The sequence below is a fragment of the Marinilabilia rubra genome (assembly GCF_003121985.1).
Lineage (GTDB): Bacteria > Bacteroidota > Bacteroidia > Bacteroidales > Marinilabiliaceae > Marinilabilia > Marinilabilia rubra.
The window spans coordinates 173,014-230,684 of record NZ_QEWP01000007.1 but is presented as its reverse complement, the minus strand read 5'-3'; the positions used below and the strand labels follow the sequence as shown (position 1 = coordinate 230,684).

The following is a 57,671-nucleotide window of genomic DNA, read 5'->3' as shown; positions in this document are numbered from 1 at the left end:
TGCCAATGCCATTGAGCAAAGTGACAGGCCCATTGTTTTAAGCCTTAGTCCGGGTGGAGATGTGAACCCCGAGCATCTGGACGCTTTCAAACGTGCACATATGCTGCGCGTAACTCATGATATTTGGGATGAACAGGTTGGCATAGACCAGTGTTTTGCAGCCTGGCGTAAATGGCAGGGGAAGGAAGAGCCCGGCTTCTGGATTGATATGGATATGATTCCATTTGGACGTCTGCAATTAATGTCTCCAAAACCCGAAGGGGTGAACGGTGATGAAACCAAAGCTGAAATAATAAAGAAAATAGAATCAGGTGAATTGAGCAATATTGAACTTTTGTCTGGAAAGGGATGGACCCGGCAAAGTCAATTTACCAAAGATCAAATGTATACTTTCATTACACTCAGAGCTTTATCTGCTTCGCCATTAATGATGGGAGGGGACTTGCCTACACTGGATGACTTTTCATTAGCGCTGATCACCAATGAAGAAATGATAGAGTGTAATCAAAACGGGGTGATGGGCTCATTGGTTTATGAAAAAGACAGCGTTGAAATATGGCAAACACCAAAGAAAGAAAGCAATGGTGGATGGATCGGAATTTTTAACCGGTCAGAAACTGATAAATCCCTTTCGTTCTCTAAAGCTGACTTGAATCTGGATGACTCAACAAATTATGTGATTCATGATATTTGGGAAAATAAAGACATTGATGAGTTTGATTTTAAAATTAATTCCAATGGGGTTGTTTTCTTGAAATATATGGCTAATTGATTATTTCGTTTAATGCCTGTAAAATGAGATATAGTGTTAAGGTAAAATGCCTTTTGATTCTAGCTCTTTCCATAATGGGATCATATTCCGAAGCCCAGGTAGATGAAGTGATTGAAAGGAAATTCCAGAAGGTTTATGGCAAAGTAAGTGAGGATTCCGTTTATTCCGGTGATTTAAACTTTTTGCTCATAACAAGTGATCAACATCATTGGTTGGCAATGGGGTATAATAATCCTGATATTCAAACGCCTAATCTGGATCGATTAGGCAAAAGCGGAATTATATTTGACAGGGCCTATTGTCCTAATCCCACTTGCACGCCAACACGTGCCTCACTTATTACAGGCATGATGCCCAGCCAACATGGGGCCTATGTTTTGGGGACAAAATTACCGGAAGATGTTAATACAGTTGGAGATGAGTTTTCAGAGGTTGGTTATCAAACGGCCTTAATAGGGAAAGCGCATTTTCAACCTTTTGAGGGAACAGCTGAATTTCCTTCTCTCGAAGCTTATCCCATTCTGCAGGATCTTGATTTTTGGAAAGATTTTACAGGTCCGTTCTATGGGTTTGAGCACATTGAACTGGCAAGAAATCATGGGGATGAACCGCATGTTGGTCAGCACTATGTCTTATGGATGGAAGAAAAACTAAAATCTGAAGGAAAAGATCTAAAGAGCTGGGAAAAGTGGTTTCGGAAACCCACAGGTATCTCTGAAGCCCAATACGGGAAGTGGAATCTGCCGGAAGAATATCATTTGAATACCTGGATTGCAGAAAGAACAAACCATCAATTGGAGGAATATGCCCGTAAAAAGAAATCCTTTTTTATGTGGGCGAGTTTTTTTGACCCGCATCCGCCATATCTGGTTTCCGGGGAATGGGCTGAGATGTATGATCCGAAAAAAATGAATGTCCCTGAAATTAAAGAGGGTGAATTGGAAGATATGCCTCCATTGTTTCAAAAAACACAGGAACAGAATCCTGATTTTGGGCAATTTAAGGACTCAGAACTTTGGAGTGCAGGTTTAGGTTCACATGTAAAGAGGAGCCGGGAAGAGAAAGCCAAAGACATGGCTCTTTATTATGGAATGGTTTCCTTTATGGACTATGAAATTGGAAAGATTCTTGACAAATTGGATGAGCTTGGATTGACTGAAAAAACAGTTGTTGTGTTTACCTCCGATCATGGAAACGTTTATGGTCATCATGGTCTTATCAAGAAAGGGCCCTTTATGTATGAGGATTTGGTAAAAGTACCCATGATCGTTTCATGTCCCGGCACCGTGCCCCAGGGAAACAGGTCTCAGTCGTTGCAATCGTTAATTGATATTGCACCAACGTTCTTATCTCTTGCCGGAATAGATGTTCCACGAAGCATGACAGGCGTTGACCAAAAATCCGTTTGGAAAGGGGACATTGAAACATTACGTGATAATGTGATCGTTGAAAATCGTCAGCAGCCTTATTCGTTGTATCAAAAGCAATTGATTACAAAACGGTATAAAATAACCACTTATATGAATCATGGTTATGGCGAGTTGTTTGATTTGAAGAGTGATCCCGGTGAATTAATTAATCTTTGGAACAACCCTGATTATTTTAAAATAAAGATGGATTTGCTGTTAAATCTGATACAATCAGAAATGGAACAGGAACCGTTAAAAGTGGATCGAACAGCACCTGCCTGATTCGGAGAATGATTGAATGTAAATCACGATAATCAAGGCTTTAGTGAAGATATTATTCATGGAATTTGTTGGTTTGTTCTTGATTTTAGATCATGAATTTGTAGTTTCCGGGAATTAAGTCTGCCGACAAAATTAAGTTGGCAGACTTTTTCGTAATCATCGTACTGAAAATGAAAAGCTAATTACAGCCTGTTGAGGAACAATTAAAAAACGAATATTAAATCAATTATAGCGGATAATCTCATTCGAAGTGCAAGGTTTTTCAAGTAAATCTTTCAAAAAGGCTGCACCTGTGGTGATACATTTTTAAAATATCACTATTCAAAAGATTGTTTTTAGGCTGAACGACTTTTTCTATTTGAAAGGCGCGGTAGCCTGTCTGTTTATCGGGCCAGCGGCTAACCGGAAACCAAAATGGGCGACTTTCAAGGCCTTGCGCAAGGGCCGGAAATTTTGGCTTTCGCGCGAAGATAGGTTTAAACGGACTAGACTTTTTTTCGTTCCGTTTTTGGGGCAATGCCAAAAAGGACAATAAAAGAAATAATTTAAATTAGGGCTGCTGAAAAAGTCAGCAGCCCTTAACTATCGGACATCACTTTTCAACTGAATTTTATGAAGAATTTATTATTGTCTTTTTTTGTTTTGTTGTTTGCAACAGCATGTAATTCAAAAGAAAATTCTGAGATCAAGAAACCAAATATCCTATTCTGCATTATGGATGATGCTTCTCCGCATATGAGCGCTTATGGTTATGATTGGGTCAACACGCCTGCTTTTGACCGGGTGGCGGACCAGGGAATCTTGTTTACCAATGCTTATACGGCCAATGCCAAATGCGCACCTTCCAGAGCCAACGTCATTACCGGACGAAACTCCTGGCAACTGGAGGAGGCCGCCAATCATGTGATTAACTTTCCTGAAAAGTTTAAAACATTTCCTGAAGTTTTGAGAGAAAATGGGTATGTTACTGCCAAAACAGGCAAAGGCTGGGGCCCGGGTGATCCTGGTACCATCAATGGCGAAACCCGGCTTTTGATTGGCGAATCGTTTAATGAACAGAAAACCAAACCATGGGCCAAAGGGATGAGTGGTGAAGATTATGCTGCAAATTTTGAGCAGTTCTTAACTCAAACTGGCAAGGACAAACCATGGTTCTTCTGGTATGGAGCGCGTGAACCACATCGCAGATATGAATATGGTTCAGGGCAGAGAATGGGAGGTAAAAACCTTGAGGATATTGATTCGGTTCCTGCTTTTTGGCCAGATAATGAGATTATTCGTAACGATATGCTGGATTACGCCCTGGAGATAGAATATGCGGATTCGCATTTAGAGCTAATGATGGAGTCTCTGGAAAAAAGAGGGTTGTTGGAGAATACGATTGTTGTTTTTACTTCTGATCATGGGATGCCTTTTCCCAGATGTAAAGCTCAGGAATATGAATATTCCAATCATGTACCTTTGGCTATTATGTGGCCTAAAGGAATTAACAATCCAGGACGCGTTGTAAAAGATATGGTCAGTTTTATTGATTTTGCGCCTACGTTTCTGGAAGTCGCAGGGATTAAATATAATGAATCCGGCATGCACAGTTCTCCGGGTATCAGTTTAACAGATATATTCTATTCGGAAAAAGAAGGACAAGTTAACCCGGAAAGAGATGTTGTCGTCATAGGAAAAGAGCGGCATGACTACAGTCGCCCTGATAATCAGGGATATCCAATAAGGGGAATAGTATCGAACGATTATTTATATCTATACAATTATGATATTTCGTTATGGCCTGCAGGAAATCCCGAAATTGGGTACCTTGATATAGATGGTTCGCCTACCAAAACTGAAATATTAAGGCTCTTTCGCACCGGCGAAGAGGATAAATACTGGCAATGGTCCATGGGTAAACGAAAAGTAAACGAAGAATTCTTTAATGTCACTAAAGATCCTGAATGCATGAATAATCTGGCATTTGATCCACAATTATCGGAATTGAAAAAACAGATGAAGTCACGAATGGAAAAAATTCTTAAAGAACAAAAGGATCCGCGTATGTTTGGGAATGGTGATATTTTTAACACGTATGGTTATTCTAACGACCAGGGGTGGAATTATTATGAGCGCTTTATGGCAGGGGAGTTCACCATCGAAGATACCGAATGGGTGAACCCCGGGGATTTTGAAAAAGAGCCGTTGGATTAATTAATGAAAAAATATAAAAAGAGTCATGAGTAAATTTATTTTACTCATTATGATGGTTAATGCAGTAAGCTCTCAGTCTGTAAAGGAGGAAAGGCATGTGACAATTAAATATATTATAGAAACATGATTAAATAAAATAATGTAATTGCATTTTTTGCAAGCCTTTTTTTGCATTCACCCAAAGTCCGCTAGTCTGCGATGCCAGCATATCAGGGAAGGAGATTTTGACGTCTATAGCAGGCGAAGAACCACAAATTAATTGAGCTCTGATGAGTACCAAACGTTTTCAATTACAGCAGAGAAACCAGGCAAACAAGGTATAGCGCGTGATTTGTTGATAATCAATGATATAGGGGGCTTGATACATAATTCTCTGTTAAGGTAAGTGCTCATGGTATCGGATTCTCCTAGTAAAATAAACTCAAGTAGCTTTTTTAAGTAAGCCTGTTTGCAGCCCTTTGGTAGAAAAATATGAAAATGGTTGTATAATGGAATATTCAACTAAATCAGCTATTAAAATAGAGCACTCATCACAGACATGGATGATTGCAATTTGAATTAAGTGGGGAGTATACTTTTTTGGGGTTAATTTTTTTTGAATAAAAATTGTAAAATGAAAGTAACTAAGATAGAATATATAAGAAAAATGCTATTTCTGGCTGTAATTATTGTAGGCATTAATACTTTAAGCGTTACAGCACAAGATAAACCCAATGTACTTTTTATCTCTATTGATGACCTGAACGATTGGATTGGCTGTTTTGGTGGAAACCCTCAGGTGAAAACACCAAACCTGGATAAGTTTCATGCTGAAGGAGGTATGGTTATGTATGATACTCAGGCTCCGGCAACGGTTTGTGGTCCTTCACGGTCGGCATTACTAACCGGAGTCCGTGCCTGTAAATCAGGGGTGTATGGCAACCGTAATAATCTTAAGAATGCCCCCAAAGCCAAAGATTTAATAACACTTCCTGAATATTTTAGCAAACATGGTTACCATTCCATCTCCATGGGAAAGATATTTCACAAACATTCAATTCCCGGGCAAAAGAAAAAAGATAATGGAGAGTGGGCTTTTGATGAATGGCATAAGACATTAGCTGGTGTCGGTACAATTAGCAAAGAACGTCCTGTTAACGGATTGCCTAATTTGCCCAATGAAAAAAAATCGTACCATTACAAGGCATTTGACTGGGGCCCTACAAAGGGTAATGATGAAACCAAAATGAAGGACTACCAAACCGCTAAATGGGCATCAGAACAACTTAATACACGCGATTTTGACGGTAAACCTTTTTTTATGGCTATTGGGTTTAGCAAACCACACCTTAGTTGGTATGTACCTCAAAAGTATTTTGATATGTACCCTTTGGATAAAATTGTTTTACCCAAAACCTGTGATAATGATTTAGGAGATATTATAAATAAATATGGAAAACAAGCCTACAAAGCTCATTGGTCATGGTTGCGTGCTGAAAAATATGATCGGCATAAAGAATCAGTACAGGCTTATTTAGCAACCATAACATTTGCAGACGACTGTGTAGGTGTATTGTTAGATGGTTTGGCAAATAGTAAATATGCCGATAATACGATTGTAATGCTTTGGGGAGACCACGGTTGGCATTTGGGCGAAAAACAAAAATACGGTAAAACATATCTTTGGCAAGAATCGGCCAGGGTACCTTTAATGGTTAAAGTACCGGCTGTTACTCCCAACAAAAAGCAATGCAACGGAATAGTGAACCTGATAGATATGTATCCGACCTTAGTTGAGCTTTGTGGTTTGCCCCGGAATCCTCTAAATGACGGCAGAAGCTTTGTTGAGTTGCTTAAAAATCCTGATATGGAATGGAATGAACCAACGTTAACTACTGATAAATATAAAAGCCACCGCATTTATGATGGTAGATACAGTTATATTAATGTTCAGCATAATGGGGTTGAAGAACTTTACGATCATGAAAAGGATCCCATGGAATGGACAAATTTGGCCAATAATCCTGAATATGCAGAGATAAAGGAACGTTTAAGGGCCTATTTGCCTAAAGAGAATGAACCTGAAGGGCCAAGAAATATTGATTGAACTAGCCAGGTATTATATATTAAAATCTTGAAAACGACAAAATTTTAAGTTTATGAATAATACATGTAAGACACTTATATTAATAGCATTGGTATTGGTTTCTGCCATTTTCTCATTAAATGCACAAGAGAAAAAACAGATCAACATATTATTTATAGGCAATAGCTTTACTGCCAGGCACGACCTTCGCAGGCTTGTAAAACAAGTTTTTGAAGAGGGGAAGCCCAATTTATCTGTAAATGTTGAAAAAGTTATTTACGGTGGTCAGAGCCTGTTTCAACACAATGAATTCTATTGCTCTCAAACTTTTATTGAACAGAGCTCCATTCACGATAGTACTATTCAAAATCGAATAGCTGAAATGCAGAAGTTTTTAGAATTGAATGAGTTACCGGGTGGGTATGTTAATTTTTGGCAGAATATTAGGAAAAGGAAGGTGAAGGATTTCCCTAAGAATCTTATTGAAATAGCCATTAAACGCCATAATGTATTGCTAAATAAAAAAATACGAAGAAAGTGGGATTATGTGGTGTTGCAAAGTTGGATGGATGAAATCCCGGATATGAATGATGGTTATGCAAAATATGCCAGAAAAATGGCCAGAATTGCAAAAGAACAGGGAGCTGAGGTAATTTTGTATATCACTGCGCCTGACATTCAGAATTCAAAACCGGTTTCAGGCCCATTAAAACAGCAAAACGTAGATCAGGAAATAAACTTTGTCATTGACCTTGCCAAAGAATTAAAGCCTTATGCCGTCGTTCATGTTCCTATAGCTATTAATATGATTCAGCAGGGTGGGACAGACCTGACTTTTTGTTATGAAAACGACTTTCATCCAAATCAGCGTACTGCATTTTTAACTGCTAATATGTTTTATGCAGCCTTTTTTAAGGAAAGTACAGAAGGATTCATGTTTAATAAAGTAACAGAAAACAAGACACATGCCAATGAACAAGATCCCAATGTAAACCTTGATCCTGATGGCAACCCTGCTACTGTGGTATTTGAAAAAGATGAGAAAAACTATTTACAACGTATGAGTTACAATGCTGTTATGAGATTTATGGAGCTATGGAATAAATAAGCGATATGAAAATCACTTAAAGTTATTTAGGAACTCTAAGACAGGGCTAAATATTTATATGTTTGGCCACTCAATAGTCTATTAAAATTCACATGGGCTCCTGTTTTCATGGAGCCTTTTTTGTTATTAACCTTTATTTCATATTAGAATGTCGTTATGAGTATTGGATATGAAGCAACTACGTTTTTTATTTTGAAGTAATTTCAATTGTAATAAGTATTTTAATTTGTATTGCGGGTTAATAATAAGTAACTGTCAATTAACTAACATCGAACACAAATCACCATAAAAAACCGGGATAAAGCATTTTGTCTTTATTCCGGTTTTCTGTTTTAGGTAAGAAGCCTTTTTGATGGTTAATTCTGTTGTTATTACCGAACCATTATCTTGTGGTTTGAAACAGAACCTTCAGACTGAACCGTAATTACTAAAGGACCCCGACCCTTAAAAGTACTTGCATCAATCTGTGTTTTTTGATCATTGGTTTGGGTGAGAAAAAGAAGCTGCCCCGCCATATTGAAAACATTTATTTTCCTGGCAGCTGGATGCTTAAAATGAATATTCAATAAGTTATGTGCCGGATCAGGATATATTTTAAGAACATCCGATCTTTTTTTCCGGTCTTCAATTGAAGTCTGCCCGGTATCAAATATTACGGTGTTTTTATCTACGAATGTGGTATCAAAATTTCCATCCCCAAAGCTGGTCAGCGTTTTTCCATTAAAATAGCAGTTTTTAAAAGTTATGTTTTCCCATTTTCTGCTGCTGTCAAGACCCACCATGGTGTTTTGAGGCTTTCCCCGATCCTGATCCAAACTGGTACTCACTCCATCATGTTCCTGATGTACATTTTCTATAATGATGTTATTTAATGTTACATCTCCTGTCCCCGGAACCATGGTGGCATAAAATGGGGGGAAGGCAGGTAAAGGATCTTCCACTAAAATGTTTTTAACATGCACATTGGAAATTGTTGTGCCGGGGTCTGTTTCTCTCATGCTGATAATTCTTCCACCTTCCCACCAATGCCAATTAGCCCGGTGATAAATAACCGTAATATCTTTAAACTGACAACTGCTGCCATCAATAGCCCGAGGTAAAAACAGAACAGCCCCGTTAGCATCGTTCCATACTACATTGTCGTGAGCATTAACGTTAGTTGCTCCCAAATAGAATGCATCATCCTGTACCCTGAAAAAACAATCCGAGATCTCTGAATTTCTGAAAGCGTTTATTCCATCACTGTTTACTCTCCAGGCTAAAATCTTGAGGTTTTTGTAAATGTTAGGCATTGTTGTGTTTTGCCTGGAATGCCCCATGTTAAAAGTATGGAATGCCGGATCGGCGACCACAAAACCTTCCAGATGGGCCCCTTCTGCCTGATAGGTAAAAGGTTTGAAAATCTTGCTTTTATCATCTGGGTCCCTGACAATATCTTCACCACTTATGGTCCCGGATCCGTAAACCTTAATGTTTTGAGAAGCTTCATCTCCCCAGGCATCCAAAGGGTGGATGGTTCCTTTTACAATAGCATCTCCGGGAATAAACAAAACCTCATTATCGAGAATTTCGAAAGGCATACCTATATTATGAACGCCAGGGGCAAAAACAATGGTATCCCAATCGGCACGATTCAATGTGTTAATATCCTCATCGGGTTGTAGTAATCTGACATTGGAGTTATTCACATCCGGGACGGGGAATACCGGATTGGCAAAAAGGGTTATCGTATGCACAGGAGCGCCGCCATAACCATAGCCCGTATAGTTTTTTTCCATTTGTCCGTTAATGTCAACATTTACGTTGGCTGGTTCGGTAAAAGTGACATACGCCTTTCCATTTGAGATTACTGCAGGAGAGGCTTCAGCAACAGGTCTTACCATGCTCTCTGTAATAGCTGTCCCGTCTTTTCTTGAAATCTCAACAATAACATTGTCTCCGTTAAAGTCCGATTCAAAAGCAATCCATGAAGCGGTCCATCCCTGAACTGTTGAATAATAGCCGTTTTCGCTTTTTGCCTCTGTTTGCAGCACAAATGCATCTCTCCAGGCGTTTTCATCTTCGCTTTCAAATTTTACTCTGCATAGGTAATGATCAGAAGCAGCTCGCCCGGGAATGTTGTCATAAACAACCAATTGTTGGGAGTTTGCAAAATTAAAGGGAAGTAAGAGGTAAGTGGCTGTTATAAAAAAATAGTATACTTTTACCATAATTAGACTTGTTAGATTGTTAAATGGAAATGGACTGATAATCTTTTTCTAAATTATCAGCCCGGGTGATTTTCTCCTTATTAAGTCAATTTATCAATCATCAAAAGACAAACCATCCGTAACGCCTTTCCAATTATCTGTTCTAAAAGGAGAGGCTGGTAGTCCTTCTTTATTGTATAGGTTAAGCTCGGAAGGATTACTCGACCATCCAAAACGAACGGCTACCGGATCTTTCACTTTGTCTGACCAGACAATGACTTTGTCGCCAATTTGCTCGGCTTTAGCCCAATAGAACTTCTTGTCTTTTCCTGCAATTTCAAATTCATTGATATAGCCATGTTTACTTTTAACCAGGAGGCCCGAGCCAATGTGATCGAAACTTATAATGGCTTTACCATTTTTGATTTGCATGGACTTATAGATAGGCCCGGAATGAACAATGTCCTTACCGTAAGCCACCTTAAGGGCAGATAACATTAATCTCCTTCCAACTTCTTGTTTGTTTTTTGGATGAATATCATCAGCTTCCCCAATATCAATGGCTACTGCCATTCCTGTATTATTAAGACTTAATGTTTTTGACTGGGATTCACGAAGTTCTGCCCAATTGTCGTTGCCGGGATGAGCTTTTGGTTTCATGAAGTTAGCAAGCTGGACAAACAGAAATGGAAAATCACCTTGTTGCCAGTTTTCACGCCAATTGTTAATCATATTAGGGAAGGTAGTAGCGTATTCTTTTGCCCGGCGGGCATTGGCTTCTCCCTGGTACCAGATTACCCCTTTTATACCGTAAGGAATCAGGGGATTTATCATGGCATTGTACAATAGGCCGGGAACCTCGTTTGGCGATGCCTTGAATTTGTCATAAACCTTGTCTGCCTTAAACTTCCATTTTCCCTTAAGCGAAATAACTTTATCACCCAGGCTGATGAAAAATTTATCGCTATTGCTAAGAAATCCCCCACGCCCCCATTTATTGTCTACCCTTATTGAGATGTTGTTCTTGCCGGATTTCAGAATATTTTCAGGAATGGTATAAACCCGGTCGACTTTGCCGGACATATTCATCGCACCCACTTTTTGACCATTTATCCAGGTGATATCTGAATTGGCAATTTTACCCAGATGCAAGCTCGCTTTATTACCTATATCTTCGGAATCCAGATTGATTTCATAGCTAAACCATACAATTCCATCTAATAAATTGTATCCCTTACTTTCCCAAAAAGCAGGTAAGTTCATGGTTTTCCAGTCAGTTCGGTCATAGGCAGGTGCCATCCATTGCTCTTCCAGTCCGGTTTCATTTTCAGGTAAACTGCCTAAGGCATCTCGCAGAGTGTTTTTATCTCTTTTTACAACTTCTTCCGGATCGAAATTATCGATTCTTTCACCAAAATCTTCATATTTTGGAAGTTGAGTGATTGCTTCTTTTGAAGTCCATGTTTCAACACAAGTCCCGCCCCAGGTGGAGTTTATAAGCCCGACCGGCACCCCCAATTCTTGCTGCAAATCTCTGCCAAAAAAATACCCAACCGCCGAGAAGTCTTTTACACTTTCCCGGGTGCATATTTGCCACGATGCATGGGACATTTCAGAACGAGGCGCATTGCTTATTTCTTTAGGGACTGAGAATAATCTTATTTGCGGGTGATTGGCGTTCTCTATTTCCTTTTCAGCATTGTTTGAACGGAACACCGGCCATTGCATATTGGATTGTCCGGAACACAACCAAACATCGCCCACTAAAATATTCCTGAGCACCATTTCATTCTTACCCTGAATAGTCATATTAAAAGGTCCTCCCGCTTTCATAGGCTTAAGTACCACTGACCATTCTCCGGCTTTATCTGCTTTGGTTTTTATTTTTTGTCCGTTAAAACTAACAGTCAGTTTTTCCCCGGGATCGGCCTTTCCCCAGACTTTCACATTCAAATTACGTTGCAAAACCATATTGTCAGAAAATATATTTGCAACACTTACATTAGCAAAACTTAACTGGGTACTAAATGCTATTGTAAACAGGGTGAAAAATGTCTTTAGGTTATTCATCAGTAAATATTTAATCTAAGTTATTGGTTTGTTGGAACTCACATGGTTGATTATTTTTATTCTCTATTGGGGCAATCACTGCCATGTTCGTTTCATTTGATGAATCTTCTTAATTTAAACTGTTCTAACTAAGGGATTGTGCCGAAATAACTTGACGCTTTAAACTTTTTCTTTTGTCATTTAACTTTCTTGAAAATCCATTAAATAGCTGGCTATTCGCTGTATTTCCAAGTCGGTAAAGAACAAAAGAACTTCGTTAGAACTGTCAACTTATTTCATTACAAACCCTAAGTCGCTCATTCTTTACTTCCCATCCAGGTTTTCCTTTCAGGAAAAGATCTAATAATTGTTGTCTACATCTGCTTCAAAAGGGAAATCAGGATTAGGAGTGTGCGCTTTTTCCATTATTTCCAATAATTCCTTCACAACCTCAGGGTTTTCGGATGCTACATTATTGGTCTCTCCTACATCAACACTTAAATCGTATAATTCAACAGTGCTCTTTTCTTCGTCAAAACAATTCAACTTCACTGCTTTCCATTTTCCTTTGCGAACGGCTTTTTTCCCTCCTTGTTCATGAAATTCCCAGTACAGATATTCATGCTGTTTTTGTTCTTTACCCAGTAATTCCGGTAAAAAAGAAATGCCATCAATGTTTTTGGGAGCCTTAATTTCAGCAAGATCTGCAAACGTTGGCATCACATCCCAGAAGGCAGAAATATGATCTGTTTTTGAATTGGCTTTAATTTTATGAGGCCACCAGGCTATCATTGGTGTGCGAATACCTCCCTCATACAGGTCGCGTTTGTATCCTCTTAAGTCACCATTGCTGTCAAAAAAGTCAGGATCGGCGCCACCCTCCATGTGAGGTCCGTTATCAGATGAAAACATCACAATGGTATTGTCTTCTATGCCTAATTCTTTTAATTTGGCTAAAACTTCGCCTACCTGCTTGTCAAGTAAAGAGACCATTGCTGCGAAGGTAGTCCGGGGTTCCGGTTGTGAGCAGTAATATTTAACTTCAAAGGGTTCATCGCCATAATCTGCACCCGGACGATCGTCCACATGTGGTGTTTCTTCAAATTCCCCACGGTATTTATTCATCATTTCCCCTTCGGGCATAATAAGCTCGGCATGAGGAATTACATTTGGATAATACATGAAGAAGGTCTCATCTTTTTTGTTTTCAATAAATTGTAAAGCCTTCTCATGAATCTGGTCACCAGAATAAACTTCAGTATCCTTAAAGTCATTTCCTTCCAACATTACCTTTTGGCCGTTGTGCCACAAGTGCATTGGAAAATAACGATGCGCCTGGCGCTGACAGTTATAACCATAAAATTCATCAAATCCCTGGTTATTAGGATCACCTTCGGTGCCAATAAATCCTAATCCCCATTTACCAAAAGCGCCTGTTGTATATCCGGCTTCTTTTAGCATTTCTGCCAGAGTAAAAGTTTTGTCGCTCATCGGATGCTGGCCCTCAGGCATAATCTCTTTATTTCCCCGAATGGCTGTATGGCCTGTATGCTGGCCTGTTAATAATGAACTTCGGGAAGGAGCACAAACCGTACTTCCGGCATAGTGTTGGGTAAACAACATGCCTTCTTCAGCCATTTTATCCAGATTAGGGGTTTCAAATTTTGTTTGACCATAGACACCCAAATCTCCATAACCTAAATCATCGGCCAGAATGTAAATGATGTTTGGCTTAGAGTCTGTCTCTTTTTTTTCTTTTTGTGAATGGCTGCATGCTGAAAGTATTAATACTCCCATTAATAGCCCTAGTAATTTCTTCATGACTTCTATTCTTTTTTGATGTGGTTAATTTTGACGGTACTTTCTTCGAATAAAAAAACAGTAGTTAGGGCTTATGGTCTTATTTAGGTGTAGTCCCGATTAAAGGTGCCTTTTGGCGGGGATTTGTTAATCAGGTATTTTTTCGTACAATTTAAAAAATTCGATGCCAATTCTTTTCATGCTCATTGTGGTGTAATGAAAAATTGGAGGTGGATTCTGTTCGTAAAAATTCTGAGACTCTTTATCATTCGATTGTGGAATCATAAAAACCTTGTCGTCATTATCTGCCACTTGCTTCATCCCTTCAACAACCTTTCCGCTCCCAACCTGAAAGAGGATAAAGGGCATTTCCGGCATTTTCAAATCTACTCTGACAGCGTTAACAAGATTTTGGAGGTTTTCTCCATAGGTTTCTGCTGGTTTTTCTCCACCTTTTTTAATATTGCTATCGGCTTCTCCCTGAACCCATAACATTCCTTCTATCTCATATTCATTGGGGGTGAATGTTTCAAGAATGCTTTTGGTATATTCAATAAAGTCTGAATATAGTTGGGCTTTATCCTGTTCATTCACCAGGCTTGCTTTTTCGATACTCCAATCCGGATTCCAGCAACCGTACAAAGATGTTCCTCCTACAGACCTCTTTATAAAAATAAACTCATCGTCCGGATATTTCTCAGCCAGTTCGATTCCAAAAAACAATTCCGGGCCAAAGCTTTTGGTTAAGCAGAATTTCTTCTGAACAAATTTGCCTGGAGTCGTTAATTGAAGTGGTGTAACCGGTTGATGATTATAATAAAAAAGAATTCTGTCTGAAATCAGGGCCAGCCTTTCCAAATCGTTTTTGCTTAATTCGGCTCCGTTTCCTCTTCCATCCATGTTGGATTGACCGGCAAAAAGAAAGACTTTTTTCTTATTTGTTTCTGCTTTTATTTCTGTGGGTGTGCCACAAGAAATTAGCATGAGGCCTGTGAGAAGGAGAAATATTGTATTTTTCATCTCTTTATTTTAGTTGTATGAACTTCAGGGCAATCTGGAGGGAAATTTAAATTCATGGTAAGCAAATACTTCCAGGGTGATTTTAATGAGGGTAAATGTTGTGCTCATATAAAAACTTAAACAAAAAGAACAACATTAGCAGTATTAATAAACCTAACGGTATTCTTTTAACATGTTTTGGTTTTTCCATTTTTAAGGTGTTAAAAATCAATTGCAAATCTAACTTTGAAATAAATGAAATATGGGGTAATAATATTTCAAAGTATAGTTACAAATTGTCTTTCATAGCTTTTAGAATATAAATAAGGACCCCTAAAAGTTATTTGTTAAGCCATGAATTGTATGATTTTTAAATCGGTAAATAAACTACGGTGAATTGAAGCAAGTTTGCTTTATTTCACTGGAGCTTCCCTTGCTTATACGACCTTATTTTCCTTAAGGGTAGTAACAACAATAGCTTAATTTCTTTTTTTAGTTTAATTGTTTCGGAACCTTTTACCTTTGTCCACTTCAATCAAATGAAAACGACAATTTGTTTTCCCCTTGTTTCTCAATATCAGGTCGGCACCTTTTTCTCCTCCGTTGTTGAATAAGGCATCATCCAGAGTGATTATCTGTTCACTCCATTTGTCCTCGCCCGAATTGTTTACTTCAATAGCACTTTTCATGGTTTGATCTGATGCATGGTAACATAATTCCCAACTGCCTTCATCACCTTCATAGTAGATGATTTTTAACCTGATTCCGGACTTTTCTTTCTGAGCGTTGTTGGCAAAAAAGTCATCTACGATGTCAAAATACATTGCATTCTTTCCATCGGAATAATCAAAGCCACGCGCAAAACGGCCATAGATACTGGTGTCGATGTTCCACCAACCAATACTTGTTGCTTCAGGTTGTATTTGTTTTAAATGACGATAATAATTGCCCGGCAGGATTTGCCAGCCTGCATCATTGTATCCATTCCTTTTTCGATTAATCATACCACCTCCCGTGGCTTTTGCAGGGGCACTCATCTGTGCTCCAAACTGACTATATGCAGCGGTAATATTGATGTATCGCTGTTGATTTTTCTTTAATGCTTTACCGTAAATGCTTTCCGGGAATCTTATGGTATCTGAGGCATCCAGGCCGGACCGTAAAGCACAGAAGGCGAATCTTGCTGTAGCAGGATTGGTTTGTGCTGCGTAACGATTGAAAAGTTCAAATGCCGGGAAGTTTTCCTTATCATCACATGCTTCCCATGGTACATTCCACATCGTTAAGCCGCCATGTGTAGCATAGAGTGCTGACCAATATAATCCCTGAGGAATGTTTTGAGTACTCCACTTGTAAGTTCTATACTCTGCATCTTGCTCTCCACGTGCAAAAAAGACTTTACCTGCAGACTCTACAGATTTTCTAAAGTCAATGAAGTTCGCTAATCTCTCTTGTGCCTCACTGATGTGATAGCCGTGGGAAAACATACCGTTTTTTAATCCAATTGCTTTGGGCAGATTATTCAGCATCCATTTATACTGTTCTTCTTCATTTGAATCGTAATTTGTAAGAAGTGGTATTTGGAGTTCTCCATCTTTTGAAAAAGCCTCAACAAGCACCTTCCAGGTTTCAATCCTGTAATCGCTCCATTGACTTGAAGAAATGTTATACTTAGAATCAACTGGTTTCCCTTTATAAGGTTTCCCGTCACCTGTTGATCCCTCTGCACTCTGAACGAATAGTATCCGTTCTCTGAGATGTTCAGGTAAGTTAGAGATGTATTTACCCAACTCTTTCAGCATACGATGAAAATAAAACTTATAGTCCTGATCCAGATAATAGGGAAAATAGCGTGTCAGGGTTTTTCCAAGGGGATTTACAGTTGCAGGAAATTCGACCAATGGTACGCCGTTTTGAAATAACCACGGAGGTGTAAAAGCCCATGTTGTATCCTTTTCTGTAACTTCTTTTGTTGAAAATGCTACCCAAACCATGAGCGTAGTGTAATAATCATCCTTGTGGAGTTGCTCTAATTTCTTTTTTATCAGCCTGTCAAATTCAAACTTTCCATTTTCAGGTTCTAAATCGATCCATTTTAAGATGGTAGGGACCCCCTTAACATTTGGCGTTTTTTCAGGGTTAATATTTTTGGGGCTATACCACCCCCAGGTATAAACTCCCCAGGAATCTTCCGGAAAGACTTGCTGGGAGTTTGAGGTTATGGCTACTAAAAGCAAGAAGAAGGATGCAACATACTTTGTTAAGCCGTAAAGGTAAGCTTGTTGATATCTTGCTGTTTTGAGAAGCGGATTTTTCATAGCTTTAAAATTATTCTAAATTATTGGTCTGATGCCTGAATGGCCGGGAGGGAGGAAACTTGCATGATCGAAGGTTATACATGTTCTTCTTTGGTATTCCGTATCATACTTGTTTTATCCTATATTTTTACAATTCGTAAAAAGCTGATAGTTGGCTCAAAACCATTCTCTCCGTGTAATTCCAGGTCGAATGGAGTCGTTTTGTTTTTAAAGTCGCCATTAATTAAAAAGGTTGCTGTTTTTACTTTGCCGGTATTTTCACACTTAATGCCTCTTTTTTCAATGCCTTTTTCTCCGTTGTAAACAAGGGACCATTTACCGATGCCCATGTCGATATATGATATTTTAACGGCAAATTTTTTATTTGATGCAAGAAACGCGTCGTTTACATCAAATCCAATTTTATGCCCCCGCCTGGCTACGTAATCATAGTATTTTCCCGGTTGTACCATCCACATTTCAATGGGATGTTCGACTTTTGCAACCGGCTTGGTTTCATATCCCAGGCTATCGCGCTGATATACCCATCTTTCAAAATTCTTTACCGGCTGACCGCCACCTTCTTTAATATAACTTTCCCTTAAGAAACACCATGCATCCGGGGCATCCTCTATTGTTCTTCCCAATTCAAGGCTTACCCAGGCAAGCATATCCGGCAACAGGGAAAATTCATTATTCAACAAATAATTGCATCTCATTTGCAGCAATCTGAGGTTAGCCGTAAAATAGCGGTACGGAAAGGATACTGTCGAATGGCCGAAACGGAAATTCCGCCAGTCTGTTGCCCATTTCTCTTCATACTCTTCGTTTTCCTCTCCATGAAAAAGGTTATTTTTTATTACAGGATTGGATTCGTCTACGTATAAATAGCCATCATCGTCAAGCTTTTGACCGATATGTTTGTCAGGAATATGATAGAGATACATCTCCACAAATCCACGCCTGATACCAAATCCTTTGCTAAACCCATAATTGGATAAACCTCCCATGAACACTTTATGTTCCACCCCAGAGCAAGCTCTTGCCCACGCATCAATGCGTTCTCTTACGTGAGGAACCGTATCGTTGGCACTTGCATTCTTTTCATGATAAGGACCAATGCCTTCATCTCCGTTGGAGGGTGAGGCATAACCTAAAAATAAGCCTCTGACTTCTTTCATGTGTGGTATGCCACTTTTTCCTAGAGCTTTTATGAATTTCAAATAAAGCTTATGGAATTCGGGGTGACTCACGTCATAGTTCGTTTTAATGGGATTTTTTTTATGCTCTTTGCGTATAGGTATATTGTATTTTTTAATCCATTTGGGGGCAAAATCTATTGCTGAAAAATGTAAACGAACAATCGATCCGTAACCTTTCTCATAGGCTGCTTTAATGTTTTCAATTAATGGCTTAAAATTAATTTTTCCTTCTGTGGGTTCTAATTCCCGCCATTTTACCCAGTGCGAAATCACAGGGGTGGAAAGAAAATTGATGTCGGGAAGTTGCTTTATCTTCTCAGGATTCAGACCAAAATTTCGGGCAATGCAGAGGTTCGATTTGACAGAAGGTTTTACTGATGGAGGTAGTGACCAATCCCAACCCTCAACTACAATGTCTTCTGTTTTCCAGTCTGGATTTGTTATATCAGAAATTTGAGTTTTATGATACTCACCCCAATAAGGATAACCGATTACTGAAGGCTCTGCCTTGTCTGGCTGAGAATAGACATCGCAGGAGGTTAAAGTAATAAATACTGTAATTAAAGCAATTAACCTGGTATGCTTCTGGTATTTGGTCATTTTGTATTTTTTTAGGTATTATAAAAAGAGGGAGGCATTGTAACGACAGCTTCCCTCTTTTAATTGTTAAACCTGATATTTAATCTTAAAGCATTGATGTCAATGGTTTAAGTTTTGAAATTCAGATTAATTGATTACTAATTTGGTGGTTGATGTGCCGTTATCATTAGTAACACTTAACAGGTACAATCCTTTAGGGTATGATGAAAGATCTAATTGATACTCATTAGATTTTACCGATTCATTTATTATCATTTCCCCCGATAATGAATATAGCGAAACGTTTGAAATAGCTGTTTCACTACTTATTGTAGTTTTAGTGCGAGCCGGATTTGGGAATACATTAACACCCAATTCTAATTCTTTGTTATTAATGGCAGTACTTGTTCCTTCAGGACCAGATAAAGTAAAGTCATCAAACCAATACGTATTATCCTCTTTTCCATGTTGAACTTGCAGACGAAGATACATAGCATCATTACCTCCTGAGTTTTCAGAAATCTCCACAGTAACTGATTGTTTAAGATAACCTGCTTCTAATCCGTTAAAAGTTACTGTTCCGCCATTGTCAATTCTGGTAACTGTAGCATTTGTTACGTCTGCATTATCCTTATCGTAAGTGTTGCAGACTATCCAAAATGGTCTTTGGGTTGGAGCTGTTAATGATTTTGCGTAGAATGTAAAAGTATACGTTCCCGGACCATGACTACTTATGTCAATGTCACCAACAGATAAAGAGACATCCGCGGAACCCCCGGTGGCGTTATGAATGACAGATTTAAGTGCCTGAGAACTATTTCGGCCTTCACCCGGTGCTAATCCACTATTAGTGACGTCAAATACATTTACGGCATTTTCATTAAACCACATCCCTTCAATGCTCCACTTATCCTCGTTACTGGCATCCTGAAACATCGCTGTTGTATTTTCCACATCACCATTGTTTACGGGTATGTAATAAACAACAGGCGCGACAGCACTTATATCTGTCTGGGCAATTTGAGGCATAGTGGGGTCAAAGCCTCCCCCTACAGTAGTCATGTAACAAATTATTTTGTAGGCATTGTCTGCAACCGGAATATTGGGATCAATTGTTAAGCTAACGTTTGCAGAACCGGTTCCTGCACTAACCGTTTCTCTTGTAAAACCATAACTACCAGTTCCACTCATGGGTTTAATTTGAACATTAAGGTCTTTGGAGTCAGTGTCCGCAACATAGTCTACCGTGACTGTTATTATCTCACCTTGCGTAACTGTGGCTGGTGCAGTCATGTTTGTAATAGCATCTTGTGCATTTACCTGGTTAAAAGCAAATAACACACAAGAAAATGTTAAATAAAGTAGTAGTTTTTTCATAATGATATTGATTTAAAATGTTAGATAATAATTGAATCAAACTTAGGAAACGGGTATTCATTTTATTGCACATTTTTATACCAAAAAATGGTTAAATATTGTGCCGCAATGGTAAATTCCTTTCCTGTTTTGGAATTAAGACTGAGTAGTCGTTTGTATTCTTCCTGCAATAGATTAGTCCAACTTGGTCAATGTGAAATCATCAAACCAAAACGTATTGGTATTTCTTGCATGTTGAACTTGTAACCGGAGATTTTGAGCTTTTGTCGTGTCAGATACTTTTACTGTTATGGATTGTTTTAAATAACCATTTTCTAACCCTTTCCAGTCAACTGTTCCCCCATTGTCGGCAACGGTTAACGTTTGATTGGTGACATTCTTCTTTTTACCGTTAATGGCATTACATACTATCCAAAATGGCCTTTCAGTTGGGGCTTTCAGCGATTTAGCATAAAATGTAAAAGTATATGTTCCCGGCCCGTAAGAACTTATGTCATTGTCCCCAAAGGAAAGCGTAACGTGGGCTGTATTTCCGGTTCCGTTTATGACTTTGGATTTAATCGCCTGAGAGCCATTTCTTCCTTCATCAGGGGCTAATCCACTGTTAGCGGCGTCAAACTTACCTGGCTTGCTGTTTTCATTAAACCACATGCCCTCGATGGTCCACTTGTCACCATTTCTTTTGTTCTGGTACATGGGTGTTGTATCCTCAATATCACCGTTGTTTACAGGGATATTAGTTTGGGCATACGTTAAAGAAAATGCCAATAGCGCAAATGCTGTTGTAAATAATTTTTTCATAGTAATTTTAATAAATGTTAAAAAATTACTGCCAAACATAGTTATTGAATGGATTTCTGATTGGCCAATTTTATCCCAAAAAGTAGCTTGATTTTGTTCGATGTTTGATGGGGGAATATTTGAAAGAGAGTGAATGATCTGATTAATAGGTTAAATGATAGGGGTGGCTTGTTTGTGAAAAAGGGAGGTATGTGAGAGGAAAAAAGAGATAATTAAATAAGAATAGTTAAAATGTCTGGCAATTTTAAACACAAAACATTCTCTTAGGGAAAAAGTACCCCCCTCGATTATGCTTCCTGGCTGCCTCGATTCAGAGTCGGGACAGTTCCACATTAAAGTCATATTTAAGTCATTCTAAACTCATATTAAAGCCGAAATAAATTCGATTATAATTGTCTTTAATCAGGCTTTAGAATGACTTAAATACCTATTGAAAATGATTTTATTGTGAAGTTGGAGCGAAGTAGTTTTGAATATGAGGCGAAGCTCTGTCAGATCGGAAAAACCAATGTCAGGTCAAGTGTAGGATGTCGGTTAAGTCGTCTCTAATTTTCACCTTGCGCAAATCAACAAAAAAGTAAGCATAGCCTTCGCTAAGTGAGTCTTTTTTTGAGAAGCACACGACATAAAGAGCAAAGCTTGGGCCGTCAGATTATACTTGACTTGACACGAGTTCAATGGCAGAAGCACTAATGCGACAGCTGAGTTATTCAATGCTAAAATAAAATATTTCAGAAGCGTTATGGATTTAAATGTCTTCTTTTTAGATTGGCTAAAGTTTGTGCGTAGATCCAACTTTTGGGTGTGGTCCGGTTTGGCATATGATCCATAAAGAGGGCCACATTTGAGCAAAAAAAAGACATGAACCATCCGATCCATATCTTTTTGTATTCTTTCAGTTAGGCAGAAATGATTAATATTCCCTTTCGCTTATCAATTCTCCACTTTCATTATAAATGGCCCAAATGCCGGTTTTGGTGCCCTGGTTGTACTCCATTTCGTATCGAAGGGTGCCATTTTCGTCCCAGATGAACCATTTCCCGTGCTTTTTGCCGTTGTCATATCGGGCTTCAGCTACCTTTGTGCCATCTTCATCCCAGGTAATCCAGGTACCATCCATCTTATTATTCTTGAAATTACGGACTTCTTTTTTGCTGCCGTCTTCAAAATAATAGGTGGTGGTCCCATCTTTTTTACCATCCTGTACACGCATTTCAATATGCACATTACCTTCAGGATAATACTCAATGTAAGTTCCGGAATAAGGATTGTTGTTGAAGTCGTAGTATATACCGTCCTTTTCAACAAGTTGAGCGTGCAACAGTCCACCTGTTACCACCAACGCGAGTAATAATATCAGCTTTTTCATGGCCTTTGTGTTTTAGTAGTTATCAAAAGCCTCCCAACTTGTTCCTGTTATCTATGATAACGTAAAATTAACATTAAAGTTACATATAGGCAACTTTGTTTTAACATTGCCAGGTTTGAATTCAAAAAAAGGAAGACTTAAATACCAGCCTTCCTTTACTTTATCTCATGATTTTTTTTTTTTTTTCTTATTCGTCGCCAACAGTTCCCAACTCGAGGTTAAGAGCATGCATTTCGTTGGTGTTTACCTTCAGTTTTCTTACAACAGGCTTGTACGAAATTATATTCGCCTTAACTGAATAATCTCCTGGTGTTACACCGTCGAAAACAAATTTACCATCAAAGTCGGTGTAAGTTTTTTCGTCACTTCCGTTGAGTTTTACTTCCACGCCTGTTAGGGCTTCTCCGGTCTCCTCGTCGATAATTACACCGGAAATACTGGTATTCGCAACAGCCGGTTCACCGGGCTTCTCGGTTTTTTCTTCAGTAACCGCAAATGCATTTACGGCAACCATTGCAATCATCACTATGCTTAATACTACTGCTTTCATAACATCTATCTTTTAATATTGTACTTTCCGTTTCTTGTTGGTACAAATGTACAGACGCTATGTTATTTTAATATTAAGGCTAAATTATCAGACATTTAAACTTAAACGCCCACTTCTTCGAGTGCTTCTGAAACATTGATTACATAATCAGCAAGTTTCTCGCATTCAGAGAACAGATCGTTGAAGATGATACCTGCTTCATATGAATAAACGTTATTAGCCAGATTATCGAGATGTTCACTTTTAAGCTGGTTTCGGTAATTGTTTATCTGGTCTTCCAGCAAGCGCGCCTTGGTAAGCGTTACCACCAATTCATCCTGCTGAAGGTTTTCCCTCATTACTGATAAGGATTCCTCCACCAGGTTAAACATCAATTCAATTTTTTCCATGGCCGAGGGCTTGAATTTGATGTTCTTTTCTCTCATACGGTTGACCGATCTGGCCAGGTTAAAATTACTGTCAGCAATGCTTTCCAAATCTCCCGCGAGCTTAAGCATAGCTCTCAATCGCTTGCGGCCGGGTTCACTGAGTTTATACTGAGAAACCTGAGTCAGATAATTGGTGATTTCTACCTCCACATTATCGCTGATGCCTTCGTATTTCTGAACTCTGGAAAGTAGCTTGTTAAATTTCTTATCCCGATCCTCGTTGACCATTTTCCTTACAAAGCCAAACATTTTGGTGGTGTGTTTGGCATAAAACTGGACTTCTTTTTTGGCCTGGAGTATGGATAATTCGGAGGTTGAAAGCATACCTGTGGTAATGTATTTCAGCCTGAATTCTTCATCTGAATCACTGGTTTTTTGTGGCACTAAATACTCTGCTACACGCTGTATTATGGGCGTAAACCAAATAAAAATAAACACATTCAGAAGGTTGAATGAAGTATGGAAAACAGACAATGCTATAGGAATAGCTGCCGGCGATTCAGTAGGTGAAACCCCTCCGTTTTTAGTCATTAGGGAATCTATCAGTCCGGTATAACTGTTGAATACACTCAGCATCCAAATAACCCCTAAGAGATTGAATATTAAATGAACCCGGGCGGCTCTTTTGGCACTTATATTTCCCACTGCTGCAGCAATGTTGGCCGTTATGGTGGTACCAATATTCTCGCCCAGTACCATTGCTGCTGCCTGGCTGAATTCGATCCATCCCTCGTTACACATCACAAAGGTAAGAGCCATGGTGGCTGAGGAAGATTGAACAACCACCGTTAATATTGTACCTATACCAAGGAATAAGAGGGTTGTGAAAATGCCGCTATCGGTGTATTGATGAAGAAAACTTAATATTTCCGGATTGTTTTTAATGTCGGGAACAGAGTCTTTAAGGTACTCCAGTCCCATGAACAATAATGCAAAACCGATGAGAAGTTCTCCGTATGAGCGGCGCGTACCTGATTTTGAAAAAATAAACGGTAACCCAAGACCAATCAGGGGTAATGAATAAGCACTTATTTTTACTTTAAAGCCAAAGAGGGTGATAATCCAACCGGTTACCGTTGTTCCAATGTTGGCACCCATAATTACCCCTATAGACTCCTTAAGGGTGACCAATCCGGCATTTACAAAGCTAACAATCATTACTGTGGTAGCAGAAGATGATTGTACCATTGCCGTAACCAGAAATCCGGTTAGAATCCCGAGAACTCTGTTGGATGTCATGGCAGACAGAATGGCCCGCATTTTATTACCTGCAACTTTTTGAAGAGCTTCGCTCATCATTTTCATTCCGTAAAGGAACATTCCGAGAGACCCAACCAGCGATAGAAAATCAAAAAAAGAATATTGCATTTTAACCCCAGTGTGTAAAAGTTCGTATTTTAATACTGTTTATTCAGCAAATAGTTGCGACAAAAATAGAGAAAAATATAAAGGATCAATTTATTCCACACGGTAATTGTATATATAATTGTTTTCGCCTCCGGTAATAAGATTGAAGCGGTAGGCTGATGACTTTAAAAAACCTATAGAAAACCGGGAGGTGCCTTTTAAAGGAAAACCTTTATAAAGAGAACCGTCGCTGTTATATAGGTATATCACAGAGTTGTCTTCACTTACCAATCCAATTTTGTGATCGGATGAGGAGAATTTATATAAGTCCGCAACAGGTTCTACTCTTTGCTCTAATGTTTCTTCCACTTTTGGCTCATATTCAGAATTGAGAATTAGCAACTTTTCAGGGCTTACCAATACATATTCAGGGTCATTTTCGTGCAAAAGAAGGAAGAAGTGATTATTGGAAGTGTTTTCTTCGATCTCTTTTATGGTAGTTTTACCGGATGGAAGCATTATTTTGGCTACCTGACCACCGGAAGTAGAGGATACGATTGCCGATTTTTCGGAATCAGGATGCTCAAGGAAAAAAGGACTGAGATTGTTGCGCTCAAAGCTTTTCCCGGGCATAACCCTGTGGTTTCCTCTTCTGTCCATAATATAATTCCTGTAAGCATCACTGAAGACGATGTAGTCTCTGCCGCTTGTTCTGAAAAATTGAACAGGTTGAGAGACCAGACCTTCAGTTTGGGGGATATTCCAGCCCGGAACCCTGGCTCCCGATTTGTCAAATAAATAAACTTTTCGATCTTTCAGGGCCAGAAAAACGCGGTAATTGCGATTGTCATTGTAATCAAACACTGCTAAACCATTTGCTGCTTCCGAGGGAAGTGTGAAGGGGTATTTGGCCACATGATTACCGTTGCGATCCAATAAATAGAGCTTTTTTCCTGTATTGAACAGATACTGATATTTGTTATTCTTGTAAAAATCGATCTGATGTATTTCACTCAGAATTTTTCCATCCAGTGGTTTTTTCCACAGTATACGGCCCATATTATTGATCAAATAGAGGTTGTGAGCTTCATCCTGAACCAGAATCTCTTTTTCATGAGTATAATGATTATCCACCAGTGCCGGCTTCATCGCCACCATTGTGTCGATCCTGCTTTGCCATATGGTTCTGGGTTCTTTGTCGCGGTGAGGAGCATAATTTCCGTAAAGAGTAGTGTAATTCAATCCCGAGCTGTTAGAAATTTGAAGTCCTGTGGCGTAAAAATTGAACAAGACTTTTTTTTGTTCGCCTGTGGGGTGAAATATGGCCGGATTTAGTTCATTTTCAATGTAAGGAAACAGGTGCGGGATCTCTGCAAAAAGGAAAAAGTTTTCTTCATAAGAAAAGTTTTCTCTGAAAGAAGAATAGTAGGCGTGACTATCCAGTGTTTTATTCAGCACATTGTCATACAAAAAAGACTGAAGTGATTTTTGACTGTCGGCAAAAACCAGATAATTGCGATAAAAGGAAAAATACTGGGTGGGCACATCAGGAAAAATACTTCCCCATACCAGTGTAGCTAATTGAGAGTCAAAACCTCTGTATATTGGAAAAGAAGTGGACTCATCAACACGATAATTGGTAATAGGGGACCGGTTAACACCGTAAAATTCCTGCATTTGCTTTAAAACAGGCAGGGTTGTAGTCTGGCCTTCTGTTCTGAATACCAGGAATCTGCCCTGATTGGGATTGCTTGCATTAAAATTGGAGTATGCCAGGGCCATTTCACCATCGATAATATTTCCAAATGCTTTTAAGAAGGATGTGCCAGTCCGGTTTTCATATTGTTGATCAAGTGATTCAATTTTTGAGTGGTTGTCTTTTCTCAGAATGTAATTGGTGAAATTATCCAGAAATCCTTGTTTATCCGAGAAATTGTATCCTGCAAAAAGCCGGATATTGAGAGGCAATATTTCCTGGATCGTTGGTTTTCGGGGTTCAACCCCGTTGAAAACGGAAATAAACGAAGAATTTGATTCAGTGGATAAAAACCCGTTTAATATTAGTTCATCATCTGAAATTTCGAAATCAAGCACTCCCCAGTCAGCAATCTTTCTCATAAATTGTGCAAACTTCTTTGCTTCTGAAGCGAGAAAAGGTTCCGAAAACTCATCAAGCTTTGAAAACTTAATAAATACCGAACCATCAGCCCTTTTACTGGTGGTTTTTTCGAGTTTTGTGAAAGTAGGATCCTCGTATACCGAACGACCGGACTGCTGTTGCCTTATTGATCCCTCGACGAGTAAAGGAGACTTGCTAAGGGTTAAAGTCCCGTTCTGTAAAGTGCTGAAATAGGATTTGCCAGCGCTGGCCGATTCTTTTGTTTGGAAAATGGTAAAACCAGTGTAGTTTCTTTTTTGGGTGGAATTGTTTTCCAGCCAGGAGTTAATTTCATTTTCCTGACCTTTGTTCTTTAGTGCGATATGGATGCTCCATTCAATAGATTCCTTCCCCAATTTGCTAAATGCTATAACAGTGGGACATTCATCCAGTGACCTGCCTGCCCCTTCTGTGAAAAATAAAGTTGAATCTGTTGTTTCAGAAACCTGGAATATTGATTTGATACTTTGAAAGGATTCCAGCTCAGACCGGAACTTTATGTCTTCATTTAAAATGTTTAATAAATTTGAAGGAGAATTTATTTTAATTATAACCGAGGCATTTGCAGGTACTGCATCGATGGAATTATTAGACTGAAAACTTTGATGCCTGTATAAATTCCACAAAACTGCACTTATAATAAATGTAAAGACCAGGATTATTCCCAGAATACCCAGATTTCTTTTTGACATCAATGGTTGTATTTATTGAGGTTCAACATTGGCTATTTATTTAATTGCAGAATCTAAATAATAACAACGCTACCTGAAAAGAACTTTAATGTTTCAGGAACGGTGAATATTACCGAATAAATGCAATCTTTGTTTGGGCCGTTTGGCTGCCGTCAGGCGAGGAAAGGAACACTAAATATATTCCCGGTTTAACCTTTTTCCCATATAGGTTTTTTCCATTCCAAAGTGCTTTTCCTCCTAATGAGATCGTTTCATAAACAAGGTTTCCGGCAGTATCTGTAATTTTAACATTGGTGCGATTTGCTAATCCGGATATGTTGATGGGCCCCTCATATTCCGGTCTTACGGGATTTGGATAAACATAAACGTCATTAAAAGTTTCATTACCTGATGTGGCATCGCCCCGGTAACTAATCAGTCCGGCGTCTGTTGAAATATAAACTTCACCAGATTCATTGTCTATTTCAATATCACGAATATTGTCAGATGGAAGCGGACTGTTTGTTGTTGTAAAATGGTCCACGGTCTTTGTGCCATCTTCCGAAATAATGTAAAGACCTGATCCCTCAGTTCCAAAATACTTTCTGTTGGCACCATCAATAGCAATCGCTGTCACTCGCTGATTTTCCAGCAAATAATCAGCCAGCCCGCTGCCATCATTTCGGGGTACTTTTATACGAATAAATGCAGGTCTTTCAATATTAAAAATGTTCTCAGGATTATACTGAACCAGAACACCTATGTCTGTTCCTATCCAGATATAACCGTTTTTATCTTTCGCTAAACTGTATATATTATTGGTAAGAGGCTCACCGTTTTCATCCCATAACTCCAGTTTCCCCATGTTGCGCTCGTCCGGGTCATCATCTCTGCTTATCGTACCCCGGTATTGGTCATCCCACTGATTGTCAATGGTGCCATTGTCATTAAATACGAAAATGCCTTTTACAGAACCTCCAACGGCATAGACCCATTTATACCCGTTACTATCAATGATTAATTCTCCAATTTTACTGTAACGGGTTTTGAGGCTTCCATAAGAATACTCATACCAGAGGCTGTCTGCGGCATTATATACAACAATGCCATCAACAAATTCGGAGTTTGTCATATAAAGGTTCCCGTTATTGTCAAATGTGGCACCCCAAACCCTGGTGTATCTGTAGGCTGGTGCACCGGGAGCATTGCTCAAAGGACTGTTATCCTCCGTGTAATGTTTTTTGAGAATTATATCTCCTTCCTGATCTGTTTTGCCAAACTCAAAAACTCCATTTCCCCAGGATGATATAAAAACATTATCCGGATTAACTGGATTCGCTGCGATATTCACCAGATCTCTGACGCCGGAAGTAAATAAATCAGTGTTACTTCTGGTGAAGAATTTCCACTCGGTATCTTTTAAAATTGAAACCACGGGAGGAATATTTGCATTGTTATACAATGAGCCAAAACCGCCGGGAACAATCCAAAGGTCATCCTGGATTTTGGATGTTTTAAGAACCTGATTTGAATAGGGTCCTGAAGGGAGAATTTGCTGAAATGTGTTTGCTCCGCTTTTGTAAAACAGTCCACCGTCCCAGTCCGCAAAAACTAATCCACCTGAAGAAGAGCTAAAGGCATCTTTAAAGGAGGGCTGATAGGGGTCACTGTCTTCTGAGTTTTGAACTGAGCTCAAACTCTGAGTAATATTAAAAGAGGCGTCCAGGAAATGAACCTGATTTCTTGTTGCGAGTATGTAGTTCCGGCCATCCCAGGTTATGCTTTCAAATTGATTAAAATTTCGGAGTGCCGTATCTTCTGTCTCGGAAATTTGTATAATTGAAGTTGATTCTCCTTCAATACCACGTACGGCTATTATCCCATTTGATGATTTTGCCAGGTCACAATATTCTTGATTGTCATCAGAAATAAGGTTCCAGTTTTCATAAAAGGCAAGAGACGTGTTTAAATCTGCCCGCAATACTCCGGAAGATGTAGCAGCATATATGAAGTTGTCCTCAATAATTGTTGTATTGACTTTCAGAAAGGTGGCTTCGTTACCAATTATTAATGTTGAAGCGATTTCATTTTTTTCAATGTCAATTTCCAGTATGCCAAAATCAGTGCTGCAAAAAACAGAACCTTCATGGTAAAGAAAGTGGTTTATCCGTTTGCTGGCAGTCAATGCTTCAATTTTGAGATCGGGTATGTTATGGACTTCCCCGTTTCTGAGAATGTCTATATTTCCGTTTTCGTAACCTATCAATATAGTATTGCCCCCACCTAAAGCTTTGATTGTTGAAATTCCGCCATCGGACAAACCGTTAATTTTATTTTTTACGGAAATAGAACGCGTTTCTTTATGGAAAAAGATTAGACCCAGCTCTGTGGCGCCAATAATAAAATCGTCTGTTTCGTCTACCTGAAAACATTTCTTATAAGAGAAATAGCCTTTCCATCGATCCTGACCATGAGTATTGTGGGAAGGACTGAATAAAAATCCGAAAATGAGGATGTAGAAAATTATTAACTGATGGTTCATAAAAAGCTATTAATTGATGGTCTTTAAATATTCTACCAGTTTTTGGACTGCCCGGCCCCTGTGGCTTATTTGGTTTTTTTCGGTTAAAGGCATCTCAGCGAAAGACATGGTTGCTTCATCGGGCTTAAAAATGGGGTCATAACCAAAACCGCCCATTCCGGAAGGATGGGAAAGGATGACTCCACTAACAATCCCTTCAAAGAGCACTTCTTTTTTGTTAATAATTAATGCAATAACTGTTCTGAAGCGGGCCTTTCTGTTATGTTTATCCTGCATTTCAGCTAACACCTTTCGTATGTTGTCATTGCTATCTTTTGCAGGACCGGCATATCTGGCAGAGTATACACCGGGTTCTCCTTTTAAAGCTTCAATTTCAAGCCCTGTATCATCGGCAAAGCAATCTTTACCCAACTGGTTATGGATATACCGGGCCTTTTGCAGAGCATTGGCTTCAAGAGTAGTTCCTGTCTCGGGAACTTCCTGTGTAAAGCCAATATCTGCAAGGGATTTTACCTCCCACTTTTCTGTTAACAGGTGGGCAATTTCTGACGCTTTATGTTGATTATTGGTAGCAAAAATTAAATCCATAGCAATAAGTGTGATAGTGCGAAAATACAAAAAATCTAAACCCGTCGCAGTTCATCCTGAGGTACAATGTTTACTTTGCCATCTATAAAGCAAAAAAAGGCAAGGTAAATATGCCCTTGCCTTTGATGTTGTAGAAAAAATCAGATGGTATTTTTTGTTTAAAATCCTCCACCGTATCCATATTTCATTAAGTCGGTTCTTGGATTAATAACCATGACCGGTACCTTTGCACTATTGGCAATGATATATTGCTCCTGGGCTCCCAGGACGTAATCATGGAAGGCAATATCACGGGTAGTCATGATGATAATAAGATCGGCATTGTTTTCTTTTGCAAAATCAATCGTTTCCTGAGAAAAAGAGTTTTTATGCTTGGCAAGAATAAGTTCGTAATCGATGTTCTTCTCTTCAAGGAAGTTTTTACAGAAAACAACGTTTGCTTTGGTTTTTCCATCTACGCCGCCATCCTTAGAAGTGGAAGAGAACAGGAATATTTTGGTTTGAAAGAAGCGGGACATATACTCTGCCCATCTTAGTTTCTCTTTGTTTTCGGATTTAAAATCTACCGGGAAAACGATTTTTGTATAATCATTTTTTTGCGGAGGTTCCTGAACTACCAGGAATGGAACCCTGGAGCCGACTATAACTTTTAATGCCCAGCTGCCGGTCAGCTTTTGGAGACCTTTCATGCCATGTGTTCCCATAACAACCATGGCACTCTCAAGTTCTTCAGAAACTGCATTAATTGTTTTAAAGATGGAACCTTCTTTGACAAGAGTTTGGATATTGACATTAAGCTTTTTCTGAATCCTGGAGGCTTCTTCTTTTAATTTCGATTCGGCATTACCAGTCTCGGAATCTTTTTTAACTATATGAAGCAGCGTTATGTTTGTATTCAGAACAGCAGATAGATTTGCTGCATGGGCTGCAGCATTGAACGCTACATCGGTAAAGTCGTAGGGTACAAGAATACTATGCATTAAGCTTTCCATGGTCAGATCAATTCGGTCAGTTTTATTCTATTTAGCGGCTAAAGATAACACTTTTGTTTTTACAAACATTAAAGTTTTTAGGGCATTTTTTTGAATTCACTGAAACTGTAGATTAATGTTAGTTTTTTGAAGACTTTTTTTATATTGCGAGATTGTTACGACAATAAAACTTGGTCATGATTGAAATCATATCTAATCATATCTTTATTTTTTTTCTGGTTTTTCTTCTTATCATTCTGGTTATAGTGATATGGATTAGAAATTATATTTCAATTAAAGTAGAGAAACTTACAAAGGAACGGGTTTCCCTTGCTTTAAAGGTGAAAGAAAAAGCGCACCGTATCCAGACCCAGTACGATAGCGAATCCGTTGTTCATACGCATCAGGGACCCAAAAAGAGATCAAGAAAATATCAAAAAGTCACAGTTCTTTTCGCCGATATACAGGGGTTCACCAGAATTGTAGAGCAACTCAATCCTGAAATGCTGATTGATGAACTGGATCAGTTCTTTCTTCAATTTGATGAAATTGTTGAAAAATATGACATTGAAAAGATTAAAACCATTGGTGATGCGTATATGTGTGCCGGAGGATTGCCTTTAAAAAACAGCACCAATCCTGTTGAAGTTGTTTTGGCCGCCATTGAAATGCAAAATTTCATGGAGGAAATGCGCCGCTTAAAAGTCATCGAACACAAAGAATATTGGGAGTTGCGTATTGGTATTCATACCGGACCGGTTATTTCAGGAATGGTAGGCCGAAAGAAAATATCATTTGACATCTGGGGAGATACTGTCAACATCGCCAGCCGTATGGAATCTTCTGGCATTGCAGGAGAAATCAATATCTCAGGCATTACCTGGCAATTGGTGAATGAATTTTTTCAAGGGGAACACAGAGGAAAAATGCCCATTAAATACAAAGGTGAAACCGATATGTATTTTATAAGGGGAATTATTCCTGAATTATCGATAAACGGGGAAGGGAAGGAGCCCAATGAATTATTCCGGATCAAACTTCAGCACATCCGTTTTGTGGATATGGAAGAAGCCATTTTAAACAGACTGGAAAGTGAATTATCCGACGACCTTACCTATCACAATATGAAGCATACAGTGGATGTAGTTACCCAGGTTGAAATTATTGGTAAAGGCGAAAACATTAGTGAGGAAGAGATGCTCCTGTTGAAAGCAGCAGCCTTGTTTCACGATAGTGGGTTTTTAATTGCGTATGAAAATCATGAAGATAACAGTATAGAACTGGCGCGGGAAATATTGCAAATGTATGGATTCCAAAATGATCAGATTGAAGAAATTACCTCTCTGATTAATGTGACCCGCAAAAATGCTAAACCAAGAAGCCATTTGGAAGCGATTCTTAAAGATGCTGACCTTGATTACCTGGGGCGTTCAGATTTTATTCCCGTGAGTCGTAATCTTTATCATGAAATACAAACCTTTAATGGCAAGATGACCATTGACGAATGGAACAGAAAGCAAATCAGCTTTATTTCAAACCACCGGTATTATACCAATACCGCCAAAAACCTCAGGCAGGTAAAAAAAGAAAAACAGTTAAATGCCCTCAGGGATTTAATGGATAATCAGTCATAATTCCAATAATCTTTTTAAATTTGCTTAAGATGGAAATTTTTTGATTGCCCCTTCTCTAGTGGATTTTGATAACGGGGTAATGAATTAATTTTGGTTTTTTTTAGTGAGAATAGTAATTACAAACAATAAATTTAAGTATGGCCATGGCAAAAAGTATTGAACCAGAAAACAAACTGCCAAATATGATTGGACAGGGTACCAAAATAGTGGGCGATGTGGAGACCAACGGAGATATCAGAATTGATGGGCAAATTGAAGGTAATATCAATTCTAAAGGCAAAGTAGTAATTGGTTCCAACGGATTAATTAAGGGTGAAGTGTTTTGCAGTAATGCCGAACTTGCTGGTTCTCTCAATGGAAAAATTAATGTAAGTGAGTTGCTTTCACTTAAAGCCAGTTCTAAGATTAATGGTGATATTAAAACCGGAAAATTAAACATTGAACCAGGCGCTATATTTACCGGAACCTGTAATATGGGAAATCAGGGGTCTTCACCACAAACACCTCCCAAGGATATTAAAAAATAATTGATTTATATGGGTACACTTCTGTATAAAGCTTTATTGATAAAAGAGTTTTTTTACGGCCTGCTAATCAAAGGGATGGCAGGCCTTATTGTTTTTATTGAAGCGGAACATATTCCAAAAAACTGGTTTTATCTCGCCGCCATTATTATAGCTCTTTTTCCTTTGAGTACATATATTTTAAAGGAAATCAAGGCTTATTCTCACCAAGCTCCGGGTTTTGGGTTAGTTGTGATTTCTATGCTAAAAATGCTTCTTATTCCTGTTTTGATCATCTTGTTTTTTGAAAAGGAACATGAAGATATTGAGGTATTTGTAATTCCATCTGTAGTGGCTTATTTGGTTCTCCTTTTTATGGATACAAAATGGAAAATCAAATGGCTGTTTCTTAGAAAGTATTAATTTTATAAGTTCAAAATTGATTGTAAAAAAGAAACTTACTTTCCATTGAGTGCGTATAGAAATATTGTGTTCATAAAATGAGTTTTTTACCGGGGCATTAGAATTAATTTTTCTCATCAAAATATCCCTGAAAATTGAGAATATTATTCATCATATTCTTTCTGTTAGTGACAAGCTTGAACCTTCAGGCTTCTTCGGAACATGCTGAAGAAGAAGGGGCGGTTGATGCTTTTGGACTAATAATGGGGCATATTAGTGATTCCCATCAGTGGCATGTAATTGACTACACTAACCGGCACGGACACCCTGTGCATATTTCTATGCCGCTACCTGTCATTTTGTGGCATGACAATCAGCTATGGTTTTATTCATCCGATTCTTTTTTCCATGCAGAGCATCCTGTAAAAATAGGTAATGACCACTTAGTGCTTGAAGACGGACATTTTTACCTGACAGATCATGAAGGAACCATTATTAGAGATGGGCAAGGTTCCATAACCAATCCATCGCCTTTGGATTTTTCAATTACGAAAAATGTGGCCAGCATGATTCTGTCAATGTTATTGCTGTTGTTAATATTTTTGTCTGCAGCCAAGGCTTATGCACGCTATGGGATGCCTCCCCCTAAAGGTTTCCGGGCAATTCTTGAACCGTTAATTCTTTTTGTTCGTGACGATATAGCACGAAGTCAGATAGACGAGGACAAAGCCGATAAGTTTGTTCCGTTTTTACTTACGTTATTCTTTTTTATCTGGATTAATAATCTAATCGGTATTGTCCCATTTTTTCCGGGAGGAAGCAATCTGTCCGGAAATATAAGCTTTACAGCAACTTTGGCTGTTTTTGCCTTTTTGGCCATTAATATTTTTGCGTCAAAAGACTATTGGAAACATATTTTTATAGCTCCGGGTATGCCCTTCCCGATTAAGATACTTTTGGTGCCACTCGAATTTGTTGGGATTTTCATTAAACCTTTTGCTTTAATGATTCGTCTGTTTGCCAACATCACTGCCGGACATATCATTATTTTAAGTTTGATTTCAATTATTTTCATCTTAAAATCCATTTACATCGCACCTGTTTCAGTTTTGTTATCGCTTGTGATGTTTATGCTTGAATTATTGGTGGCTGTTTTGCAGGCTTATATTTTCACTCTGCTGACAGCTTTATTTATAGGAATGAGTACTAGTAAAACAGAACATTAACTCATAAAATAAAAAAATATGGAAGCTATTTCACTTACCGCAATTGGACTTGGATTAATCGTACTAGGGGCTGCTCTTGGAATCGGTAAAATAGGGCAATCGGCCATTGAAGCCATGAGCCGCCAGCCCGAGATTAGTTCAAAAATACAAACCGCTATGATTGTTGCGGCAGCCCTTATTGAAGGGGTTTCACTGTTTGCCATTGTGGTAGCATGGCTGGTTGACTAAGGCCCTTTCATCGGATTTTGGAATAATCCAAATATTCAATTATGGAACTATTAACTCCAAGTCCGGGATTGATATTCTGGACATCGCTGACATTTATAATTCTTCTTTTGGTCTTGCGCAAATTTGCCTGGCCATCTATATTACGTGCGCTAAAAGTGCGTGAAGAAACCATTTCTTTTGCCTTGGAAGATGCCCAAAGAGCCAAAGAAGAAGTGGAGATGATGGAGCAGAAAAGACGTAAAATCATCGGAGAGGCCAGAAAAGAGAAAGATGCGATTTTGAAGGAAGCCCGTCAGCTTAAGAGCGAAATTCTGGAAGAAGCTAAAGAGGCGGCGGGCAAGGAAAGTCAAAGATTGTTGGAAAAAGCCAATCAGCAAATTGAAAAGCAAAAGCACGATGCTTTGGCTGAGATGCGTGAGACTATTGGACGACTTTCTCTTGAAATAGCAGAAAAGATACTTAAAGAGGAACTCTCACAAGATGATAAGCACAAGAAGGTGATCAATACTTATCTGAGAGAGATGAACCTGAACTAAGCACCGTAAAATGAACAGAGGCCCCATTACAGTCAGGTATGCAACAGCATTATTCGAGCTGGGAAAGGAAAAGAAAGAGCTTGACAAGCTTTATACTGATTCCAAGCTCCTGCTTGATCATTGCCTTTCGGTAAAAGATTTCTGTGCTTTTATTAATAATCCGGTAATCAAACCATCTCAGAAAAAGAAGGTCATTCATAAGGTGTTATCAGGCGAGCAGCATCCCATTATGTTAAAGTTTGTGGATCTGGTGATTGAAAGAAACAGGGAGCCTTTGCTGGGTGATATGATCCGTTATTTTGAATATCTTTATAAGAAGTTTAAAGGGATAAAAAGCGTTCAGATAATAACGGCTTCCTCTCTTGATGAGTCCTATTTTGAAGAGCTTAAGTCTTACATCGAAAGAGAATTTGATGCGCCCGTTGAAATGGAAGCCAAAGTGAAACCCGAAATTATTGGTGGGTTGATCCTTGTTGTGGATGACAAAATAATTGACAACAGTATAATCCACCAGATGAAATTGATAAAACAGAAATTTTTGAGTTAAAATATAACCGGTATGGAACAAATTCGTCCATCGGAAGTATCCGATTTATTACGAAAAGAAATAGAAGGGTTCCAGTCAGCTACCGAACTTGAAGAAGTTGGTACCGTATTGGGGGTTGGTGATGGCATTGCCCGTGTTTATGGGTTGTTAAATGCCCAAGCCAATGAATTGGTGGAGTTTGATAACTGTATGGGTGTTGTTTTGAACCTGGAAAGTGACAGCGTTGGAGTTGTTCTTTTTGGTGAATCGCAACTTGTATCAGAAGGTGATATTGTTCGCCGTACCGGACGAATTGCTTCCATTAAAGTAGGTGACGGGATGGTAGGCCGCGTAGTAAACACTTTGGGTGAGCCTATTGACGGGAAAGGATCTATAAAGGGTGAAACCTTTGAAATGCCTCTGGAGCGAAAAGCACCGGAGGTGATTTACAGACAGCCTGTTAAGGAACCCTTGCAAACCGGTCTCAAAGCGATTGATGCGATGACTCCTATTGGTCGTGGACAGCGCGAACTTATTATAGGAGACCGTCAGACCGGGAAAACCGCTATTGCACTGGATACCATTATAAATCAGAGATCTTTTTATGAAGCTGGTAATCCGGTATACTGTATATATGTTGCAATAGGACAGAAGGGGTCAACTGTTGCCCAGATTGCAAAAACCTTGCAAAAGCATGGGGCAATGGAATATACAATTATCCTCTCAGCAACGGCAGCTGATCCCGCTGCAATGCAATTCTATGCACCTTTTTCTGGTACCTCCATCGGGGAGTTTTTCAGAGATACCGGCCGACATTCACTCATTATTTTTGACGATTTATCCAAACAGTCTGTTTCATATCGCGAAGTTTCACTTTTGCTGCGTCGCCCGCCGGGACGTGAAGCATTCCCCGGTGATATCTTTTATCTTCACTCCAGATTGCTGGAAAGAGCAGCCAAAATAATAGAGTCAGATGCGATTGCCGCAAAGATGAATGACATTCCCCCATCTTTGAAAGATAAGGTAAAAGGTGGAGGAACCCTGACGGCATTGCCTATCATCGAAACTCAGGCGGGTGACGTTTCGGCTTATATCCCCACCAACGTTATTTCGATTACTGATGGTCAGATATTTCTTGAAAACAACCTTTTTAATGCCGGAGTCAGACCAGCCATTAACGTGGGTATCTCCGTTTCAAGAGTGGGAGGTAATGCCCAAATTAAACCCATGAAAAAGGTGGCCGGAACGCTCAAACTTGATCAGGCCCAATACCGTGAGCTGGAGGCATTCTCAAAATTTGGATCTGATCTTGATGCTGCAACAATGGCCGTTCTTGATAAAGGACGAAAAAATGTTGAACTGCTCAAACAACCCCAATATCAACCGGTGGCTGTTGAAAAGCAGGTGGCCATTATTTATTGCGGAACAAAAGGGTTGTTGAAAGATGTGCCTATGGACAAAGTGCGGGAATTTGAAAAAGACTTCTTCGACACTCTTGAAGTAAGACATCCCGAAGTTCTTGAAAGAATAAAGAGCGGTCAGCTTGACGAAGATATCACCGCAAAAATTGAGCAGGTAGCCCTGGATATTGCTTCTCATTTTGAATCTGATGATGAAGACATTTAATACATGAGCAACTTAAAAGACATAAGAACCCGTATTGGTGCCATAAAAACGACCCGCCAGGTAACAAGTGCTATGAAAATGGTATCTGCTGCCCGGCTGAAAAAGGCTCAGGATGATGTTGGGCACATACGTCCATACACCTCCCATTTACTTGGGATTATTAATGATATGGTGGCTGCTCATCCCGATGTTACAATTAAATATACTACTCCGGGCCGCGGAACAAAGGTGGTGCTATGGGTAATTGCCTCCAACCGGGGCTTGTGTGGTGGTTTTAATGCGAATATTGTTAAGGCTGTACAGAATCTCCTTAAAACTGAATTGAGGGATGATTACAGGAGTGGCAATGTAGAAATCCGGGTTTTGGGTAAACAAGCCTGGAAAATGCTCAGAAGCCGAAATATTATTCCTACCCTGCTGGAGGAGGGACAGCTTTCAGATCCTACGTTTAATAAAGTCTCAATGCTGGCTGAAGAGCTTCTTGATGAATATGATCTTGGAATTCTTAAGAAATCTATTGTTGTTTATAATGAGTTTATTAATGCTGCTGTTCAGCAAGTTCAGGTTCAGCAATTTCTGCCCATTGCCATTCCCGAAATAAAACGGGATAAGGCCATTTCAAAATATATTCTGGAGCCTAACCGCCAGACTATTGTTGATACATTGATGCCCAAAACGTTAAAATCAATGTTCTATCAGGTTGTGCTGGAATCTATTGCTTCTGAACATGGGGCAAGGATGACCTCTATGCATAAAGCGACGGATAATGCTACCGACCTAATAAAAGATCTTCAGTTGTCTTATAATAAAGCTCGTCAATCGGCCATTACCAATGAGTTGATTGAAATCACCTCAGGAGCTGAAGCACTTAAGAAATAGAAGTGTTTCAAGCCTCTTGAAGCAATTTCTTTTTCAGAATTTTCATTCCTGATGACGCTTTCTCTTTTATTGGATGGATACTTGGAGACGATTGATATTCGGGTGATCCAGGGTCAATGATGTAAACAGGGACAGAAGACGATACATACTGAAGCAGTCCTGCAGCCGGATATACAGACAGGGAAGTACCGATTACCACAAAAATATCCGCCTGAGAAACAACTTCAGCAGCTTCCATGATGGCATCAACCGGTTCTCCAAACCATACAATGTGAGGCCGGAGTTGAGATCCTTTTTCACAAATATCTCCTTCTTTCAATTCCCAATGATCCATTTCATAAATCAATGTGGGATCAACGGTGCTTCTTACTTTCTTAAGTTCCCCATGCAGGTGTAAAACATTTGAATTGCCTGCCCGTTCGTGCAAGTCGTCCACATTTTGGGTCACAATTCTTAAATCAAAATACTTTTCAAGATCAGCCAGGTCGTAATGTGCCGGGTTTGGCTCTGACTCAAACAATTGTTTTCTCCGTTGATTGTAGAAATCCAGAACCAACTGCCGGTTGTTTTCCCATGCCTGCGGAGAGGCAACCTCTGTAACGTCGTACTGCTCCCATAGTCCACCCATATCGCGAAAAGTTTTAATTCCACTTTCTGCACTTATGCCTGATCCGGAAAGAACTACCAGTTTTCTCATCTGATATTTATTTTGTGTCTCATTAAAATTATGAAAGGAACTAATATAATAGATTTTACCTGTGTTGTTAAGTGGAAGCTGAAATAAAGCACCTCGGAATGGATAAAAAATTTTTTACCTTTGAAAGTTGACAAATTAACAAAAGACGCATGATAGACAAGGGCACGATAGATAAGGTGATGGATACAGCACAGGGACAAATAACCGAGGTTGTGTCGGAGTTTGTCAACCTCAAACGGCGTGGCATCAATTACATTGGTTTGTGTCCTTTTCATAATGAGAAAACGCCATCATTTATTGTGTCTCCCCATAAAGGTATTTACAAGTGTTTCGGTTGCGGTAAAGGTGGAAATGCCGTCAATTTCCTGATGGATCACGAGCAGATTTCCTTCATTGAGGCCATTAAAATTCTGGGAAGGAAATTCCACATACATATTGAGGAGAAGGAGCTAAGCCCCGAAGAGATGGCCCACCAAAATGACCGTGAGAGTATGTTGGTGGTAACCAGTTTTGCAGCTACTTACTTTATGGATCGTCTTCATAAGTCGGATGAGGGAAAATCTGTTGGATTAGGTTACTTCAGGGAACGGCAATTTCGAGATGACATTATTCAGAAGTTTCAATTAGGCTATTCGCCTGAAACAAAAGATGCCTTTACAAAGGAAGCCCTGAGACAAGGCTACAAGCTTGATTTTTTGGAAAAAACCGGGCTTACCATCGTACGTGACGATTATCAGGCTGACAGGTTCAGAGGAAGAGTGATATTTCCCATTCACAGCCTTGCCGGAAAAGTCATAGGCTTTGGTGGCCGGATTTTGCGGACTAATAAAAAAACGGCTAAATATCTCAATTCTCCCGAGTCGGAAATCTATCATAAAAGCCGGATTCTTTATGGGATGTATCAGGCCAGGCAAGAGATCTCGCGCCAGGATCGGTGCATTCTGGTGGAAGGTTATACCGATGTGCTTTCGTTTCATCAGGCTGGTATTGCCAATGTGGTTGCCAGTTCGGGAACGGCGTTAACTACCGATCAGATTAGGTTGATTGCCCGTTTTTCTAAAAACCTGACCATCATTTTTGATGGTGATGCGGCCGGAATCAAGGCTTCTTTGAGAGGAATTGATTTGGTCCTGGAGGAAGGTCTCAATGTAAAGGTATTGTTGCTGCCCGACGGGGAAGATCCCGATTCTTACGCCAAGAAACTTGGGGGAGAAGCGCTTAGAGAATACATCAAAAAACACGAAACAGACTTTTTACGTTTTAAGACCGGCCTGCTCATGGAAGAGTCTAAAAATGATCCTATTGGTCGTGCCAGACTCGTTCAGGATATTGTTCGCACCATTTCAGTGATTCCCGATTCTATTACCCGTAGCGAGTATGTTAAAGATTGCAGCAGCCTGATGAAAGTAGAGGAACAGGTTCTTTTTATGGAAATAGGAAAGCTCAGGAAAAAGAAAATGGAAAAGAACTATTCCAAGACTCAATATAATAGTCCTGTTCCACCTTCAGTTTCCAATACGGCTGACCACATGGTTTCAAGGGCTGCAAGCTCTTCATCCAACCCGTTTGAAACAGAGGAGAGAGAAGTACTGCGGTTTCTGCTGAAATTTGGAAACGATTCTCTTGGAGAGTTTGAGATGGAAGATGGTACACACGAAATTTCTGTAGGCGAGTATATAATATCAGAATTGAAGCAGGATGAACTGGAAAGTAGTAATCCCTTGTACAATAAATTGATGCAGTTGTATGAAGAGAATTATGGAAATGAAGGTTTCTCTTCTTCACATTTTTTTGTTTCCAGTTCCGATAATCAGATTAGTAGTCTTGCAACGGATTTGATTGCCAGAGAGTATCCATTGAGCAGAATCCACGAAAAGTTGGGTTTTATGCGGGAAGAAAAGGATTGCCTGGATGATTTGGTCCCCAAAGTGGTAACCGAGTTAAAATGGAAAAAAGTAAAAGTTCTGCTGGAGGAGAAACGCCAGCAAATGAAAAAGGCAGAGGAGGAAGGAAATCAGGAAATGCTGATGGAAGTTCTTCAGGAATACAGTAATTTACAACAAGCATTCGTTTATATATCTAAAGAACTGGGTAGCCGCACCATTGTATAATGAGGGACTGACCCGTTGTGTCACAATAAAGCTAAGAAATTTAAGAACATGAGAACATTTACCCACGAAGATCAGGAATTCATTGAAAGTGTAATTGCTCAATGCGATATCTGCTTTGCATCGGTGGTGGATGAAAGCGGTCTTCCTTATTCCGTACCAATGAACTTTGGCTATCATGAAGGTATCTTCTATCTTCATAGTGCACCTGAGGGCAGAATTGTCAGAGCACTGGAAAATAATAATCATATATGCCTTACTTTTAACGTGGGGCAGGAGCTGGCTTTTCAACACCCTAAGGTTGCTTGTAGCTACCGGATGAGAGCCAAGAGTGTGGTTGCTGAAGGAAAAGTGACCTTTGTGGAAGACATGGATAAGAAGCGGGACGCTCTGGACTACATTATGAAGCAATACAGCGAAAAGCGCTTTGAATACAATGATCCTGCCGTTCGAAATGTTAAAATATGGCAGATTGATGTTGACAATATTTCCTGCAAGGAATTTGGTGCACCTCATGATGCCTATAAACGTTAAAAACAAATGAGCTTAATTGCTTCATTTTATGGCCGGGTTCTATTTGTCTCAAAACTCTGATTTATGGTTTTAAACTACATCTGGATAGCCTTCTTTTTAATAGCCTTTGTGGTAGCATTGATTAAACTGATTTTCTTTCAGGATCTGGAAGTATTCTCCAATTTAATGAATGCGACTTTTGATTATGCCAAAACAGGTTTTGAGATTTCACTGGGACTGACCGGAGTCCTTACTCTATGGCTGGGACTGATGAAAATTGGCGAAAAGGGGGGGATGGTAAAAGCCATGTCAAAAGTAATCGGACCTTTTTTCAGAAGGATATTTCCTACTCTTCCCAAAGATCATCCGGCCTATGGATCCATGATGATGAATATTGCTGCCAATATGTTGGGTTTGGATAATGCCGCAACCCCGATGGGCCTGAAAGCTATGAAGGAGTTGCAGTCTGCCAACGACAAAAAAGATACAGCATCCAATGCCCAGATCATGTTTTTGGTGCTCAACACCTCCGGATTGACCATCATCCCTGTTTCTATAATGGTTTACAGGGCTGAAATGGGAGCCGCTAATCCTGCCGATATCTTTTTACCCATATTGCTGGCCACTTTTTTTAGCACGGTTGTCGGATTGATTTCCGTGGCTATCGCACAGAAAATTAATCTTTTCAACAGAGTTGTAATGGGGTATCTGGGTGGGCTGAGCCTGTTCATCGGTGCAGTTATTTACGGCCTTTCATTGCTCAACCGTGAAGAGATAAGAACTGTTTCGTTACTCACCGCTAATATTATACTGTTCTCCATTATTGTCACCTTCATTGTTATGGCCGTTATAAGAAAGGTGAACGTTTACGAATCCTTTATCGAAGGCGCTAAGGATGGCTTTTTTATAGCTGTTAAAATAATCCCTTATCTTATTGCCATTCTGGTGGGAATAGGTGTTTTCAGAGCTGCAGGTGCCATGGAGGTGTTGACGGATGGCATTGCCTGGGTGATTAGCGCTGCCGGTTTGAATACAGACTTTGTGGGGGCACTTCCCACCGCTTTAATGAAACCTCTTAGCGGCAGTGGGGCCCGCGGCATGATGGTGGATGCCATGAGCCTGCATGGAGCGGATTCGTTTATTGGTCGCATTGCCAGTACCGTACAGGGTGCCACGGATACTACCTTTTATGTGATTGCCGTTTACTTTGGATCAGTAGGTGTCCGCAAAACCCGGCATGCGGTTACTTGTGGATTAATTGCTGATTTCTCCGGTATAATTGCCGCCATTCTTTTGGGCTACCTCTTTTTTGGATAGAGAAAAATTTACGTTAGGGATTGCTGAAAAAGTCAAAAAAGACAAAATTTACAAGCCGGCCAATCGAAGGTGTATTGAAATACTTCGAGATTGGGCCGGTGAAGTAAATTTTTTTCTTTTGATTAGCAGTTTTCTTATTTAGGGCTTGCTGAGAAACAAATAAAGAACTAATAATAAATCAGTTATAGCTAATAATCACATTCAAAGTGCAAGGTTTTCAAGTAAATCTATCAAAAAGTCTGCTCCCGCGGTAATTAGTATTCAAAATGTTACTGTTCAAAAGAATGTTTTTAGGCTGAACGGCTTTTACTATTTGTAAGGCGCGGTGGCCTGTTCGTTTTCCGGGCCGGCGGACAGCGGGAAGCCAAAATGGACGACTTTCAAGGCCTTGCGCTATGGCCGGAAATTTTGACTTTCGCGGGCGGATAGGTTTAAACGGACTAGACTTTTTTCGTTCTTTTTGGGGCAATGCCAAAAAGGACAATAAAAAATAAAATTAAAATAGGGCTGCTGACTTTTTCAGCAGACCCTATTTACAAGTGCAAAGGTATAAGAGTATGCTGTGGAATAACCTTGCACCCGGTTAATTGTTGATGTGCTTTAAGTGTCCGATAGTTAATTGAATTTGCGTTTTTTAGCGCACCCTGCATAATTTCTAATTTAGGGACTGCTGAAAAAGTCAAAAGGGCAAAATTTACAAGCCGCCCAATCGAAGGAGTATTGAAATACTTCGAGATTCGGGCGGTGCAGTAAATTTTGTTCTTTTGATTAGCTGTTTTTTTATGATTAAGTGCAAAGAAATCCGAGTTTGATGTGGAATAACCTTGCACTTAGGAGTTTGTTGATATGATTTAAAGTTTTAAACGCTAATTAAGTAGGCGTTTTTCAGCGCTCCCTAATTTAAACTTTTGTCCCTATTACCCCAACATGATCTGTAAAATCATCAGTGGTGAGTATGTTTGAAAAATCGGCTTCAATCATCAAAGAAGTTATGGTTGCCTCATCTATTCTGTGATCCATTGGAGGGCCTGATTCACTGGCTTCAGGTTTCTTTGCCCAATCGATAATAAGCAGCTTTCCACCAGGCTTTAGTACCCTTTTTACTTCACGCAGCAGTTTATGTGGCTTGTTCAGTTCATGAAAAAGATTGATCATTACAACCACATCTGTGGATTCATCCGGACTGTCAATTTTATTTCTCTCCATCAATAAAGGTCGGATATTGGAGTTTTTGGGCAATGATTTTTCCATTTCCTCAACCATGACAGGTTCAATATCTAAAGCCTCAAAAGTTGCCTCAGGAGCATAGCTGGCCAGGGCTTGTGTTATAAAGCCTGTTCCGGCTCCGATGTCAATGATTTGGAGTGGGTTTTTATAGTTTATAAAGTCCCATATTTTCCCGGGTTCAAGTTTTTCTAAACGTTCCGGGTTGTTTAGTTTATCTCTTAGTTCCGGATCAAATTTTTTATCTTCCATAAGTCATGAAATTACTGAAATTATCCTTTTAGAACAATAAAAAGCCAATCATGTTTGGCTTATAAACCCTTTCCCTTTTCATTCTAAAATGTTATATTGTAGGCTAACATACTCAAAACGTTGAATTATGAAGGAAGAAAAAAGAGATAAAACAACGAAAAAAAGCAAAGGAGCCTGGACCATCGGTTGGGGCTGGATGATAACAGTTCCAGCTCTTGCATTTTTATCCTGGGCTACCAAAAAAGGAATTAAGGATGCGTTGGAAGAAGAACATCCCTCTCCTCTTACCATTTTAAAAGAAAGGTACGTTAAAGGGGAGATTGACAGAAATGAATATGAGGAGAAACTCAAGGATCTTCTGGCCTCATAGACTTTTTTGTTTCATTTTTAATTTTAGAACTCATTTGCAAGGGGCTGTCCAAAAAGTTAAAAACGCCAAAGGTTTTTAAGTTGAGCGTAGTCGAAAAATCTGTACATCAAAAGAACAGATTCTTCACTACGTTCAGAACGACAAAAGGCTAAAAATTCATAACTTTTTGGACAGCCTGTTTTTTTAGCCGTATTAAGTCGCACCGTTCTCAGGCCGGGGAATCAGGAATTGTAAATTGAAAATCAGAACCCCTTCCTTCGTTGCTTTCGGCCCATATTTTGCCTCCATGCTTTTCTACCAGTTCTTTGCTGAGAATTAATCCCAATCCGGTCCCTTTTTCATTATTGGTACCCGGGGTTGACTTGTTTTCTTCAATGCGGAACAATGTTTTTAACTTTTCCTGAGGGATTCCGACACCGGAATCACTGATTGTTAATTCGGACCCGTTCCCGTTTTTTTGAGAATAAACCTTTATCGTGCCTTCATTTTCTGTGAATTTTATGGCATTTGAGAGTAAATTTCTGAGAATAGTATTAATCATAGCCTTGTCGGCATAAATGAGGTTGTTATTTTCCAGATTTATCTCAAGGGTGATTGATTTTTGCTCAAGTGGAATATTAAATAATTTCTTCAACTCCTCCAATAATTCGATAAGGTCAATTTTTTCGGGATTAAAACTCATGCGGCCGGTTTGCGATCTGGCCCAATCCATGAGATTAATCAATAAATTCATTGCCTGGTTGGCCGAACTGTTAATAACACTTGAATACTTTTTTATCGTTTCATAATCTTTTTCTACGGCCTTTTGCCTGAGCAGATCTGAAAACCCGAGTATGGCGTTAAACGGACTTTTTAAGTCGTGGGCAATAATGGAAAAGAATTTATCCTTTGTAGCATTAAGCAACTGAAGTTCTTCATTCTTCTTTTTGATTTCTTCCTGTGCTTTTTTCCTTTCGGCAATCTCAATTCGCAGTCTTTTAGTGGCATGGGCCAATTCGCCAACATGGTCTTCAGCTTTATTCCGCAAAAACCGGTCTTGTTTTTGAAGAGCATAATCTCTTAGTTCCTTAATTTGATTATTGATGAGGTTTGATCTGATATCTTCAGAGAGTGATTTCATGCCAAGGCGTCTCTCCATACTCTTTCTATATGTGTGCTCCATGACAACCACCTTTGCTCTTGCTCCCCATCTGGAAAAACCGGAATAAGCTTCTTTCCAGTAATACTTGGCAAGCATCTCGTTGTTCAGCTCCTGCCAGAACTGAAAATATTTCTCATTTATAATTCCTTCCCAATTAATAAAGCCTTCTTTCGTAGCTCCTTTTAGTGCCTTGTCAAAGCATTCAGCAGCAGTATTTGTGTTGCCCTCAATTTTGGCCATTTCGGCCAGTGCCAGTTGATATTTGTGCTCATAATTTTCCGGACTATTTTGGGCCCACAATTTCAATAGATTAATGGATTTCTTAAGTTGCCGGATAATTGTTTGTTGTTTATTGGGGTTGAACTCCTGGTAATTTGAGAAATTGACTAATACCCGCAGGCTCTCAAATTCGGGCCATGGCAATAACCCTTGTGTCCCCACCGTGTAAAGGATATCCTCGGTTTCTTCTATTATCCGGAGGGCCTCTTTATGGTTGCCCAGAATATACAATGAGTAAATCTTCAGGATGTTGTAAATGCACTTAACCTGAATATTCCTATGCTCTTCAACTTTTTTAAGATATACCGTATCTTCAATTTGGATGGAAGAGCCGTTTGTTTTTTCAGAACTAAGGAATTCAAATATTTTCATTCCTCCTTCAAGCAGGTCAATCGCCCAATGATTTAGCCTGGCTTTACTGAATTCAAGGGAATGTATGGTTTCCTGCATTAAAGTACTGAGTTCTGTTCCCTGAAAAAACCGGCAATACATGTTGTGTCCGAATGCATAGGCAGCGTATTGAAGATTTCCTGATCTCAATCCAGCTTCGTAAGCATCTTTGTAATCGCTGCAACTGTATTTTAAGTGTTTAAACCAGTGTGTAATGGAACTCCCTTGCATCAGGTAAAAGATGCTCTGGTCGGAGGGGGATTGAAATGTTTCTGACATTAGTTTAACCGCCAGCTCCGAAAAAGCTTTAGTTGTTTTAAAATCATTATCAACCCAGGCAACCAAACCACCAAAAGCGGTATGACTATATCCTACCTGAGGGATATTTCCATATCGGAGGGTAAGGTTAACCACTTTGGGCACAATTACACTCCACAGCTTCTGGTGGGAACGGTAGCAGGGAGGCCCCATCGTTATGAGTATCCCCGAAGCAGTAAGCATTTCCGGATTATCCATAATGGGCAAATGGCTCAACGATTCAACTGTTCGTCCCCCAATGGCTTCTCTTACAATGGCTATTTCTTTATTCCTGACTTTTTCATAATTATCGGAAGGCAGAGATATGCCCAGAGCATCAAGTGCCTGTTTCCCCCATTTAATGGCCTCAGGGTATCGGGCCATAAGGGTATAATGGATTATTAGAATATTTAAAATTCCTGCTTTTTCAATAGCGGTTTCTGCATTGGCGACAGCTTCCATTAGCATTTCTACAGCATTATTTCTGTCTCCTTCCAGAAATTCACAATTAGCCCTCTGCTTATATAGATCCACCATTAATCGATGGTTCTTCTGCCATTGCCGGGTTTTAAAAGACTCATCTTCAAAAAAAGGGTCAATTGCCCTGCAAAAATTCAATGCCGACTTGTATGCTGTTGCCGTATAGGCTTTCTTTGAAGCAGCTAAATTATATCTAACAACCTTTTCTTTTTCTTCCTCATGGGTTATTAAATGAATTGCCTGGTTGAAAGCATCCATTATTTCAAATAATCTTTCATCCAATTGCTGGTATCCCAACTTATCAATCAGCAACCTGCCTATTTTTAGCTTTATGGATGGGAGTTTGCCGCCACTTACAAGAGTAAAGGCAGCTTGCTGTACCTTGTCATGGATAAACTTGAACAGTATTGGGCCTTTGAGAAATGACGCATCTTCACGTGAGGAGTCTTCATCTAAACGAAATACCAACATTTCTCCTTCATTGGAGAGGAAGTACTCCTGACATTGTTCCGGTGTATAACCGCTGATGATGCTTAAAACATTCAGGTCAAAAGTGTTTCCAAGACAGGCAGCCAGGAAATATAAATTTTGGTGATTGGCAGGAAGTTTTCTGAGTTTTATAGCAAATAAATCAACCGCATTTGTGGGAAGACTTTTTGAGACAGATTTTTCTATGTTCCAAGCCCATATGTTTTTGCGGGGGTTGAACCAAATATTTCCGGATTCGTGGAAATAATTTATAAACGACCTGACAAAAAACGGGTTACCTTTCGTAACAGAATGAACCAACTCACTCAGCGCGCCGGCATTTATTACTTCTGGCAGAAAGGAATCTTTAATTAGGGTTTGTACATCCTTACGGGTGATATTATAAACGGGCAGTTTCTCAATTATCACATTGCGACTCTTTAATTCATTTAGGGCAGAGAAGAGTTGGTGCCCTTTATCGATTTCATTGTCGCGGTATGAAGCGATTATTAAGAAATACCTCAATGAAGTGCCTATCTGAAGTTGCCGGATTAATCCGCAGGAAGCAACATCAGCCCATTGCCAGTCATCTATAAATAATACCAGGGGATGCTCAGGTCGGCATATAACTTTTAAGAATTTTTGAAAAACATCTGCAAATCTGTGTCTGGCTTCCTGAGGACTAACAGTCGTTAGTGCAGGTTGTGGTCCGATTAATGACTCAAACTCCGGAAAAAAATCTATTAAAACCTGACCCAAATCCCCTAAAGCATCCAGTATTTCTGTTTTTATTCTTTCATTTTCAGTTGCCGACCCTGATTGTAATTTATTACATAAATCTGCTATGGCCTGGCGGAAAGGGAAAAAGGGAATGTTTTGCTGATACTGCTCAAATTTACCACTTACAAAAAATCCGTTCCTAAGAGAAACAGGTCCTTTGAGTTCCTGAACCAGAGCTGTTTTGCCAACCCCCGAATGTCCCGGGATCAGGAGTATCTGTCCAAGACCTGCACTTAATTGTTCAAATGACTCGAGCAGAGTTTTTATCTCCTTTTGTCGTCCATAGAGTTTTAGCGGAATGGCTGGCTGTTCCATGCTTGGTGCTTTTCAAATTTTAGTGTATAAAAATCCCGATGGGGATAGCGGAATACATTAAGAAACTGTTTAAGTTTTATCCTTTAGGCTGTTTTCTGGGCTTGAGCTGTTATACTTCGTCAAAATTTCCTCAAATAGTGCGTGTCCAAAAAGTCCCATTTACCGCATTACGCTTGCCCGAAAATTACTCATCCCTATCGGGACTGCCTATTTTCGGGTATCGAAAGCCCCCGAAGAAAAATAAGGGCAGGCTTTGTAAATGATACTTTCTGAACACGCACATAAATTTTGACTTGTCCAAGAACTCAATTCTTCAAAAACAAAATTTAAACAGTTTGTAAAGGTAAACCTGTTTTTTTGAGCGTGTTTATCCATCTAATAGTCCGTTATGCCGATGGTTCGGGATTGCAATGAGCTTTGAATCAATTGTTTATATGTTAATGGTTTTTTGGGTTAACGCTCCGAATGTCAATTGGTTATGATTCATCTTAAATCTAATATCTATCCCGAAGCCTCGGGACTAACGATCTATTGTATCCATTTGAATTATGCAAAACAGCTTTTTAACAAATGTACTAAATCTATTTGACCTCATCTTCAGGGGCGTTTTTTTGCAGGGGATTCTTCTTTTTTTATTAAGAGGATACACTCTTTATGAATTTCAAGTCAAACATTATTAATAATTTAAAGTTCAATAAATCATTGGTGTCAGACCTAATGTTAATTTACTTTTAACTCCCGAATCTGTTTTATTAACGGTTAATTAAAACCCCCTTAAACTACACGCAATCCTGTCCTTGTTCTTTTGCAGTGTCAGAAATTAAACGACAAATCAAAAAACAAGAAGACAATGAAAAATTCATTTAAACTTTTAAGCCTCCTTTTAGGATTTGGAATGGCTTTTTCTTTCACCGCTTGCACTGAGGATGACGACAACAATGGTGGAAATGAAAATGAAACAACAAACGTTATCGTGACCGATAACATCACAGAAAATACTACCTGGACAAGTGAGAATGTTTACCAGCTGGGTGGTAGAATTGCTGTTGAAGCAGGTGCTACGTTAACTATTGAGCCTGGTACCATCATTAAAGGTGAAGCCGGTACAGGATCAAATGCCACTGCACTTTTGATTGCTCGCGATGCCACTATTATGGCTGAAGGTGAAGCGACTGCCCCTATTATTTTCACGTCAGTAGCTGATGAGATTACTCCTGAAGATGTGGCTGCCGGAGACTTTGCAAGCCCAAATCTGCCTCCCGATATCAATGGTCTTTGGGGTGGTGTTATCGTTCTCGGGAATGCTCATATTTCTGTAGGAGACGGAACCACTGCTCAGATTGAAGGTATCCCAAGTACCGATACCAATGGTGAATATGGTGGTACTGATGATGAAGATAATTCAGGAGTTCTTAAATACATCTCTATCCGTCACGGTGGAAGTAACATCGGAGAAGGTAACGAAATCAACGGACTTACGCTTGGTGGAGTAGGAAACAAGACTGTAGTTGAGAACATTGAAGTTGTTGCCAACCAGGACGACGGTATCGAATGGTTTGGTGGTACTGTAAATGTTTCAAACGTGGTGGTATGGAACCCAGGTGATGATGGTTTGGATACTGACCAGGCCTGGAACGGAACCTGCTCAAACTTTGCAGTGATTCATCCTCAGGGAAGTCTCTTCGAGCTGGACGGACCGGAAGGTACTTACATCAACGGTAATCACACTTTCACCAACGGAATCTGTAAAGCAGGTGAATTGGGTGAAGAGTTGATCGACTTTGATGCCAGCACCAATGTTAATATGTCAGATGTATATTTCTACGACGTTCCCAACGAAAACATCGTTGTTGAAGAATATGCTGACATGGTGGCTGCCACCAGCAGCAGTGTTTCTAACCTTGAGTACACCCTTGCTGATGGAGTTGATGCATCTGTAGTATTTGATGGCATTGATGCTGCCGAATTAACAGAAGTTGCTGAGGGCCAAAACACAGTAGGACCTCAAACCAGCATCTTCAGCTGGACCTGGGCCGCAGCTGCCAACGCATTCTAATAGTGTTTGATATCAATAATAAATAAGCTTGAACAGACTTGCAGGATTTTTTGCAAGTCTGTTTACTATGTAATGAAAATCCTGACTCAAAGATGAAACCAACCCTGTATTAACTCTAAAACTTCGAAAGTTTAAACAAACGACAGACAACAAAATTTTAACAAACGGATGAAAACAAAAAAACTCTTTGCAATTTTTGCATTAGTAATAATTTCAACAATTGCATACGCTCAAAAAGGAACCATCAGAGGAACGGTGTTTGATGGGTCTACCGGCGAGACTTTGGTGGGGGTAAGTGTGGTGGTTAAAGATACTTATATTGGAACAGCCACCGATTTGGATGGTAAATTTGCCCTGAATGTAGAACCAGGAACTTACGACTTACAACTTTCATTTATTTCTTTCCAGCCTCTTACCGTAGAAGGGGTTGAAGTTAAAGCTGATGATGTTACGGTATTAAACAATCTTGAACTCAATGAAAGTACCGTTGAACTTAAAGATGTAGTGGTAACCGCAAGAGCGATCCGCAATACCGAAGCAGCTCTTCAAACTATGAAGAAGAAATCATCGGTGATGCTGGATGGTATCTCTGCCGCCAAAATTGAACTGATTGGTGACGGAACAGCTGTTGAAGCAGCCAAGCGTGTAACAGGGGTTACCGTTGAAGAAGGGAAGTATGTTTATGTGCGTGGATTGGGTGACCGTTATTCCAAAACAACTCTGAATAATCTGGATATTCCCGGTCTTGACCCTGATCGCAACAGCTTGCAGATGGATATTTTTCCCACCAATATCATTGACAATATGGTGGTTAGTAAAAACTTTACTGCTGATTTGCCTGCCGATTTTACCGGTGGTCTTATGAATGTTACCACAAAAGACTTCCCCGACCGCAAAAGAATCAGCGTTTCGGTAAGTACTTCCTACAATCCTCAATCCAATCTCAACTCTGATTTCCTTACCTACGATGGCGGAGATACTGATTTTCTTGGATTCGATGATGGAACACGAGCTTTACCATCCAACATTCCAAGTGCCAACAGCTTGTTGCCTACGCCTTCCAATGCATCTAATATCAACAACTTTGTTAATAGTTTTTCACCAACCCTTGGCGCTAAAGCTGCAACCAGCTTTCTGAACTACAGTGCCGGTATCTCAATGGGTAACCAAATTGACCTGAATCCCGACAGCGAAAAAGCACCCAAACTGGGTTATATTTTTTCGTTTTCCTATAAGTCGGAATACGATTACGATGATGAGGTCGTGTTTGGCGATTATAAAAAGGTTATTGATGATTCCGATCCTGAATTGATTTATTCTACCCTTCGGAACGGAGCTGTGGGAGAGAAAAATGTATTGATCGGAGTATTGGGCGGACTGGCCTATAAGACCAATTATAATAAAATCCGCCTGACCGCTATGCATTTGCAGAATGGCGCCAGCACAGCGGGCCAGTTTAATATAGACAACAACGGAGATGCCATCGGTCAGTCAGGCTATACTGCGCCTTCCGACAGACTTCAATACAATCAGCGTTCATTGACCAATGTCTTTTTAAACGGAACTCATGTGTTTGATGATGCAGGTTGGGAATTGGACTGGCGAGTGTCACCAACATTCTCTATCTCGGATGATCCGGATATTAGAAAGATTGCATTTACCGAGAACTCAGGAGGTGAATATGAATTTCTGGCCGGAGCTGCAGGTTACCCGTCAAGAACCTGGCGTGAGCTGAGTGAGATTAACAATTCGGCAAAAATAGATCTTACCAAAGATTATACAGTAAGAGGTGAGGGTGCGAAACTGAAAGTGGGTGTCAGTCACAATTACAAAACCCGTGACTACGAAATCACCAAAATGGGGTACCAGCTCACCGAGCGGGTGGTTTTTGAGCAGGCTGATCCTTCTTTGTTCCTGCGTCCGGAGAACATTTATGATGGCCAAAATGGGTATATTTATATGATACCTGAGTCCAGTGAATCCAATGCTTATGAGGCCAATGTAAACAACCTTGGGTTTTATGTTTCCAATGAGTTTTATGCGCTCTCCAAACTCAAAACCATTGTCGGGCTTCGTGTTGAGAATTATGTAATGCGCCATACAGGACAGAGCCAGAATGGAACAAGAGTTCTGGATAATGATAAAGTGCTTGATTCTTTTGACTTTTTTCCAACCATTAGTTTTATCTATGAATTGAAAGAAGATCAAAACCTGAGGGCTTCTTTTTCAAGAACGATTGCTCGTCCTTCTTTTAAAGAGATGTCTTTTGCGCAGATTATTGATCCTATCAGTAACTCCATTTTTAATGGTGGATTATATGAAGTGGATGAATGGGACGGCAACCTTAAGGAAACGTACATTAATAATTTTGATTTTAGGTGGGAAAAATTCTGGGAAAGAGGACAAAATATTAGTGCCAGTGTTTTCTACAAAGATTTCACCGACCCAATTGAACTGGTACGAATTACAAAAGCCAAAGCAAGTACCGAGTATCAACCGCGTAATGTTGGAGAAGGCGAATTGATGGGTGTGGAATTTGAGTTTAGCAAGAATTTGGATCTCATTTCACCTTCCCTTAAAAACTTTAATATTAATGGAAATATCACTCTGACTCAGTCGGAAGTAACCATGACCGATGCTGAATATGAATCCAGGAAAGAGTACGAGAAAGAAGGGCAGAGCATAGATAAAACCCGCAACATGGCAGGGCAGTCGCCTTATGTTATCAATGCCGGGATTAGCTACAACAATATTGAGAGTGGTCTTTCAACCGGTTTGTTCTACAATGTAAAAGGAGAGACCTTATCCATTGTGGGAGGTGATGTTTTCCCTGACTTTTACACCAGTCCTTTCCATAGCTTGAATTTCAGTCTCAATAAAAAGTTTGGAGAAGAGAAGAGGACGAAAATAGATTTTAAAGTATCCAATATATTGGGGCAGTCCAGAGAATACTTTTTTAAATCATATGAGGCCAAGGATCAGTTAGGCGAACTCCGTAATCCGGGACGTTCTTTCAGCATTGGCTTGAGCTATAAATTTTAGTGAATAGTTTAGTTGCTAGAGGTCAGTGACTATTATTAATCAGCTGACAAAAAATACGAGTGGCCAGAGGTATAATTAACAGGTGGACAATATACCTGACTGATGGTCCCGAAAATTGTATTACCATCCGTTTGTTGAAGTCGGGAAAGGCCTGCCGGATTAACTCCGGGGGCCTTTCTTTTTGATTTAAACTTTTTAGCTTTTCACAAAATCACCTCAGCTCTTACCGGATAATGATCAGAAATAAATACGCTGTCTTTTTTTATCTCATCTACCGAATGGGTTCTTACCTCGAAATCAGTGGTGACAAAAATGAAATCAATTCTGGTTCCGGCAAATTCAGGATCAAAAGCATTGTAAGTTATCTCACCGTTGTAGGAGGTTTGTGCCACTTCTTCGGCATTTCTCAACTGTATTTCTTCTTCATGTCCCTGAATTAGACGGTTGTATGGCTTACTCCCTTTAGGGGTGTTAAAATCACCCGTTAGGATTACCGGTTTATCCCCCGAACGCTTATGAATTTGTTTTAGGAGCATATCAGCGCTATTTACCCGGGCTTCCTCGCTTATATGGCTAAAATGGGTATTCACAAAAAAGAACTCTTTTCCTGTTATCTTACTTACCAGATGTACCCAGGTTACAATTCTCGGGAAATGGGTATCCCAATCCATACTTCCAGCCTCATCCGGGGTTTCGGACAACCAAAAGTTTCCGCTTTCAATCTCATTGTAGAGATCTTTCCGGTAAAATACGGGGCAGGCTTCTCCTTCACTTTTGCCGTCAGAACGTCCGGCAGAAACGAATTGATATATAGGAAGCAGTTTTTTCAAATCCAGAAGCTGCCTGGGCAATACTTCCTGCATTCCCACTACATCGGGCCGGTTTTCCTCGAAATAGGTTTTGATTAAAGGAACTCTGTTGTCCCAAACGTTGGATCCGTCGCCATCACTGGCATAACGTACATTGAAAGAGATAACTTCCAAATAATCCTGATTGTTCTGACATCCGAAAAAGCTGCCTATTGCCAATAACAGGATCGCCATACTGAATTTCATTTTCCTGAATTTTAGATTTAACTGTTTAATTTTCAATATATCCCCCTACAGGGGGCCGGGAAAGAGGTGCCGGAATCATGACTTATTTGCCTTGGTTCTGTATCAGACATGGTTTTAAATTTCAACCCATCCATCAGTTTCTGACGATTTTCGGACACCATCAATTACCTTCATATTACTAATGGCATCTAATCCCGGAACAGGCATTGGATTGTTTTCCTTTACGGCTTCTGCAAAAGCGTCAAACATCAAACCATAGGCGTTTGAAACGGGGAACTCAATATTCCGGGTTCCTATCCCATCGGTTACGGTAATAGTCGCCGGAACATCTGCGAAAGTGTTAAAAGGAATATGGATGGTTATACTGCCGGAAGTTCCGATAATATCCACTTTCTGAAAAGCCTGAGAGGTGGTGGAGACTGTAAACGTGGCTCTTGGTCCTCCAAAATCCATAATGGCTGAGGAGTGCATATCGGTCCCAAATTCAGGGTGTTTACTTTGTAATGCCATCACCCGGTCAGGTTCTGAGCCGAGAATAAACCTGGGCACAGAAATGGCATAACAGCCGATATCCATTAACGCACCGCCTCCGTACTCAGGGATATTGCGAATATTTGAAGGCGCAGGATTATTGTAAGAGAATGCGGTATGAATATATTGAATGTTTCCAATTTGTCTGGATCTTACTATATTCCGGGCATGTTGCCACATTGGATGAAACATGTACATGAATCCCTCCATCAAAGGCACATTGGCATCAGAGGCCTTTTTAATTATTTCCCGTGTTTCGGATGTATCCATTCCCATGGGCTTTTCACAGAGAACGGGTTTTCCGGCATCAATGGTTTTCTCTACCCATTCTTTATGCAGGTGGTTGGGCAGAGGGATGTATATCATGTCTACTTCCGGGTCATCAATTACAGCCTGGTAAGAGCCGTACCAAAGGGGGATGGCGAACTCATTGGCCAAAGATTTTGCTTTTTCAATGTTGCGGGATCCAATGGCATAAGTTTCGCAGTGGTGGGTTTCTTTTAATGGAAGAACAACCCGTTTCACGAAATGATTGGAAGTTCCGAGAACCCCGATTTTTAACTTTTTCATGTCCAAAAAGGTTTTTCAGTTCGTTCAAAATATGGCCATTCTGATGGTTCAGCGTTGCACCCTTCAAGATGATTATTGCCCGGGATGACTGGAAGAACAATGGCCGCTATTTTTGTCTGTTTAGTACTAAAAGTTTCTTGAACTCTTAACGGTTCAAAAAAACAATCTAATTTAATAAAGATTCTTCAGAAACTGTTTTAAGTTTTATCCTTTGGGATGTTTTCCGGGCTAGAGCTCTTATACTTCGTCAAAATTGACACGAATAGCAACGCTATTTAAGGAAATTTTGACTTGTCTAAGAACTCAATTCTTCAAAAACATCTTCCAAAAACAAAATTTAAACAGTTTCTCAACTCAATACTTCGTTAAACTTTCTCAACTACAATAAAATCAATTGTTTCCAGCTTCTAAACTTCAGCTTCCGGCTTCCGCGCGGCTGGGCTACTTAAATCTAATATCTATCCCGAAGTATTCGGG

Annotated in this window: 40 protein-coding genes (1 of these 40 running past the window's edge); 20 read left to right on the top strand and 20 right to left on the bottom strand. The window is 39.6% G+C overall.

Going from position 1 to position 57,671, the window contains the following annotated elements:
• From DDZ16_RS10815 to DDZ16_RS10790, 5 genes are all read left to right on the top strand, one after another.
• Window positions 1–772, top strand: partial view of a glycoside hydrolase family 27 protein gene (locus DDZ16_RS10815; RefSeq protein ID WP_109264487.1) — the 3' portion only. Its footprint begins 680 nt before the window's first position; 772 of the gene's 1,452 nt are visible here — the last part of the coding sequence; its start codon lies beyond the left edge, outside the window; the stop codon is at window positions 770–772.
• A 23-nt stretch (window positions 773–795) separates the two neighbouring features.
• Entirely contained in the window at window positions 796–2,463 is a 1,668-nt protein-coding gene (locus tag DDZ16_RS10810; RefSeq protein WP_198416701.1) for a sulfatase family protein, read from the top strand.
• A 612-nt stretch (window positions 2,464–3,075) separates the two neighbouring features.
• Window positions 3,076–4,659 carry a sulfatase family protein gene (locus DDZ16_RS10800; protein WP_109264482.1) on the top strand — a complete coding sequence of 528 codons (1,584 nt, stop codon included), beginning with the start codon at window positions 3,076–3,078 and terminating at the stop codon, window positions 4,657–4,659.
• 613 nt (window positions 4,660–5,272) lie between these two features.
• On the top strand, window positions 5,273–6,745 hold the full coding sequence (locus tag DDZ16_RS10795) for a sulfatase (RefSeq protein ID WP_198416700.1): 1,473 nt from the start codon (window positions 5,273–5,275) through the stop codon (window positions 6,743–6,745).
• A gap of 52 nt (window positions 6,746–6,797) precedes the next feature.
• Entirely contained in the window at window positions 6,798–7,832 is a 1,035-nt protein-coding gene (locus DDZ16_RS10790; RefSeq protein ID WP_109264481.1) for a hypothetical protein, read from the top strand.
• 371 nt (window positions 7,833–8,203) lie between these two features.
• Here DDZ16_RS10790 and DDZ16_RS10785 read toward each other — a convergent pair whose 3' ends face one another.
• The 15 genes from DDZ16_RS10785 to DDZ16_RS10705 form a co-directional block, all read right to left on the bottom strand.
• Window positions 8,204–10,042, bottom strand: a complete 1,839-nt coding sequence (locus DDZ16_RS10785) for a T9SS type A sorting domain-containing protein (protein WP_109264479.1) — start codon at window positions 10,040–10,042, stop codon at window positions 8,204–8,206.
• 93 nt (window positions 10,043–10,135) lie between these two features.
• Window positions 10,136–12,091: a sialate O-acetylesterase gene (locus tag DDZ16_RS10780; protein ID WP_109264478.1), complete on the bottom strand. Its 1,956-nt coding sequence runs from the start codon at window positions 12,089–12,091 to the stop codon at window positions 10,136–10,138.
• Window positions 12,092–12,430: 339 nt separating this feature from the next.
• The gene (locus DDZ16_RS10770) at window positions 12,431–13,891 is read right to left on the bottom strand and encodes an arylsulfatase (protein WP_109264476.1); all 1,461 of its coding nucleotides are present in this window, start codon (window positions 13,889–13,891) and stop codon (window positions 12,431–12,433) included.
• 126 nt (window positions 13,892–14,017) lie between these two features.
• A complete protein-coding gene (locus DDZ16_RS10765; RefSeq protein ID WP_109264475.1) occupies window positions 14,018–14,890 on the bottom strand; it encodes a sialate O-acetylesterase in 873 nt (290 codons plus the stop codon).
• Between the two features lie 476 nt (window positions 14,891–15,366).
• Window positions 15,367–17,187, bottom strand: a complete 1,821-nt coding sequence (locus DDZ16_RS10760) for a hypothetical protein (protein ID WP_109264473.1) — start codon at window positions 17,185–17,187, stop codon at window positions 15,367–15,369.
• 119 nt (window positions 17,188–17,306) lie between these two features.
• On the bottom strand, window positions 17,307–18,968 hold the full coding sequence (locus tag DDZ16_RS10755; protein ID WP_109264472.1) for a hypothetical protein: 1,662 nt from the start codon (window positions 18,966–18,968) through the stop codon (window positions 17,307–17,309).
• Window positions 18,969–19,094: 126 nt separating this feature from the next.
• Window positions 19,095–20,324, bottom strand: coding sequence for a T9SS type A sorting domain-containing protein (locus DDZ16_RS10750; RefSeq protein WP_109264471.1), 1,230 nt, complete (start codon window positions 20,322–20,324; stop codon window positions 19,095–19,097).
• A gap of 174 nt (window positions 20,325–20,498) precedes the next feature.
• Window positions 20,499–21,125 (bottom strand): hypothetical protein, encoded by a 627-nt coding sequence (locus DDZ16_RS10745; RefSeq protein WP_146192230.1) that lies wholly within the window; start codon window positions 21,123–21,125, stop codon window positions 20,499–20,501.
• A gap of 913 nt (window positions 21,126–22,038) precedes the next feature.
• Entirely contained in the window at window positions 22,039–22,494 is a 456-nt protein-coding gene (locus DDZ16_RS10735; protein WP_109264467.1) for a toxin-antitoxin system YwqK family antitoxin, read from the bottom strand.
• A gap of 187 nt (window positions 22,495–22,681) precedes the next feature.
• Window positions 22,682–23,044 carry a carboxypeptidase-like regulatory domain-containing protein gene (locus DDZ16_RS10730; protein WP_109264466.1) on the bottom strand — a complete coding sequence of 121 codons (363 nt, stop codon included), beginning with the start codon at window positions 23,042–23,044 and terminating at the stop codon, window positions 22,682–22,684.
• 101 nt (window positions 23,045–23,145) lie between these two features.
• Window positions 23,146–24,840 carry a Na/Pi cotransporter family protein gene (locus DDZ16_RS10725; RefSeq protein WP_109264465.1) on the bottom strand — a complete coding sequence of 565 codons (1,695 nt, stop codon included), beginning with the start codon at window positions 24,838–24,840 and terminating at the stop codon, window positions 23,146–23,148.
• Between the two features lie 90 nt (window positions 24,841–24,930).
• Complete coding sequence (locus DDZ16_RS10720) at window positions 24,931–27,669, bottom strand: DUF3352 domain-containing protein (RefSeq protein WP_109264464.1); 2,739 nt, start codon at window positions 27,667–27,669, stop codon at window positions 24,931–24,933.
• 109 nt (window positions 27,670–27,778) lie between these two features.
• Window positions 27,779–30,190, bottom strand: coding sequence for a type IX secretion system anionic LPS delivery protein PorZ (porZ, locus tag DDZ16_RS10715; protein ID WP_109264463.1), 2,412 nt, complete (start codon window positions 30,188–30,190; stop codon window positions 27,779–27,781).
• A 9-nt stretch (window positions 30,191–30,199) separates the two neighbouring features.
• Window positions 30,200–30,778: a non-canonical purine NTP diphosphatase gene (locus DDZ16_RS10710; RefSeq protein ID WP_109264461.1), complete on the bottom strand. Its 579-nt coding sequence runs from the start codon at window positions 30,776–30,778 to the stop codon at window positions 30,200–30,202.
• Between the two features lie 158 nt (window positions 30,779–30,936).
• Entirely contained in the window at window positions 30,937–31,770 is an 834-nt protein-coding gene (locus DDZ16_RS10705; RefSeq protein WP_109264460.1) for a universal stress protein, read from the bottom strand.
• Window positions 31,771–31,946: 176 nt separating this feature from the next.
• Between DDZ16_RS10705 and DDZ16_RS10700 the strand changes: the two genes are divergently transcribed.
• From DDZ16_RS10700 to atpG, 9 genes are all read left to right on the top strand, one after another.
• Window positions 31,947–33,383: an adenylate/guanylate cyclase domain-containing protein gene (locus tag DDZ16_RS10700; protein WP_109264458.1), complete on the top strand. Its 1,437-nt coding sequence runs from the start codon at window positions 31,947–31,949 to the stop codon at window positions 33,381–33,383.
• 143 nt (window positions 33,384–33,526) lie between these two features.
• Window positions 33,527–33,910 (top strand): bactofilin family protein, encoded by a 384-nt coding sequence (locus DDZ16_RS10695; RefSeq protein ID WP_232526611.1) that lies wholly within the window; start codon window positions 33,527–33,529, stop codon window positions 33,908–33,910.
• A 9-nt stretch (window positions 33,911–33,919) separates the two neighbouring features.
• Window positions 33,920–34,309 carry a hypothetical protein gene (locus DDZ16_RS10690; RefSeq protein ID WP_109264456.1) on the top strand — a complete coding sequence of 130 codons (390 nt, stop codon included), beginning with the start codon at window positions 33,920–33,922 and terminating at the stop codon, window positions 34,307–34,309.
• A gap of 134 nt (window positions 34,310–34,443) precedes the next feature.
• Window positions 34,444–35,514, top strand: a complete 1,071-nt coding sequence (atpB, locus tag DDZ16_RS10685) for a F0F1 ATP synthase subunit A (protein ID WP_109264454.1) — start codon at window positions 34,444–34,446, stop codon at window positions 35,512–35,514.
• Window positions 35,515–35,532: 18 nt separating this feature from the next.
• Window positions 35,533–35,742, top strand: coding sequence for an ATP synthase F0 subunit C (gene atpE, locus DDZ16_RS10680; RefSeq protein WP_109264453.1), 210 nt, complete (start codon window positions 35,533–35,535; stop codon window positions 35,740–35,742).
• Between the two features lie 41 nt (window positions 35,743–35,783).
• Window positions 35,784–36,278, top strand: coding sequence for a F0F1 ATP synthase subunit B (atpF, locus tag DDZ16_RS10675; protein WP_109264451.1), 495 nt, complete (start codon window positions 35,784–35,786; stop codon window positions 36,276–36,278).
• A 10-nt stretch (window positions 36,279–36,288) separates the two neighbouring features.
• Entirely contained in the window at window positions 36,289–36,825 is a 537-nt protein-coding gene (gene atpH, locus DDZ16_RS10670; RefSeq protein WP_109264450.1) for an ATP synthase F1 subunit delta, read from the top strand.
• 12 nt (window positions 36,826–36,837) lie between these two features.
• On the top strand, window positions 36,838–38,430 hold the full coding sequence (gene atpA, locus DDZ16_RS10665) for a F0F1 ATP synthase subunit alpha (protein ID WP_109264449.1): 1,593 nt from the start codon (window positions 36,838–36,840) through the stop codon (window positions 38,428–38,430).
• Between the two features lie 3 nt (window positions 38,431–38,433).
• Window positions 38,434–39,309 carry an ATP synthase F1 subunit gamma gene (atpG, locus tag DDZ16_RS10660; protein WP_109264448.1) on the top strand — a complete coding sequence of 292 codons (876 nt, stop codon included), beginning with the start codon at window positions 38,434–38,436 and terminating at the stop codon, window positions 39,307–39,309.
• 7 nt (window positions 39,310–39,316) lie between these two features.
• On the opposite strand, the gene DDZ16_RS10655 is transcribed toward atpG, so the two are convergent.
• Window positions 39,317–40,006, bottom strand: coding sequence for an SIR2 family NAD-dependent protein deacylase (locus tag DDZ16_RS10655; RefSeq protein WP_109264447.1), 690 nt, complete (start codon window positions 40,004–40,006; stop codon window positions 39,317–39,319).
• A gap of 149 nt (window positions 40,007–40,155) precedes the next feature.
• Between DDZ16_RS10655 and dnaG the strand changes: the two genes are divergently transcribed.
• From dnaG to DDZ16_RS10640, 3 genes are all read left to right on the top strand, one after another.
• Window positions 40,156–42,117, top strand: a complete 1,962-nt coding sequence (gene dnaG / locus DDZ16_RS10650; protein ID WP_109264445.1) for a DNA primase — start codon at window positions 40,156–40,158, stop codon at window positions 42,115–42,117.
• Window positions 42,118–42,165: 48 nt separating this feature from the next.
• Window positions 42,166–42,648, top strand: a complete 483-nt coding sequence (locus tag DDZ16_RS10645; protein WP_109264444.1) for a pyridoxamine 5'-phosphate oxidase family protein — start codon at window positions 42,166–42,168, stop codon at window positions 42,646–42,648.
• A 63-nt stretch (window positions 42,649–42,711) separates the two neighbouring features.
• The gene (locus DDZ16_RS10640) at window positions 42,712–43,944 is read left to right on the top strand and encodes a nucleoside recognition domain-containing protein (RefSeq protein ID WP_109264443.1); all 1,233 of its coding nucleotides are present in this window, start codon (window positions 42,712–42,714) and stop codon (window positions 43,942–43,944) included.
• A 900-nt stretch (window positions 43,945–44,844) separates the two neighbouring features.
• Here the strand turns inward: DDZ16_RS10640 and DDZ16_RS10630 are convergent.
• Window positions 44,845–45,420: a class I SAM-dependent methyltransferase gene (locus DDZ16_RS10630; protein ID WP_109264442.1), complete on the bottom strand. Its 576-nt coding sequence runs from the start codon at window positions 45,418–45,420 to the stop codon at window positions 44,845–44,847.
• A 127-nt stretch (window positions 45,421–45,547) separates the two neighbouring features.
• Here DDZ16_RS10630 and DDZ16_RS10625 point away from each other — a divergent pair, with 127 nt between their 5' ends.
• The gene (locus DDZ16_RS10625) at window positions 45,548–45,790 is read left to right on the top strand and encodes an SHOCT domain-containing protein (RefSeq protein WP_109264441.1); all 243 of its coding nucleotides are present in this window, start codon (window positions 45,548–45,550) and stop codon (window positions 45,788–45,790) included.
• A gap of 208 nt (window positions 45,791–45,998) precedes the next feature.
• On the opposite strand, the gene DDZ16_RS10620 is transcribed toward DDZ16_RS10625, so the two are convergent.
• Window positions 45,999–49,940, bottom strand: a complete 3,942-nt coding sequence (locus tag DDZ16_RS10620) for an AAA family ATPase (RefSeq protein WP_109264440.1) — start codon at window positions 49,938–49,940, stop codon at window positions 45,999–46,001.
• 850 nt (window positions 49,941–50,790) lie between these two features.
• On the opposite strand from DDZ16_RS10620, the gene DDZ16_RS10615 reads away from it, so the two are divergent.
• Together DDZ16_RS10615 and DDZ16_RS10610 are read left to right on the top strand one after the other, a co-directional pair.
• The gene (locus DDZ16_RS10615) at window positions 50,791–51,996 is read left to right on the top strand and encodes a hypothetical protein (protein WP_109264439.1); all 1,206 of its coding nucleotides are present in this window, start codon (window positions 50,791–50,793) and stop codon (window positions 51,994–51,996) included.
• 168 nt (window positions 51,997–52,164) lie between these two features.
• Window positions 52,165–55,038 carry a TonB-dependent receptor gene (locus DDZ16_RS10610; RefSeq protein WP_109264438.1) on the top strand — a complete coding sequence of 958 codons (2,874 nt, stop codon included), beginning with the start codon at window positions 52,165–52,167 and terminating at the stop codon, window positions 55,036–55,038.
• A 203-nt stretch (window positions 55,039–55,241) separates the two neighbouring features.
• On the opposite strand, the gene DDZ16_RS10605 is transcribed toward DDZ16_RS10610, so the two are convergent.
• Window positions 55,242–56,093 (bottom strand): endonuclease/exonuclease/phosphatase family protein, encoded by an 852-nt coding sequence (locus DDZ16_RS10605; protein ID WP_109264437.1) that lies wholly within the window; start codon window positions 56,091–56,093, stop codon window positions 55,242–55,244.
• Window positions 56,094–56,207: 114 nt separating this feature from the next.
• Window positions 56,208–57,194, bottom strand: a complete 987-nt coding sequence (locus DDZ16_RS10600) for a Gfo/Idh/MocA family protein (protein ID WP_109264436.1) — start codon at window positions 57,192–57,194, stop codon at window positions 56,208–56,210.
• Between the last annotated feature and the right edge of the window lie 477 nt (window positions 57,195–57,671).

Excerpts from the sequence above, each read along its gene's own strand:
- DDZ16_RS10810 (WP_198416701.1), top strand. The coding sequence starts at position 796 with ATGAGATATAGTGTTAAGGTAAAATGCCTTTTGATTCTAGCTCTTTCC.
- DDZ16_RS10800 (WP_109264482.1), top strand. The coding sequence starts at position 3,076 with ATGAAGAATTTATTATTGTCTTTTTTTGTTTTGTTGTTTGCAACAGCA.
- DDZ16_RS10795 (WP_198416700.1), top strand. The coding sequence starts at position 5,273 with ATGAAAGTAACTAAGATAGAATATATAAGAAAAATGCTATTTCTGGCT.
- DDZ16_RS10790 (WP_109264481.1), top strand. The coding sequence starts at position 6,798 with ATGAATAATACATGTAAGACACTTATATTAATAGCATTGGTATTGGTT.
- DDZ16_RS10785 (WP_109264479.1), bottom strand. The coding sequence starts at position 10,042 with ATGGTAAAAGTATACTATTTTTTTATAACAGCCACTTACCTCTTACTT.
- DDZ16_RS10780 (WP_109264478.1), bottom strand. The coding sequence starts at position 12,091 with ATGAATAACCTAAAGACATTTTTCACCCTGTTTACAATAGCATTTAGT.
- DDZ16_RS10770 (WP_109264476.1), bottom strand. The coding sequence starts at position 13,891 with ATGAAGAAATTACTAGGGCTATTAATGGGAGTATTAATACTTTCAGCA.
- DDZ16_RS10765 (WP_109264475.1), bottom strand. The coding sequence starts at position 14,890 with ATGAAAAATACAATATTTCTCCTTCTCACAGGCCTCATGCTAATTTCT.
- DDZ16_RS10760 (WP_109264473.1), bottom strand. The coding sequence starts at position 17,187 with ATGAAAAATCCGCTTCTCAAAACAGCAAGATATCAACAAGCTTACCTT.
- DDZ16_RS10755 (WP_109264472.1), bottom strand. The coding sequence starts at position 18,968 with ATGACCAAATACCAGAAGCATACCAGGTTAATTGCTTTAATTACAGTA.
- DDZ16_RS10750 (WP_109264471.1), bottom strand. The coding sequence starts at position 20,324 with ATGAAAAAACTACTACTTTATTTAACATTTTCTTGTGTGTTATTTGCT.
- DDZ16_RS10745 (WP_146192230.1), bottom strand. The coding sequence starts at position 21,125 with ATGAAAAAATTATTTACAACAGCATTTGCGCTATTGGCATTTTCTTTA.
- DDZ16_RS10735 (WP_109264467.1), bottom strand. The coding sequence starts at position 22,494 with ATGAAAAAGCTGATATTATTACTCGCGTTGGTGGTAACAGGTGGACTG.
- DDZ16_RS10730 (WP_109264466.1), bottom strand. The coding sequence starts at position 23,044 with ATGAAAGCAGTAGTATTAAGCATAGTGATGATTGCAATGGTTGCCGTA.
- DDZ16_RS10725 (WP_109264465.1), bottom strand. The coding sequence starts at position 24,840 with ATGCAATATTCTTTTTTTGATTTTCTATCGCTGGTTGGGTCTCTCGGA.
- DDZ16_RS10720 (WP_109264464.1), bottom strand. The coding sequence starts at position 27,669 with ATGTCAAAAAGAAATCTGGGTATTCTGGGAATAATCCTGGTCTTTACA.
- porZ (WP_109264463.1), bottom strand. The coding sequence starts at position 30,190 with ATGAACCATCAGTTAATAATTTTCTACATCCTCATTTTCGGATTTTTA.
- DDZ16_RS10710 (WP_109264461.1), bottom strand. The coding sequence starts at position 30,778 with ATGGATTTAATTTTTGCTACCAATAATCAACATAAAGCGTCAGAAATT.
- DDZ16_RS10705 (WP_109264460.1), bottom strand. The coding sequence starts at position 31,770 with ATGGAAAGCTTAATGCATAGTATTCTTGTACCCTACGACTTTACCGAT.
- DDZ16_RS10700 (WP_109264458.1), top strand. The coding sequence starts at position 31,947 with ATGATTGAAATCATATCTAATCATATCTTTATTTTTTTTCTGGTTTTT.
- DDZ16_RS10695 (WP_232526611.1), top strand. The coding sequence starts at position 33,527 with ATGGCAAAAAGTATTGAACCAGAAAACAAACTGCCAAATATGATTGGA.
- DDZ16_RS10690 (WP_109264456.1), top strand. The coding sequence starts at position 33,920 with ATGGGTACACTTCTGTATAAAGCTTTATTGATAAAAGAGTTTTTTTAC.
- atpE (WP_109264453.1), top strand. The coding sequence starts at position 35,533 with ATGGAAGCTATTTCACTTACCGCAATTGGACTTGGATTAATCGTACTA.
- atpF (WP_109264451.1), top strand. The coding sequence starts at position 35,784 with ATGGAACTATTAACTCCAAGTCCGGGATTGATATTCTGGACATCGCTG.
- atpH (WP_109264450.1), top strand. The coding sequence starts at position 36,289 with ATGAACAGAGGCCCCATTACAGTCAGGTATGCAACAGCATTATTCGAG.
- atpA (WP_109264449.1), top strand. The coding sequence starts at position 36,838 with ATGGAACAAATTCGTCCATCGGAAGTATCCGATTTATTACGAAAAGAA.
- atpG (WP_109264448.1), top strand. The coding sequence starts at position 38,434 with ATGAGCAACTTAAAAGACATAAGAACCCGTATTGGTGCCATAAAAACG.
- DDZ16_RS10655 (WP_109264447.1), bottom strand. The coding sequence starts at position 40,006 with ATGAGAAAACTGGTAGTTCTTTCCGGATCAGGCATAAGTGCAGAAAGT.
- dnaG (WP_109264445.1), top strand. The coding sequence starts at position 40,156 with ATGATAGACAAGGGCACGATAGATAAGGTGATGGATACAGCACAGGGA.
- DDZ16_RS10645 (WP_109264444.1), top strand. The coding sequence starts at position 42,166 with ATGAGAACATTTACCCACGAAGATCAGGAATTCATTGAAAGTGTAATT.
- DDZ16_RS10640 (WP_109264443.1), top strand. The coding sequence starts at position 42,712 with ATGGTTTTAAACTACATCTGGATAGCCTTCTTTTTAATAGCCTTTGTG.
- DDZ16_RS10630 (WP_109264442.1), bottom strand. The coding sequence starts at position 45,420 with ATGGAAGATAAAAAATTTGATCCGGAACTAAGAGATAAACTAAACAAC.
- DDZ16_RS10625 (WP_109264441.1), top strand. The coding sequence starts at position 45,548 with ATGAAGGAAGAAAAAAGAGATAAAACAACGAAAAAAAGCAAAGGAGCC.
- DDZ16_RS10620 (WP_109264440.1), bottom strand. The coding sequence starts at position 49,940 with ATGGAACAGCCAGCCATTCCGCTAAAACTCTATGGACGACAAAAGGAG.
- DDZ16_RS10615 (WP_109264439.1), top strand. The coding sequence starts at position 50,791 with ATGAAAAATTCATTTAAACTTTTAAGCCTCCTTTTAGGATTTGGAATG.
- DDZ16_RS10610 (WP_109264438.1), top strand. The coding sequence starts at position 52,165 with ATGAAAACAAAAAAACTCTTTGCAATTTTTGCATTAGTAATAATTTCA.
- DDZ16_RS10605 (WP_109264437.1), bottom strand. The coding sequence starts at position 56,093 with ATGAAATTCAGTATGGCGATCCTGTTATTGGCAATAGGCAGCTTTTTC.
- DDZ16_RS10600 (WP_109264436.1), bottom strand. The coding sequence starts at position 57,194 with ATGAAAAAGTTAAAAATCGGGGTTCTCGGAACTTCCAATCATTTCGTG.